The sequence below is a fragment of the Hymenobacter segetis genome, assembly GCF_038448715.1.
Taxonomy (GTDB): Bacteria; Bacteroidota; Bacteroidia; order Cytophagales; family Hymenobacteraceae; genus Hymenobacter; species Hymenobacter segetis.
In genome coordinates this window covers 1-53,314 of record NZ_JBCEVZ010000035.1, presented here as the reverse complement: position 1 = coordinate 53,314, position 53,314 = coordinate 1, and the positions used below count along the sequence as shown (strand labels likewise).

The 53,314-nt window shown below is 61.1% G+C and carries 48 protein-coding genes and 1 tRNA gene; 17 read left to right on the top strand and 32 right to left on the bottom strand.

Features of this window, described 5'->3' with window-relative positions:
• From ftsZ to mraZ, 13 genes are all read right to left on the bottom strand, one after another.
• Positions 1 to 1,227 (bottom strand): cell division protein FtsZ (gene ftsZ / locus AAFH49_RS14325; protein ID WP_342299180.1); only part of this gene is annotated, 1,227 nt, incomplete at its 3' end.
• 119 nt (positions 1,228 to 1,346) lie between these two features.
• Positions 1,347 to 2,762, bottom strand: coding sequence for a cell division protein FtsA (gene ftsA, locus AAFH49_RS14320; RefSeq protein WP_342299179.1), 1,416 nt, complete (start codon positions 2,760 to 2,762; stop codon positions 1,347 to 1,349).
• Positions 2,763 to 2,846: 84 nt separating this feature from the next.
• On the bottom strand, positions 2,847 to 3,605 hold the full coding sequence (locus tag AAFH49_RS14315) for a cell division protein FtsQ/DivIB (protein WP_342299177.1): 759 nt from the start codon (positions 3,603 to 3,605) through the stop codon (positions 2,847 to 2,849).
• Positions 3,606 to 3,680: 75 nt separating this feature from the next.
• Complete coding sequence (gene murC / locus AAFH49_RS14310; RefSeq protein ID WP_342299183.1) at positions 3,681 to 5,084, bottom strand: UDP-N-acetylmuramate--L-alanine ligase; 1,404 nt, start codon at positions 5,082 to 5,084, stop codon at positions 3,681 to 3,683.
• 35 nt (positions 5,085 to 5,119) lie between these two features.
• Entirely contained in the window at positions 5,120 to 6,238 is a 1,119-nt protein-coding gene (murG, locus tag AAFH49_RS14305) for an undecaprenyldiphospho-muramoylpentapeptide beta-N-acetylglucosaminyltransferase (RefSeq protein ID WP_342299176.1), read from the bottom strand.
• A gap of 189 nt (positions 6,239 to 6,427) precedes the next feature.
• Positions 6,428 to 7,597 carry an FtsW/RodA/SpoVE family cell cycle protein gene (locus AAFH49_RS14300; RefSeq protein ID WP_342299174.1) on the bottom strand — a complete coding sequence of 390 codons (1,170 nt, stop codon included), beginning with the start codon at positions 7,595 to 7,597 and terminating at the stop codon, positions 6,428 to 6,430.
• Positions 7,598 to 7,768: 171 nt separating this feature from the next.
• A complete protein-coding gene (gene murD, locus AAFH49_RS14295; protein WP_342299173.1) occupies positions 7,769 to 9,130 on the bottom strand; it encodes a UDP-N-acetylmuramoyl-L-alanine--D-glutamate ligase in 1,362 nt (453 codons plus the stop codon).
• Positions 9,131 to 9,132: 2 nt separating this feature from the next.
• Positions 9,133 to 10,353, bottom strand: a complete 1,221-nt coding sequence (gene mraY, locus AAFH49_RS14290) for a phospho-N-acetylmuramoyl-pentapeptide-transferase (protein ID WP_342299172.1) — start codon at positions 10,351 to 10,353, stop codon at positions 9,133 to 9,135.
• 24 nt (positions 10,354 to 10,377) lie between these two features.
• Positions 10,378 to 11,850, bottom strand: coding sequence for a UDP-N-acetylmuramoyl-L-alanyl-D-glutamate--2,6-diaminopimelate ligase (locus AAFH49_RS14285; protein ID WP_342299170.1), 1,473 nt, complete (start codon positions 11,848 to 11,850; stop codon positions 10,378 to 10,380).
• 142 nt (positions 11,851 to 11,992) lie between these two features.
• Complete coding sequence (locus AAFH49_RS14280; RefSeq protein WP_342299168.1) at positions 11,993 to 14,437, bottom strand: penicillin-binding protein; 2,445 nt, start codon at positions 14,435 to 14,437, stop codon at positions 11,993 to 11,995.
• Positions 14,434 to 15,330 (bottom strand): FtsL-like putative cell division protein, encoded by an 897-nt coding sequence (locus AAFH49_RS14275; RefSeq protein WP_342299166.1) that lies wholly within the window; start codon positions 15,328 to 15,330, stop codon positions 14,434 to 14,436. Before AAFH49_RS14275 ends, AAFH49_RS14280 begins: the two co-directional genes overlap by 4 nt.
• Before the next feature lie 9 nt (positions 15,331 to 15,339).
• A complete protein-coding gene (gene rsmH / locus AAFH49_RS14270) occupies positions 15,340 to 16,263 on the bottom strand; it encodes a 16S rRNA (cytosine(1402)-N(4))-methyltransferase RsmH (RefSeq protein WP_342299164.1) in 924 nt (307 codons plus the stop codon).
• Positions 16,260 to 16,739 carry a division/cell wall cluster transcriptional repressor MraZ gene (gene mraZ / locus AAFH49_RS14265; protein ID WP_342299161.1) on the bottom strand — a complete coding sequence of 160 codons (480 nt, stop codon included), beginning with the start codon at positions 16,737 to 16,739 and terminating at the stop codon, positions 16,260 to 16,262. Before mraZ ends, rsmH begins: the two co-directional genes overlap by 4 nt.
• 317 nt (positions 16,740 to 17,056) lie before the next feature.
• Here mraZ and AAFH49_RS14260 point away from each other — a divergent pair, with 317 nt between their 5' ends.
• From AAFH49_RS14260 to AAFH49_RS14250, 3 genes are all read left to right on the top strand, one after another.
• Positions 17,057 to 17,500, top strand: coding sequence for a hypothetical protein (locus AAFH49_RS14260; RefSeq protein ID WP_342299160.1), 444 nt, complete (start codon positions 17,057 to 17,059; stop codon positions 17,498 to 17,500).
• Positions 17,501 to 17,670: 170 nt separating this feature from the next.
• Positions 17,671 to 19,992, top strand: a complete 2,322-nt coding sequence (locus tag AAFH49_RS14255) for a TonB-dependent receptor (protein ID WP_342299159.1) — start codon at positions 17,671 to 17,673, stop codon at positions 19,990 to 19,992.
• An 87-nt stretch (positions 19,993 to 20,079) separates the two neighbouring features.
• Complete coding sequence (locus AAFH49_RS14250; protein ID WP_342299157.1) at positions 20,080 to 20,460, top strand: heavy-metal-associated domain-containing protein; 381 nt, start codon at positions 20,080 to 20,082, stop codon at positions 20,458 to 20,460.
• A 207-nt stretch (positions 20,461 to 20,667) separates the two neighbouring features.
• Here AAFH49_RS14250 and AAFH49_RS14245 read toward each other — a convergent pair whose 3' ends face one another.
• From AAFH49_RS14245 to AAFH49_RS14180, 14 genes are all read right to left on the bottom strand, one after another.
• Positions 20,668 to 21,249, bottom strand: a complete 582-nt coding sequence (locus AAFH49_RS14245; protein ID WP_342299154.1) for a TetR/AcrR family transcriptional regulator — start codon at positions 21,247 to 21,249, stop codon at positions 20,668 to 20,670.
• Positions 21,250 to 21,552: 303 nt separating this feature from the next.
• Complete coding sequence (locus tag AAFH49_RS14240; RefSeq protein WP_342299151.1) at positions 21,553 to 22,293, bottom strand: fatty acid desaturase; 741 nt, start codon at positions 22,291 to 22,293, stop codon at positions 21,553 to 21,555.
• On the bottom strand, positions 22,293 to 22,613 hold the full coding sequence (locus AAFH49_RS14235) for a DHCW motif cupin fold protein (RefSeq protein ID WP_342299182.1): 321 nt from the start codon (positions 22,611 to 22,613) through the stop codon (positions 22,293 to 22,295). The genes AAFH49_RS14240 and AAFH49_RS14235 overlap by 1 nt, the downstream gene beginning before the upstream one ends.
• Positions 22,614 to 22,640: 27 nt before the next feature.
• Positions 22,641 to 23,492 carry a 4-hydroxy-3-methylbut-2-enyl diphosphate reductase gene (locus AAFH49_RS14230; RefSeq protein ID WP_342299149.1) on the bottom strand — a complete coding sequence of 284 codons (852 nt, stop codon included), beginning with the start codon at positions 23,490 to 23,492 and terminating at the stop codon, positions 22,641 to 22,643.
• A 136-nt stretch (positions 23,493 to 23,628) separates the two neighbouring features.
• Positions 23,629 to 24,105, bottom strand: a complete 477-nt coding sequence (locus AAFH49_RS14225; protein WP_342299146.1) for a hypothetical protein — start codon at positions 24,103 to 24,105, stop codon at positions 23,629 to 23,631.
• Positions 24,106 to 24,350: 245 nt separating this feature from the next.
• A complete protein-coding gene (locus AAFH49_RS14220) occupies positions 24,351 to 25,193 on the bottom strand; it encodes a phytoene/squalene synthase family protein (RefSeq protein WP_342299145.1) in 843 nt (280 codons plus the stop codon).
• Between the two features lie 6 nt (positions 25,194 to 25,199).
• Positions 25,200 to 26,690, bottom strand: a complete 1,491-nt coding sequence (locus tag AAFH49_RS14215; RefSeq protein WP_342299143.1) for a phytoene desaturase family protein — start codon at positions 26,688 to 26,690, stop codon at positions 25,200 to 25,202.
• 119 nt (positions 26,691 to 26,809) lie between these two features.
• Positions 26,810 to 27,364 (bottom strand): RNA polymerase sigma factor, encoded by a 555-nt coding sequence (locus AAFH49_RS14210; protein WP_342299142.1) that lies wholly within the window; start codon positions 27,362 to 27,364, stop codon positions 26,810 to 26,812.
• Between the two features lie 228 nt (positions 27,365 to 27,592).
• Positions 27,593 to 28,492: a MerR family transcriptional regulator gene (locus AAFH49_RS14205; RefSeq protein ID WP_342299140.1), complete on the bottom strand. Its 900-nt coding sequence runs from the start codon at positions 28,490 to 28,492 to the stop codon at positions 27,593 to 27,595.
• Positions 28,493 to 28,549: 57 nt separating this feature from the next.
• A complete protein-coding gene (locus AAFH49_RS14200; RefSeq protein ID WP_342299138.1) occupies positions 28,550 to 29,059 on the bottom strand; it encodes a sterol desaturase family protein in 510 nt (169 codons plus the stop codon).
• A 135-nt stretch (positions 29,060 to 29,194) separates the two neighbouring features.
• Positions 29,195 to 30,001, bottom strand: coding sequence for an enoyl-CoA hydratase/isomerase family protein (locus tag AAFH49_RS14195; protein ID WP_342299136.1), 807 nt, complete (start codon positions 29,999 to 30,001; stop codon positions 29,195 to 29,197).
• A gap of 220 nt (positions 30,002 to 30,221) precedes the next feature.
• On the bottom strand, positions 30,222 to 32,501 hold the full coding sequence (locus tag AAFH49_RS14190; protein ID WP_342299134.1) for a ComEC/Rec2 family competence protein: 2,280 nt from the start codon (positions 32,499 to 32,501) through the stop codon (positions 30,222 to 30,224).
• A 94-nt stretch (positions 32,502 to 32,595) separates the two neighbouring features.
• Positions 32,596 to 33,030, bottom strand: coding sequence for a GNAT family N-acetyltransferase (locus AAFH49_RS14185; RefSeq protein WP_342299131.1), 435 nt, complete (start codon positions 33,028 to 33,030; stop codon positions 32,596 to 32,598).
• Between the two features lie 136 nt (positions 33,031 to 33,166).
• The gene (locus AAFH49_RS14180) at positions 33,167 to 34,264 is read right to left on the bottom strand and encodes a PhoH family protein (RefSeq protein ID WP_342299130.1); all 1,098 of its coding nucleotides are present in this window, start codon (positions 34,262 to 34,264) and stop codon (positions 33,167 to 33,169) included.
• 122 nt (positions 34,265 to 34,386) lie between these two features.
• On the opposite strand from AAFH49_RS14180, the gene AAFH49_RS14175 reads away from it, so the two are divergent.
• Positions 34,387 to 35,157 (top strand): SAM hydrolase/SAM-dependent halogenase family protein, encoded by a 771-nt coding sequence (locus tag AAFH49_RS14175; protein WP_342299129.1) that lies wholly within the window; start codon positions 34,387 to 34,389, stop codon positions 35,155 to 35,157.
• 260 nt (positions 35,158 to 35,417) lie between these two features.
• Here AAFH49_RS14175 and AAFH49_RS14170 read toward each other — a convergent pair whose 3' ends face one another.
• The gene (locus AAFH49_RS14170) at positions 35,418 to 36,593 is read right to left on the bottom strand and encodes an alpha/beta hydrolase (protein ID WP_342299127.1); all 1,176 of its coding nucleotides are present in this window, start codon (positions 36,591 to 36,593) and stop codon (positions 35,418 to 35,420) included.
• Positions 36,594 to 36,839: 246 nt separating this feature from the next.
• Between AAFH49_RS14170 and AAFH49_RS14165 the strand changes: the two genes are divergently transcribed.
• The 5 genes from AAFH49_RS14165 to AAFH49_RS14145 all read left to right on the top strand — a co-directional run bounded on the left by AAFH49_RS14165 (position 36,840) and on the right by AAFH49_RS14145 (position 43,908).
• Complete coding sequence (locus AAFH49_RS14165) at positions 36,840 to 40,517, top strand: alpha-amylase domain-containing protein (protein ID WP_342299125.1); 3,678 nt, start codon at positions 36,840 to 36,842, stop codon at positions 40,515 to 40,517.
• A gap of 195 nt (positions 40,518 to 40,712) precedes the next feature.
• Positions 40,713 to 41,000 carry a putative quinol monooxygenase gene (locus AAFH49_RS14160; RefSeq protein ID WP_342299123.1) on the top strand — a complete coding sequence of 96 codons (288 nt, stop codon included), beginning with the start codon at positions 40,713 to 40,715 and terminating at the stop codon, positions 40,998 to 41,000.
• Between the two features lie 32 nt (positions 41,001 to 41,032).
• On the top strand, positions 41,033 to 41,572 hold the full coding sequence (locus AAFH49_RS14155) for an iron-sulfur cluster co-chaperone HscB C-terminal domain-containing protein (protein WP_342299121.1): 540 nt from the start codon (positions 41,033 to 41,035) through the stop codon (positions 41,570 to 41,572).
• A gap of 37 nt (positions 41,573 to 41,609) precedes the next feature.
• Positions 41,610 to 41,691 (top strand) — tRNA-Leu (locus tag AAFH49_RS14150).
• Between the two features lie 168 nt (positions 41,692 to 41,859).
• On the top strand, positions 41,860 to 43,908 hold the full coding sequence (locus AAFH49_RS14145) for a HelD family protein (RefSeq protein ID WP_342299119.1): 2,049 nt from the start codon (positions 41,860 to 41,862) through the stop codon (positions 43,906 to 43,908).
• A gap of 1 nt (position 43,909) precedes the next feature.
• Here AAFH49_RS14145 and AAFH49_RS14140 read toward each other — a convergent pair whose 3' ends face one another.
• Complete coding sequence (locus tag AAFH49_RS14140; RefSeq protein ID WP_342299117.1) at positions 43,910 to 44,113, bottom strand: hypothetical protein; 204 nt, start codon at positions 44,111 to 44,113, stop codon at positions 43,910 to 43,912.
• A gap of 61 nt (positions 44,114 to 44,174) precedes the next feature.
• The gene (locus AAFH49_RS14135; protein WP_342299115.1) at positions 44,175 to 44,489 is read right to left on the bottom strand and encodes a hypothetical protein; all 315 of its coding nucleotides are present in this window, start codon (positions 44,487 to 44,489) and stop codon (positions 44,175 to 44,177) included.
• Between the two features lie 273 nt (positions 44,490 to 44,762).
• On the opposite strand from AAFH49_RS14135, the gene AAFH49_RS14130 reads away from it, so the two are divergent.
• Both AAFH49_RS14130 and AAFH49_RS14125 read left to right on the top strand, forming a co-directional pair.
• The gene (locus AAFH49_RS14130) at positions 44,763 to 45,959 is read left to right on the top strand and encodes a lactonase family protein (RefSeq protein ID WP_342299113.1); all 1,197 of its coding nucleotides are present in this window, start codon (positions 44,763 to 44,765) and stop codon (positions 45,957 to 45,959) included.
• Between the two features lie 125 nt (positions 45,960 to 46,084).
• On the top strand, positions 46,085 to 47,236 hold the full coding sequence (locus tag AAFH49_RS14125) for an AI-2E family transporter (RefSeq protein ID WP_342299111.1): 1,152 nt from the start codon (positions 46,085 to 46,087) through the stop codon (positions 47,234 to 47,236).
• A gap of 155 nt (positions 47,237 to 47,391) precedes the next feature.
• Here AAFH49_RS14125 and AAFH49_RS14120 read toward each other — a convergent pair whose 3' ends face one another.
• Positions 47,392 to 47,823 (bottom strand): hypothetical protein, encoded by a 432-nt coding sequence (locus tag AAFH49_RS14120; protein ID WP_342299110.1) that lies wholly within the window; start codon positions 47,821 to 47,823, stop codon positions 47,392 to 47,394.
• 231 nt (positions 47,824 to 48,054) lie between these two features.
• Here AAFH49_RS14120 and AAFH49_RS14115 point away from each other — a divergent pair, with 231 nt between their 5' ends.
• On the top strand, positions 48,055 to 48,435 hold the full coding sequence (locus AAFH49_RS14115; RefSeq protein WP_342299109.1) for a hypothetical protein: 381 nt from the start codon (positions 48,055 to 48,057) through the stop codon (positions 48,433 to 48,435).
• Here the strand turns inward: AAFH49_RS14115 and AAFH49_RS14110 are convergent.
• Complete coding sequence (locus AAFH49_RS14110; protein ID WP_342299107.1) at positions 48,432 to 49,331, bottom strand: DUF6929 family protein; 900 nt, start codon at positions 49,329 to 49,331, stop codon at positions 48,432 to 48,434. The genes AAFH49_RS14115 and AAFH49_RS14110 overlap by 4 nt on opposite strands.
• A 132-nt stretch (positions 49,332 to 49,463) precedes the next feature.
• Here AAFH49_RS14110 and AAFH49_RS14105 point away from each other — a divergent pair, with 132 nt between their 5' ends.
• Genes AAFH49_RS14105 through AAFH49_RS14085 form a run of 5 tightly spaced genes read left to right on the top strand, consistent with a single transcriptional unit; the run spans position 49,464 to position 53,148 of the window.
• Positions 49,464 to 49,832 carry an S-adenosylmethionine decarboxylase family protein gene (locus AAFH49_RS14105; RefSeq protein ID WP_342299106.1) on the top strand — a complete coding sequence of 123 codons (369 nt, stop codon included), beginning with the start codon at positions 49,464 to 49,466 and terminating at the stop codon, positions 49,830 to 49,832.
• Positions 49,829 to 51,124: a DUF4178 domain-containing protein gene (locus AAFH49_RS14100; protein WP_342299105.1), complete on the top strand. Its 1,296-nt coding sequence runs from the start codon at positions 49,829 to 49,831 to the stop codon at positions 51,122 to 51,124. Before AAFH49_RS14105 ends, AAFH49_RS14100 begins: the two co-directional genes overlap by 4 nt.
• Positions 51,125 to 51,134: 10 nt before the next feature.
• Entirely contained in the window at positions 51,135 to 51,338 is a 204-nt protein-coding gene (locus tag AAFH49_RS14095) for a hypothetical protein (protein ID WP_342299103.1), read from the top strand.
• Positions 51,339 to 51,362: 24 nt separating this feature from the next.
• A complete protein-coding gene (locus tag AAFH49_RS14090; RefSeq protein WP_342299101.1) occupies positions 51,363 to 51,578 on the top strand; it encodes a DUF350 domain-containing protein in 216 nt (71 codons plus the stop codon).
• Positions 51,571 to 53,148 carry a polyamine aminopropyltransferase gene (locus AAFH49_RS14085; protein ID WP_342299098.1) on the top strand — a complete coding sequence of 526 codons (1,578 nt, stop codon included), beginning with the start codon at positions 51,571 to 51,573 and terminating at the stop codon, positions 53,146 to 53,148. The genes AAFH49_RS14090 and AAFH49_RS14085 overlap by 8 nt, the downstream gene beginning before the upstream one ends.
• Positions 53,149 to 53,314 lie beyond the last annotated feature (166 nt).

Sequence of the window (53,314 nt, the reverse complement as noted above, 5' to 3'; positions counted from 1 at the left end):
CGCGCTCGACGTGAGCACGGGCTCAGTGGGCGCACTGGCCGGAATGCCGGCCAGCGGCGGCGCATTATGCGCCGACGGGCCGTTCAAATCGTGCATCACACGGGCCGGCTCAGGCGCGCCAAAGCTGGGCACGAATGGGGCCGAAGTGGCGGGCGCAACAGGAGCAGCTTCCGGACGGGGCGTTTCGGCCACCGGGGCCGGGGCCACAATCGGCTCGTGCGAGGCACTACCGCCCATCGCAGGCGTGGTGATGGAATGCGCATCGCGGGCAAAACCCGTGGCAATCACCGTCACGCGGATGCTCTGGCCCAGCGTGTCGTCGATGCCGTGGCCGAAAATCATCTCGGCGTCCTGCCCAGCTTTCTCCTGGATGTACTCCGTGATTTCCGTCAGCTCATCCATCTCCAGCTCGTGCTCGACGCCCGACATGATGGAGAGCAGAATGCGTTGCGCGCCGTGAATGTCGGTGTTGTTGAGTAGCGGCGAGTTTAGGGCTTCCTCGGCGGCGCGGCGGGCGCGGTTTTCGCCTTCGGTCACGCTGCTGCCCATTACGGCAGCCCCGCTGTCCTTCATCACCGTTTTCACGTCTTCAAAGTCGACGTTCACATCGGCCGTCACCGTGATGATTTCGGCGATGGACTTGGCGGCCGTGGTCAGCACGGTATCAGCTTTGGCAAAGGCAGCGCCCATCGTCAGGTTGCCGTAAATCTGCGGCAGCTTGTCGTTGAGAATCACCAGCACCGTGTCGCAGTGCTCGCTCAGTGCCTTGATGCCTTCTTCGGCCTGCTGACGCTTTTTCTTGCCCTCAAACATGAACGGGGCCGTCACGATACCTACCGTGAGGATGCCCAGCTCCTGCGCAACCTGCGCGATAACAGGAGCCGCGCCGGTACCGGTACCACCGCCCATGCCGGCCGTGATGAAGAGCATCTTAGTGCCCTGATTCAGCAGGTCACGGATTTGCTCCTTGCTCTCGATGGCGGCCTGGCGGCCTCGCTCGGGCTTGGCACCCGCACCGAGGCCTTCGGTGAGGTCGACGCCAATTTGCAGCTTATTGGGCACCGTGGAGCTTTGCAGCGCCTGGTGGTCGGTGTTGCAGATGATAAACTCCACGTCCTTGATGCCCTGCTTGTGCATGTGCTTCACGGCATTGGAGCCACCGCCGCCAACCCCAATCACCTTGATGATGGACTTGCTCTGGGCGGGAATATCGAATTTGTAATTCATAAGAAGTATGTCATGTTGAGCGAAGCGAAACAACTTATCGCGTCCGCGCCGCATTGGTTAGTAACTCTGACAAACGCAGCCGTGATAAGATGCTTCGTTCCTCAGCATGACAGGCATATTTAGTAAGATTTATCGTCGTAATCGTCAATCAGCAGCCCTTTGGTGCGGGTGATGATATCCTTGAAGAAGCGGCTGGCAGCACCGGGCTCTTTGGGCTTGGCGGGCTGCGGCGCGGGGGCCGGAACTGCAGGCGTAGCAGCAACACGGGTTTCCACGGGCGCGGGAGTGGCTTGAGCCACCGGCGCAGCGGCAGCTGGCGCGGAATAGTAAGATGGCGCGGCCACCTGCTCCTCTTCGTAGCTGGGACGCGAAATCTGACGCTCATCAAGCGAGTGGTAGCCCGACAGCACGAGGCCCACAGTGGTAGCGTACATCGGCGACTTTACAGCCTCAATGCGGCTCTTGCCGAGGTGCTGGTTAGGGTAGCCGATGCGGGTATCCAAGCCGGTGATGTACTCGGTGAGCTGCTCCAGGTTCTGGAGCTGCGAACCGCCGCCGGTGAGCACGATGCCAGCCGACAACTTGTCGTGCAGGCCCATGCGGTAGATTTCAGCATACACCAACTCCATAATTTCCGACATGCGGGCCTCAATGATATAGGCCAGGTTCTTCAGCGAAACCTCTTTCGGCGGACGGTTAGGCAGGCCGGGGATGCTCACGATTTCGTAGTCGCTGGCTTCCTGGGCAATGGCTTTGCCGAACTTCACCTTCAGCTGCTCGGCTTGGCCGGGAGCCACGTTGCAGCCGGTTTTGATGTCCTGCGTGATGATGTTGCCGCCGAAGGGCAATACCGCCGCGTGGCGAATGATGCCGTCTTTGAACACCGCCAAATCGGTGGTGCCGCCGCCAATGTCAATCAGGGCCACGCCGGCCTCCTTCTCCTCCTCCGAGAGGATGGACATGGAGCTGGCGAGGGGTTCGAGAATGAGGTCAGCGATTTCGAGGCCGGCCTTGGTCACGCACTTGTTGATGTTGTTGATGGCCGTGCTCTGGGCCGTGATGATGTGGAAGTTGCCTTCCAGGCGCACGCCTTCGTAGCCCACGGGGTCGGAAATGCCTTCCTCGTAGTCCACTTTGTAGTCCTGCGGCATCACGTGGATGATTTGCGAGCCGGGCTGGGTCACGAGGCGGTACATGTCCTGCGTGAGGCGCGCCACGTCTTCTGGCCCGATGGTATCATGCGAATTGCGCGTGATGCTGCCGTTGTGCTGGAGGCTCTTGATGTGCTGGCCGGCAATGCCGACGTTTACCACTCCAATGCTAATTCCAGACTGTTCTTCGGCCTGCCGAATGGCCCGTTTAATGGCATCTACGGTCTTGTCGATATTGAGCACGATGCCGCGCGAAACCCCTTCCGACACGGCTTTACCCATGCCCAGGATTTCGAGTTTACCGAACTCGTTTTTGCGGCCCACCAGGGCGCAGATTTTTGTGGTACCAATGTCGAGCCCGACGACGATTTTATCTTGTTGCATATGGAGCGGTGCTGGCGAGCAGTGAAGAAGCGGTGGGAATGGAATGAAAATCTAAGACCTAATGGTCTATTTTTCAGCAAATTGCTATTCGCAAATAATCTGATTTTGGTATTCGACGTTTACGCGGTGGTAGGTATCCCACCCCAAAACTGACGGAATTTGACGGTAAAATACCATAAGCTTTGCGAATTTTTCAGAAATATTTTCGGGGAGCCCGAATTCGATACGTTGGTCGCCCACTTGCTGCGTGAACGACAGCTTGCCGCCGGGCTCAATAAACACCTCCGAAACCTGCGCTTTCCAGAATTCATGCTCGTCTACGTAGCGCAAAAACTCCAGGTAATGCCGCCCGGTACTATCCTGGAAAAATCCAGTTGGCAGGCTGCCTCCGCCGGGCCGCGCCACGGTGGCTACGCGGGCCGTAAACAACGGTGAAAGCGGCAGGGCGTGCCCTTCGGCATCCACATAGGTATCGAGGCGGGTATCGGGGTGCGTGAGGCGGGCGATGGGGCGATTCTGGCGCACGTCGGCGTGCAGGTTGCCGGCAAGGTCGCGGTACACCTGGGCGTCGCGCACGAAGGCGTGGGCCTTCAGGCGAGCTTCGAGCACGCGTAGGCGTGGCCCCTCGGGTTGCGTGCCGATGACGGGTTCTTTGCCGCCCTTGGTGAGCAGGGCCGTTACGCCGCGCTCGGAGATGAAATAATTATCGAACTCGTTGACAATGTTCACCTTCACGGCATCGACCGAGCGGTTGGACTGGCGCACGGCGGCGAAAGCGCCCAGCGCGCCCAGCACCAGCAGGCAGGCAGCGGCAACGAGTAAGTTTCTAACGGTGCGTTCCAAAAGGGAGGGTATTGGGGAATGTGGGTTGGTGAGCTGATAGTTCTATCGGTCAGCCTTAACGGGTGTTTTACGGTTCTACTTCCACCGTTCCGTTAATACCATTTTGAGTTGGGGAACCAGCGTGTCAATGTCTCCGGCACCTACTGTGGCCAGCACGTCGAAGGACGTGTCGGTTTGGGCAGCGGCCAGGGCTTGTTCTTTTGTCACGAGGGCTTTTGTGGGAGCGGTAATTTCAGCCAAGAGCATTTCGGCAGTTACGCCGGGTAGCGGCTTCTCACGGGCGGGGTAAATATCCAACAAAAACACCTCATCTGCAATACTTAAGCTCTTGGAAAAGCCAGCGGCAAAGTCGCGGGTGCGGGTGAACAGGTGGGGTTGAAAAATGACGCGCAGGCGCTTGGTCGGGTAAAGCGCCCGCACGGAACGCAGGAAGGCTTCGATTTCGCGTGGATGGTGGGCGTAATCGTCTAAATAAACGTTTTCGGGTGCGGTCACGACGAATTCAAACCGACGCTTTACACCCCGGTAGGCAGCCACGGCGGCGCGCAACTTTTCTTCGCTCAGACCCTGTAGCTGGGCCACGGCAGCGGCGGCCAGCATGTTTTCGACGTTGTGGTAGCCGGGCACCGCCAGTTCCAGGCCAAGCACAGTGCCTTCGGGGCGGTGCAGGTCGAAGTGGAAGCGGTGGCCTTCGGCGGTGATGTTGGCGGCGTAAAGTTCGGGGCCCTGCTCTGGGGTGAGGCCGTAGCGGATAACGCGGGTGCCGGGCGGCACGGCGGCGGCCACGCTGGCATCGGCGGTGTGGTTGATGAGCAGCGTGCCGCCAGGCTTGATTTGAGCCACGAACTGGCGGAACGACTCAATCAGGGCCGACTGGTCGCCGTAGATGTCGAGGTGGTCGGCATCGGTGCTCGTGACGATGGCTACGTCCGGGAACAAGGTCAGGAAGCTGCGGTCGTATTCGTCGGCTTCGACCACGATGGGCGCTGCGGGCGTGGCGGGCAGCAACAGGTTGCTACCCAGGTTCACCGAAATGCCGCCGAGGAAGGCTCCGGCGTCGAGGCCGGCGTGATGCAGCAGGTGGGCCACCATGCTGCTGGTAGTGGTTTTGCCGTGGGTACCGGCCACCGCAATGGTGTAGCGGCCCTGGGTAAGCACGCCCAGCACCTGGCTGCGCTTGCGGATATCGTAGCCTTCGGCCCGCAGCCAGGCCCATTCCAGGCTGTCGGCCGGCATGGCGGGCGTGAGGACGACCAGCGTTTGGGCGCGGTTTTCGCGGACTTCGGCCGGGATGTTCTCCACGGCATCGGCATAGTGAATGGCGATGCCTTCGGCGGCGAGGGCGCGGGTGAGGGGCGTTTCGGTTTTGTCGTAGCCACTCACCTGATGGCCGTTGGCACGGAACCAGCGGGCCAAGGCCGACATGCCGATGCCGCCGATGCCGAGGAAGAAAACGTAGGGAAACTGGTTCAAATTCAGGGGGTATTTAGGCTCTTTCGAATGTCATGCCGAGCTTAATCAAGCTCGGTAATCCGCTCCTTCTTAATCAACTTCAATAGCTCGTCCACAATCGTCACGGTCGCATCGGGGCGGGCCAACTCGCGGACGCGGGTACTGAGCTGCTGCTGGCGCTCGGGGTCGCTCAGGAGGCGGAGGGCTTCGTCGTATAACCGCTCAGAAGCGTGCTCATCGGTAATAAGGACGGCGGCGCCTTTGCTAACCAGGGCCAGCGCGTTTTTGGTCTGGTGGTCTTCGGCCACGTTGGGCGAGGGTACTAGGATGCTGGCCTTGCCGGTGAGGCAGAGCTCGGACACTGACAGCGCCCCGGCGCGGCTGATGACGATGTCGGCGGCGGCGTAGGCCAGGTCCATGCGCTGGATGAATTCCAGCGCGTGGAGGCCGGCGGCCTGGTCGGCCTGCTGGCGGGCTTCGGGGAAGTAGAGCTTGCCGGTTTGCCAGAGGAGCTGGATACCGGCTTCGCGCAGGCGCAGCAGGGCAGCGGCCGTGGCCTGGTTGAGGGTGCGGGCACCGAGGCTGCCGCCGACAACCAGCAGGGTTTTCTTGTTGGGGTCGAGACCGAAGAATTTCAGGGCCTCATCGCGGTTGCCGAGGGCAATTTCGGTGCGCACGGGGTTGCCGGTGAGGACGAGCTTATCGGCGGGAAAGAATTTCTCCATGCCGTCGTAAGCCACGCAGATTTTATTCACCCGCTTGGCCAGCAGCTTATTCACGAGGCCGGCGTAGGAATTTTGCTCCTGAATGAGTGAGGGAATGGCGCGGGACGTGGCGGCCAGCAGCACCGGGGCTGAGGCATAGCCCCCTACTCCTACCACAGCATCGGGCCGGAATTCTTCAATCAGCTTGCCTGCCTTGCGCACCGAGCGGAACACGCGCACCGGAAACATCAGGTTCTGGGGCGTGAGGCGGCGCTGCAGGCCGGTGATGTCGAGGCCCACGATTTTATAGCCGGCATCGGGTACGCGGGTCATTTCCATGCGGCCGTTGGCCCCCACGAAGAGGATTTCGGCATCGGGCATCCGGCGGCGCAGCTCATTAGCAATGGCTACGGCCGGGAAAATATGCCCGCCCGTGCCGCCGCCGGAGATGATGAAACGAAGTGGGGAGTTGGTCATGGATAACGGAACGTCGGGAAGGCAGACGGGTAGGACAGGGTCAATGGCAAGCAGTCAGACCGTCATGCAGAGCGCCGCGAAGCATCTTTACCGCGCAATGCAATCCAATCAATGGGATTAGTAGCTGCGGTAAAGATGCTTCGCTGCGCTCTGTATGACGTTTTTTTTGTATTCATTGCCAAAGCTCCACTAGTAGCTGACCGATACTTTCGGAATGCGCGCCGTGTCCTCCGGCTCGCCGGTCATGGGGCGGATTTCGCGCTCCCCGCGGCTCACGGCCAGAATAATGCCGATGCTGATGCCGGTGAAGATAAGCGAGGTGCCGCCCATACTCAGTAGCGGTAGCGGCAGGCCGGTGATGGGGCCGAGGCCCACGGCTACGCCCATGTTCACCAGTGCCTGGAGCACAAGGCTGAAACTGAGGCCCGCCGAGAGCAGGCCGCCGAAGGCTCCGTAGCTGTTCATCACCGTTTTCAGCCCTCGATAGAGGAAGGCCAGGTAGAGGAACAAGATGACAAACCCGCCCAGCAGGCCGTATTCTTCGATGATGACGGCGTATATGAAGTCGGAATACGGGTGCGGCAGGATGTTGCGCTCGGTGCTTTTGCCGGGGCCCTTGCCCACAATGCCGCCTGTGGCAATGGCGATGTAGCTGTGTTCGAGCTGAAAAGGCGTTTTCTTGGTCTTGTCGGTGAAGTTGGTAACGCGCGACATCACCGTGCCCAAGCGCTGACCGGCGGCCAGGCCCGCCCCGCCCAACACCACGAAAATGCCCACCATCACGGCCATGTGCTTGAGCGGCACCCGGCCGATGAACATCAGCAGCATGCAGGTGGCAAACAGCAGCAGCGCCGTGGAGGCATTACTCAGGATGATGAGGCTGCAAATGGTGCCCACCCACAGCATCACCGGGAGCAGGGTCGATTTGAAGTCGTCGAGGTGCTGCTGGCGGCGGCTGAGCATGCTGGCTAGGTGCGAAATCAGGGCCAGCTTGGCCAGGTCGGAGGGCTGGAAGGTCTGGTTAATCACCGGAATGGTCATCCAGCGCGATGCGCCGTTGGTTTCGCCGCCCATGAAAAACGTGAACAGCAGCAGCGGCACGCTCACCAGCAGCGCGTAGAGCGAGAGGCGCGAGTAGTGCCGGTAGTCGATGCGGTGCGCCAGCCACATGCAGCCCAGCCCCACGAAAATCAGGCTGCTGTGCTTGAAAAGGAAGGCTTCGGTGTTGCCGTCCATCTTCTTGTAGGCCAGCGTGCCGGTGGCCGAATACACCACGGCAATGCTGATGAAGGAGAACAGCAGCACGATGGCCCACAGAATGGGGTCGCCTTTGAGGTTGCGTTGCAGCCAGTCTTTCATAGGTGAAATGGTGAAGATTAGGGAACGTGACTGTTTGTTTTTCTAGACCGTCATGCTGAGCGCAGTCGAAGCATCTCGCGTGGGTTGGCAACTTATATTGTGAGAACATCATTGATTAGTGGTGGCACGCGAGATGCTTCGACTCCGCTGCGCTCCGCTCGGCATGACGTTCTATTTTTTCAATTCACTGACCGCCGCTGCAAACTGTCGGCCACGGTCTTCGTAGTTTTTGAACAGGTCGAAGCTGGCGCAACAGGGCGAGAGCAGCACCACGTCGCCGGGGACGGCTAGGGCGGCGGCACGGGCCACGGCATCGGCCATGCTCTGGGTTTCTTCGATGTGCGAGACGATGGGGTCGAACGCGGTGCGGAGCTTGGCGTTGTCGACGCCGAGGCAGATGAGGGCCTTCACGCGGTGCTCGGCCAGGTTGAGCAGGCTGCTGTAGTCGTTGCCTTTGTCGGTGCCGCCGGCAATCCAGATGATGGGCTGGTGGATACCATCGAGGGCATACCAGGCGGCCTCCACATTGGTGGCCTTGCTATCGTTGATGAAGCGGACGCCCTTGATTTCGCCCACCAGTTGCAGGCGGTGGTCGGCGTTCTGGAAGGTGGACAGAGCGGCTTCAATCTGCGCGGGTTCGAGGCCGGCCACGCGGGCGGCGAGCACGGCGGCCAGCGTGTTCTGGCGGTTGTGCTGGCCGATGAGGGGCGAGTTGGCGGTGTTTATCTCTACCCCAGCCTCTTCGTCGATGCCCGGCGTGAGGTTGGTGCAGAGCACGTCTTCCGTCACGTAGTAGCCGGCGAGGTGGATGTCGTGGCGGTGGTGCAAGCTGAAGGGCAGTTGCCGCGTTTCGAGGAAAGCCGACTGGAAATATTTGCCCGTCACCTCATCATCGGCATTGTAGATGAAAGCGCCGCTGCCGTCCAGGTTGCGGGTGATGCGCAGCTTGGCTTGGGCGTATTGTTCGAGCGAGTAGCCGTAGCGGTCGAGGTGGTCGGGCGTGATATTAAGCAGGATGGCAATCCAGGGCTGAAAGTCGTGGGTGTCATCGAGCTGGAAGCTACTCAGTTCTACCACGTAATAGTCGAATTTGTCTTCGATTACCTGCTCGGCCAGCGAGAAGCCCACGTTGCCAGCTAAGCCCACGCTCAGGCCGGCGCTTTTCAGGAGGTGGTAAATGAGCAGCGTGGTGGTGGTTTTGCCGTTGGTACCCGTGATGCAGATGCACTTAGCGCGGGTGTAGCGGCCGGCAAATTCGATTTCGGAGATAATCGGAGTGCCTTTCTCGCGCAGGGCCTGGATAACCTGCGCTTTTTCGGGGATGCCGGGGCTTTTCACCACCTCATCGGCCGCCAGGATTTTATCCAGCGAGTGCTGGCTTTCCTCGAAGGCAATGCCAGCCGCGGTGAGCTGCTGCTTGTACTCGGGCTGAATGGGGCCGCGGTCGGACACGAAAACCGTGTAGCCTTTGGCCTGGGCCAGGAGGGCCGCGCCCACGCCGCTTTCGGCCGCTCCGAGGATTACAATGTTCATTCTTAGCGCAGTTTCAGGGTAACCAAGGTGATGACAGCCAGCATGATGCCGACAATCCAGAAGCGTGATACGATTTTAGATTCGTGGTAGCCCAGCTTCTGGTAGTGGTGGTGCAGCGGCGACATGCGCAGCAGGCGGCGGCCCTCGCCGTATTTCTTGCGAGTGTATTTGAAGTAGCTCACCTGCACGATAACCGACAGATTTTCAATCAAAAACACGCCGCACAGAATCGGAATCAGCAGCTCTTTGCGCACTATGAGGGCCAGCACGGCGATGATGCCGCCCAGCGCCAGCGAACCCGTGTCGCCCATGAAAACCTGCGCCGGGTAGCTGTTATACCACAGAAAGCCGATGCAGGCCCCCACGAAGGCGGTACAGAAAATAACCAGCTCGCCCGAATCGGGAATGAACATGACATCCAGATAATCAGCCAACAACGCATTGCCGCTCACGAAGGCGAAGATGGCCAGCGTGATGCCGATGATGGCCGAAGTGCCAGCCGCCAGTCCGTCGAGACCGTCGGTGATGTTGGCGCCGTTGCTCACGGCCGTAATCAGGAAGATGACGATGGGAATGTAGAGAAAGCCGTAGAGGCCGTTGAAAAACGTGCCGGCGGTGGCAAACAGGTCGCCGTAGTTCAGCTCGTTGTTCTTCATAAATGGCACAGTGGTAATCATCAAGTGCACGTCTTTGAACACTTTGCTGGCATCGACAGCCGAGAAGGTGCCGTTGGGCAGCAGGTACTCGCGCACGGTGATTTCGTTGCTGTAGAACAGCACCCAGCCCACCGTGATGCCCAGGCCCACCTGGCCCAGCACCTTGAAGCGGCCGCTCAGGCCCTCCTTGTTCTTGCGGAATACCTTGATATAGTCGTCCAGAAAGCCAATCAGGCCCAGCCACACCGTACTCAAAATCATGAGAATGATGTAAATATTGCGCAGACGGGCCAGCAGAATCACCGGTACCAGAATGGCCAGGATGATGATGAGGCCGCCCATGGTGGGCGTGCCTTTCTTCTCGTTCTGGCCCTGCAAGCCGAGGTCGCGGATGCTTTCGCCCACCTGCTTGCGTTGCAGCACGCGGATAAGGCGGTGCCCGAATAGCTGGGCGATGAGCAGGGAAATGACTACAGCCAGACCAGCGCGGAACGTGGTGTACTGAAACACGCCGGTGCCCGCCAGGTGGTAATGTTCGTGCAGGTAACGGAAGAGGTAATAAAGCATTCGGTAATCGGTTAGCGGTGGGGCTTATTTGCCCAGCGCGGCAAAAGTTTCGGCAAGCACCAGCTTGTCGTCGAAGGACGTTTTCACGCCGCGAATTTCCTGATAATTCTCGTGGCCCTTGCCGGCCACCAACACAATGTCGTGCGGGCCGGCCAGCCGCACGGCGGCTTCGATGGCGGCGCGGCGGTCGGGCACGGTCTGGACTTTGGCCGAATCGGGCGCGGTTACGCCTGCCTGCATCTGGGCTAGGATTTCGGCGGGGTCCTCGAACCGGGGATTGTCGGAAGTGAGGATGACCTTATTGGAAAGCCGGGCGGCCAGGTTGGCCATGATGGGGCGCTTGGCGGCGTCGCGGTTGCCGCCGCAGCCCACCACCGTGATGATGTGCTGGCTGGGCTGGCGGATTTCGTGCAGCGTTTGCAGCACGTTTTCCAGCGCATCGGGCGTGTGGGCATAGTCGATGATGCCGGTGATGCTTTGCGTACCCGATACCACGGGTTCGAAGCGGCCGGGCGCGGTGGTCAGGCCCGAGAGGATGGTCAGGACTTCGGTGGGGTCCTCCCCTAGCAGCACGGCCGCGCCGTACACAGCCATCAGGTTGTAAGCGTTGAACACGCCGATGAGGCGGAACAGGATTTCGCGGCCGTCGATTTCGAGGTGCAGGCCGTGGACCTCATTCGCCACCAGCTTGGCGCGGAAGTCGGCGGCCCCGCGCAGCGAGTAGGTGGCGCGGCGGGCGGCGGTGTTTTGCAGCATCACCGGGCCGCGCTTGTCGTCGGCGTTGGTGAGGGCGAAGGCAGTTTTGGGTAGCGCGTCGAAGAAGGCTTTTTTGGCCTTCAGGTAGTTGTCGAAGGTGCCGTGGTAGTCGAGGTGGTCGTGGGTGAGGTTGGTGAAGATGCCACCTGCGAAGCGCAGACCGGTGATGCGGTGCTGGGCCACGGCGTGGCTGCTCACTTCCATGCAGGCGTGCGTGCAGCCGGCGGCTACCATGCGGGCCAGCAGCGCATTCAGGCGGATGGCATCGGGCGTGGTGTGGGTGGCGGGGATTACTTCCTCGTCAATCTGGTTCTGTACGGTGCTCAGCAGGCCGGCGTGGTAGCCGAGCTCGCGCAGCAGCTTGTGCAGCAGCGTGGCGCAGGTGGTTTTGCCATTGGTGCCCGTCACGCCCACCAGCGTGAGCTGGCGCGAGGGGTGGCCGTGGAAGGCCGCTGCCATGTGGCCCAATGCCTCAGCCGAGTCGGCCACCAGCACGTAGGCCGTGGCAGGGTTCAGCACGGCCGGCAGTTCTTCGCAGATAACGGCGGCCAAGCCCTTTTCCACCGCGCCTTCGATAAACTTGTGGCCATCGGTAGCCGTGCCGCGCAGAGCGCAAAAAGCGACGCCCGGCCCGGCTTCGCGCGAGTCGAGGGTAAGGCCGGTGATGGGCACGTCGGTGGGGCCGTGCTGGGCGAGCACGTTCACGTCGGTAAGCAGGGAAAAGAGCGGCAGGGAAATCATGAGTAGTTGCGCGGACGTTCGGAACCTCACCCCCGGCCCCTCTCCCCAAGAGAGGGGAGCCTGACGACTTTGGGGATTAGATGGATTGTCAATGGTTTTGCCGGATGCTAAAGCGGCAGGTGTAACTAGCTTTCTTTGGAAATTAGGCGCGGCGCACGGCGGGCTTGACCGGCGCGGGCTTTTTGAGGTTCTTGCCCGCAGCGGGTTGGCGGGTGTCTTTGGATTTATCAGCAGCTTTTGCTCCGCTAGTTGCTGCTGCAGGCTTGGCCGTGGGCTTGCTGGCTTTGGCATTCGGCTTCACGCCGGCCGACCGCTCGGCTACGGCGGGCTGGACGTGGGCTTTCTCGCCATCGGCGAAAGACTTGCGGGCTTTGGCAGGCTCCATATCAACCGGCACCAGCAGCTTGTTTTCGGCTAGGTCGGTGTGCTCGGGCTCCGGCAGGGCCACGGGCGCGGCGATGCGGGGACCAGATTCTTCGAGGGTCAGCGTAATCAAGTCGCCGCGCTTGATGGGCGAGCCCGGGGCCAGCGACTGCTCGCGCACTCGGCCCGAACCCACGGCCCGCACGTACAGCCCCCGGTTTTCGAGCAGGAACAAGGCATCGCGCAGGCTTAGGCCTCGGGCCAATGGCACACGGTTGGGACGCACGGGGTTCACCACCAGCGCCACAGTACGGGCGTGGAAAGCGGTATCGGAAGCACCGCGTACCCACTCCTCGCCGCCGGTGGCCTGGGTGTTGCCCACCAAGCCTAGCTTCTGGCATACGAGGGCCAGTTCGTCGTTCATGCCAGCGCGTACCAGTGGCACGTGGCTCTTGTTCAGGCGGGCCTTGGCCAGCAGGGGGCGCTGGCTCAGCAAGTCGCGGGCCATGCACTTGTCGGCCACCTCGCGGAACACCGGCGCGGCCACGTCGGCTCCGTAGATGCGGCCGTTGCGAGGCGAGTCGACCACCACGATGCAGCTATACTTCGGTTTATCGGCCGGGAAATAGCCGCAGAAGCTGGTCGAATACGTCTTGGTGTACTGGCCATTTTTGAACTTCCAGGCCGTACCGGTTTTGCCGGCAATGCTGTAGTCCTTGGGCCGGATGCTGCGGGCCGTGCCGGCCGTCACCACCCCTTCCATCATCGACTTCAATTTAGCCAACGTGGCATCGGAGCAGATTTTGGGGTTCAGCACCTTGGTTTCGTTATGCTGCAGCACCTGGTCGGCCTGCTTGATTTCGCGCACAATCATAGGCTGCACCTTCACGCCACCATTGGCCACGGCATTGTAGAGGGACAGGGTTTGAAGCGGAGCCAACTTTAGCTCGTAGCCAATGCTCATGGTCGTGAGCGAAGTGCGGCTCCAGCTTTTGTCCTTAGTATCCTTCACGTAGGGTACCGCCTCGCCAGCCATCTGGAAGCCCAGCGGCTTGTTGAGCCCGAATTTCTTCAGGTAGTCAGTGTATTCGGTAGGATTACCCGAAAAATACTTGTCGACCAGCTTGGCCACGCCGATGTTGCTCGACTTCTCAAACACCTGCTGCACCGTGATGCGGCCGTAGCCGTGCGAATCCGATTTCACGGCCCCGCCCACGTACATCCGGCCATTGCCGGTGTCCACCACGTCGTCCAGCGTCAGCTCAGGGTGCGCCTCAAACAAGGCCATCATCGAGGCCAGCTTAAAGGTGGAGCCCGGCTCCGTCCGGCCCTGGTCGGCAAAGGCGTAGTTGTAGTCTTCCTTATAAGTATCGTCCGAAGCCTTGCCCAGGTTGGCCACGGCCTTGATTTCGCCGGTCGCCACTTCCATCAGAATCACGCAGCCATATTGGGCGTTGTTATCGACCAGCGACTTGTAGAGGGCATTCTCCGCCACGTCCTGCAGGTTGATGTCGAGCGTGGTTTTCACGTCGTAGCCCGGCAAGGGCTTGATTTCGGTACCGTCGTACACGGGCTTGATGCCACCCGGCACGCGCTCAAACAGCGCCTCACCCGATTTCCCGGCCAGGCTCTGCTCGAAGGTGTACTCCAGGCCCGCGCCGTGATGGTCCTCATTCACGAAACCGATGGTGCGCTGCGCCAGCCCGCCGAAGGGCCGGAAACGCTTGTCCACCTTCTCAAAAATGGCCCCGCCCCGGTTCCGCTTCTCGCGGAATACCGGCCAGGTCGCCATCAGCTTCTTCTCCTGAAAGTTGATTTGACGCGAGTTGAGGCGGATATAGCGCTGCTTGGCCGAGTGCGCGTTCACCAACCGGCGGCGGTACTCCTGCACACTACGGTCGCCGAAGAAATGCGACAGATGCCAGGCCAGCGAGTCAATTCCGGCCTTAAACACGCCGTCCTCCACCACGCCCGGGTCCCAGGCCACGCGGTAAAACGGCAGCGAAGTAGCCATAATACTCTCATTATCAGAGTAAATATTACCCCGCGTGGCGGGCACCGACTGGTAGCTGATGCGCCGCTCCTGCTCCAAAGCCCGCCACTTGGCCCCCTCCTGAAACTGAATCTTGGTTGCCTTCCAGAAAATGGCACCCGAAAACACGGCTACCCCCAGAAAGGCCAGCCGCACCCGCGTAACTATCGACTTTTTAACGCTGCCTTTCATCGGGAATGAGCTTTAACGGTCTGCTTATCTGCCGATTGTTTCTTATGCGAACTTGTGCCTTTTTGTGCCTTATTCTTATTGTCGGGCTTATTCGGCTTGCTGTTGCGCTTAGCAGTAGCTGCTTGAGCGGCCCGAGGCGAGGCAGTTTCCCGGCGCGGCGCGGGTGCTACCGGCATCGAATCGCCTTCCAGCGCTTGGGGCGGGGCGATGATTTCGGGGCCGCTGTCCACGTCGGAGCCGTCGGCGGGGCGCTTGCGGCCGGCCAGTTGGTCGGCACGCAGGGCGGCGGTGGAATCGCGGTCGGCGCGGGCGGCCAGGGTATCGGCCGTGAGCACGGGCATCAGCTCCAGTTCAGCCGCGTCGAGGTGACCGGCCGGCACGGTGATGCGGAAGGGCGGCGAGGAGCTTTCCACCAGGCCGATGGCGGCCACTTTGCGGGCCACCTCGCTTTGCTTGCTGGCCTCCATATAGTCCGATTTCAGGGTGGTGTAGTCAGCCCGCAAGTCTTCGGTTTCCTGCTTGAGGCGCTGAATATTGCGGTTCATGCGGTTGCCATAGTGCGTGTTGCCGATGTAGAGCAGCACCAGCAGCATCACAAAAAGCAGGTGCGGCAGGAAGCGTACCGGCAGGCCCTCGCGGAAAAGCCCGTCCACGCTCGTGGCGCGGTCAAGCAGCGAAAACAAGCTCCACGAGCTGCGCGGGGCCGTTTCGGGCGCGGGCTCACGGCGGCGCTTCTCGCGTTTGCGCGCGGGGGCCGGGGCGGGTTCGGGCTCGGGAGCCACGTACTCGGCCACGGGGGGCGCGGGCGCTACCTCCGGCTCGGGCGCAGCAACCGGACGCGGCACGTTGGCGCGGCGCGGGGCATCGACAGGACGAGGTGTATTAGCGGCCATCGGCAGGGTCTAGTTTCGGATTGCAACCCGCAATTTAGCACTTCGGGCGCGGCTGTTCAGCGCTACTTCGGCCGGGTCGGCTTCTTCGGGCTTGCGGTTCACGGCCTCAAAGGGCTTGCTTTCATTGCCGAAGAAGTCTTTTTCGACCGTGCCGAAAAATTTGCCCTTCGCTATGAAATTTTTCACCAGCCGGTCTTCCAGCGAATGGTAGCTCATCACCACCAGCCGGCCGCCGGGGCGTAGCACGTCGGCGGTTTGCAGTAGCATCTCCTGCAGGGCCTGCATTTCCTGGTTCACCTCGATGCGCAGGGCCTGAAAAACCTGGGCCAGGTACTTATTTTCCTTGCCGCGCGGCGTGCAGGGCTGAATGGCCTGCTTAAGCTCAGCAATGGTTTCGAGGCGACGGCCGCGCCGGGCCGCGCCCACTGTGGCCGCTAGGGTGCGGGCATTGGTCACTTCGCCGTACATCCCGAAAATGCGGTGTAGGTCGGCTTCCTTGTAATCGTTGAGAATGTCGGCGGCCGTCAGCGGGCCATCGGGGTCCATTCGCATATCCAATGGGCCGTCGAAACGGGTTGAGAAGCCGCGCTCAGGCGTATCGAATTGGTGCGAGCTCACGCCGAGGTCGGCCAGCAGGGCATCAACGGGCAACGCGCCAAGCTGCTGTAATTCAGCGAACAAATCCCGAAAATTGGCTTTTACAAATGTAAACTGCGGGCAGGCCAGCTTGATGGCTTCTACCTCTGCGTCAGCATCCTGGTCGAAGCTGTAGAGATGGCCGGTGGTCAGCTTTTCAAGGATGCGGGCCGAATGGCCGCCCCCGCCAAAGGTGACGTCGACGTAGCGGCCATTGGGCTGTAAGTCCATGGCAGCCAGGCACTGGGCTAGCATCACGGGGCGGTGGTAGGCCTGGTCGTTATCGTATTCGCTCATGCTTTGGCAGCCAGGCCGGCGAGCGGCGGGGTTTCAACGGATAAAAATTTCTGTGCCAACTTACTAAAGCTCTGCTGGTCTTTGATGAGGAACTCGTCGTAGCGGGCCGGGTCCCAGATTTCGCAGCGGTTGCCCAAGCCCACGATAATGGCTTCCTTTTCGATGCCGGCGTAGCGCAACATACTGCGTGGCAGCATGAAACGATTGATGCTATCGAGCTCCACCTCAGTCATGCCCCGAAAAAAATTGCGTTGAAACTGGCGATATTCTTCGTTGAATTCGTCCAGTGCCATCACCTTCTCGTGGATGACGCGCCAGGCGGCGCGTGGGTACAGCACCAGGCAGGGCTCGAAACCGCGCACCAGCACCAGCTGGTTGCCCGACTGCTCGGGCAGGTTGCCCTTCACTTTGGCCGGCAATACCAGCCGCCCCTTAGGGTCGAGCTTGCATTCGTATTCGCCGGAGAGCAGGTTCATGGGCACGGGAGGCCGGGTGGGAAAGCGGCGACATTAGCAAATGTACGGGAAGCCCTGCGAAAACCAACCACGATTTACCATTTCCTACCACAAATGCAAAAAGGCCTTTGGAGCGTTTAAAACCGGTTTTTTCTGCGTTTCTACTCCTCAGCAAATTCAACAAAGCGGGCCTTGCACCTGACTTTACCAAAGTGGCAGCCATTTTTGGTGGGCATCGCTCAAAATGGCTGCGGGCTGCCGGCCCCAGATGTTGTACCTGCCCCGGCCGGATTTCGCACGCCGGACAACCTGTATCGGGCCGTACCTTTGCAGGAGTCATGCGTCCTCATTCTCTGTCCCGTCGCCTCGTCAGTGTTCTGCTGGCCGTGCTGGTGCTCATCACCTCGGTGGGCCTCACGGTGCAGCGCCTGACCTGCCGCATGAGCGGGCAGAGCACCGTGGCCATTTCGGTAGCCGGCCGGGCCGAGCTGCGTGGCTGCATGGGCGAGTTGGCCCCGGCTACGCCCAAAGCTGCCGATGGCTGCTGCGATTTCAGCAAGCACGAGCACAAGTTGAGCAGCCCGGTGCACGAGCTGGCCGCCAAAATCCTGGTGCCGGTTCCGGCGATGTCGGTTATTGTGCCACCACTGAGCTGGCCAGTTTCAACTGCCGACACTTTTTCGTTGGCCGTTACTGGACCGCGTTGGTTTGCGGCCGATGCCTCACCCCCACCCCTCGGAGGCCGGGCGCTGCTGGCCTTTGTCTGCACCCTGGAAGTCTAAGATTTCTGATTTCCCCCTGCTGCATCGGCCGCAGCGGAAGCTGTCGCGGCTACTTGCAGCGGCAATTCATCAGAAAATCTTAACTTTCAGATATTATGCGACATATCAGCGGAATTTTTCCGCATATTTTAGTACCTGCGTTACTCACGGCTTGGCTATCCACCGGGCAAGTGGCCGCCCAATCGGCGGCCATTGCGCCGGTGCGCGGCGAGGTTACGGAGACCGGCAAGGGCACTCCCCTTCCCGGCGCGGTGCTGCGCTGGCTCTATGATGCGGCCGACGCAGGCGCGCCGGTTATCACGGCTACTTCGGATGCGGCCGGGCACTTTGTGCTGGTGCGGCCGGCGCGGGCGGCCTCGCGGCTGGTGGTGCAGGCCTTGGGCTACCGGCCCGATACGCTGGCAGTGCCGTCTACCGGCGCGCCCTATTTGCGGGTGGCCCTGCGCCCCGGAGCCGAGTTGGGCGAAGTAGTGGTGACAGACCGCGCCCCGGCCTACTCCTCCCTCACGCCGGCCAACGTGCAGATGATTTCGGGCCGCGACCTCACTAAATCGGCCTGTTGCAACTTGGCCGAGAGCTTCGAAACCAACGCCTCGGTGGAAGTCACGACTTCGGATGCGGTATCGGGCGCGAAGCAGATTCAACTACTCGGGCTCGATGGCAGCTATTCGCTGCTGACCGTGGACAACCAGCCGGCCCTGCGCGGGCTGGCCGCCCCCTACCGCCTGGGCTACCTGGCCGGGCCGTGGATTGAGAACATCGAAATCATTAAAGGGACGGGCTCGGTGGTGAATGGCTACGAGGCCATTTCAGGGCAGGTGAATGTGAAGCTGAAGGAGCCGGAGAAAACCGACCAGCTACTCTTCAATGCCTACGCTAACGACCTGGGTAAATTTGATGTCAACCTCAACGCCTCGGCCCGCATCAACCCGAAGTGGAGTACGCTGCTGCTGCTGCACACCGACCATCTGGGCAACCGCGTAGACCGCAACAAGGACGGCTTCCTGGATTTGCCACTGGCCACGCAGTTCAACGCCTTCAATAAGTGGAAGTACATCTCGGGCCACGGCATCGTGAGCGAGGTGGGACTGGGCGCGCTGCGCGAAACCCGCCAGGGCGGCCAGCTCGATTTCCGCGATACCGGCGAAGCCGCGTTCACCCAGAATTACGGCACCACGCAGGCCACCACCCGATACACCGGCTATGCCAAAACCTCCTACACCTGGCCCGCGCGGCCCTTCCAGAGCCTGGGCCTGCTACTGACCGGCACCGACCACGACTTTACTTCCCGGTATTCCTACGGCTACCAGACCCTGCACACCGACCACGACCCGAGCCTGCCGTTTTACTTTGTCGATAACCGCACCTCGCGTGCTTACGATGGTAGCCAGCGCACCGGCCAGGCCACGCTGCTGTTTCAGAGCGCGTTGGGTAACACGGCGCATGTGTACCGCACCGGCCTGAGCTTCCTGTATGACAACTACGACGAGCGCCTGACCGCCGGCCGCAGCTACCTCACCGACACGCCGGCCGCCGTGGAAGCCCGCGAGCACCGCACCCGCCGCGAGCTGGTGCCCGGTGCTTTCGCCGAGTACACCTACCAGAACAGCCGCAACCTGACCGTAGTAGCTGGCCTGCGCGCCGACCGTCACAACCTCTACGGCTGGCAGCTCACCCCGCGCCTCAACATGAAGTACGACGTGCTGAAAAACACGGTATTGCGTGCTGCCGCCGGCAGCGGCTTCCGCGTGGCCAACCCCATTGCCGACAATGCCGCCATGCTGGCCAGCGCCCGCGAGTTCGTCATCGGCTCCAACCTGCGGCCCGAAAAGGCCTGGAACCTGGGCGGCAGCGCCACCCAATATTTCACGGCGCTGGGCCACCCGGCCACCTTCATTCTCGACTACTACCACACTGAGTTTGTGAACCAGGTGGTGGCCGATATGTACACCGCGCCCGGTATTATTTCCATTGATAACCTGTCGCCGGGTGGTCGCTCCTTCGCTCGCAGTCTGCAAGCAGAGCTTCAGGTAGAGCCAGTGAAAGGGCTGCAAGTGAAAGGCGCATATAAATATCTGGATGTGCGTACCACTTACGAAAACAGCCTGTTACCTAAGCCCCTCACCCCTGCCCATCGCGCCTTCCTAAACCTGGGCTACGCCAGTGCCTTCGATAAATGGCGGGCCGATTTCACAGTGCAGTGGTTCGGGCAACGGGCGCTGGCACACGTCACGAGCGAGCACGCCCACGGCACGGGCCAAGTGTACGCTCCAGAAACAGCCCCGCGCTACGCCCTGCTGAACACTCAGCTCACACGGGCTTTCAAGCGTCTGGAAGTGTACGCAGGGGTTGAAAACCTTACCAACTACCGCCAGCCCAACCCCATCGAAGGCGCGGCCAACCCGTTTGGGCCGACGTTCGACGCCGCTATGGTGTGGGGGCCGGTCTACGGCCGCCTGACCTACGCCGGGCTGCGCTACCGCATTGAGTAGCTACACCAAAAGCTTAGGCTGGCAAAAATCAATTTTTCCGGCAGCAATTTTGTTAGAGCTGTCGTCACTCGCTTTTAATTTTCAACTATGAAATCCCTCCTCCCGCTTTCGCTTTCGTTGCTCACGCTGCTCAGCTTCTCCCCCAGCGCTCAAGCGCAGACTGCTCCTGCCGCCGCACAAGCCGCCACCAACGGCATAGCCACGGCCCAGTTCAAAACTTCGGCCGTTTGTGATATGTGCAAAGCCCGCATCGAAAAAAGCCTCGCCTATGAGAAAGGCGTGCAAAGCGCCGTGCTGGATGTGCCTACCAAAGTCCTCACCGTGACCTATAAGGCCGACAAAACTACTCCCGCCGCCCTCCGCACCGCCGTGCAAAAAACTGGCTACGACGCCGACGAGCTCACTGCCGACGCCCGCGCCTACAACCGCCTGCCCGACTGCTGCAAGAAGACCAACGCGGTTCACTAGACCACGGATTGGCTGCGCCGAACTTCGTTTCGCTCGGATTTTTCGGATTCCACAGATTTTGTGGACGCATCCTTACTAGAACAAAAAAGCCGCTTTGCTGAGCGGCTTTTTTATTGAGCAGAAATTTCTAAACCGCTTGCAAATCGTCCGCGAAATCCGAAAAATCCGAGCGAAACGAAGTTCGGCGCAGCCAATCCGTGGTTTGGTTTAATAAAAGGGTTCTGCTTCCTGCAACCGACGGGTCACGTAGGCCCCGGCGGGCGTTACGATTCCGGCCAGGAAATGCGCGACCAAGGTATGGTGCATCTGGGTGGGAGACAGAAACTCGGCATCGGCGGTGCGGAGGTTACGCATCTGCTGCTGCCAGAGGCGCGCCAAGAAATCCACGTCGAGGCCTTCCTGGTAAAGCTGCTGGGCAATGCCCTGGCATAAATTGGCCCGTACATAAGCGAACATGTGGGCGTTGCGCTGCGCCTGCCACTGTTGCCACACGGCGGGGTACAGTGCTTCGGCATCCCGAAAAAAGGCCGTGTTGCCTTGCGCCATTTTCTGGTTGACCAGCACCCGCACCGCCAGGAGTTCTTCGACAGCAGTAGAGCATTGCCGACGCAGTTGCTCCAGTTCGGCGCGCATCTGGCGGCCGTAGCCTTCCAGCACGGCCTGTACCAACGCGGCCTTGCCAGCCGGAAACTCGGCGAGGATGGCACTTTCGGGTTGGTCGAGGCGGGCGGCCACGTCGGCCATCGACACGGACGCGATGCCTGCCTGAAAGAATAGCGTCTGCGCCATTGCAACGGTGTGAGAACGGTCCAGCACAACAGGTGGCTCGGCTAAGGCAATGGATGGCATGAACATGGCTGACAATAGAGAAATGAGCAACCGCTGATGGTGCCCGCCTATAAGACGCTTCCAGAACGCGTTTGGTGGCATTCTGCGTATCCCGACAACGGTAAAAATCTACGGGTGGGCCACTTTTCAACCCCAACCGGCCCGGTACATCGTTCAACCGCCTTGCCGTGCCCGGTGCAAAACCGAACGCCTGCCAACTACGAAATCCGTAGAATCCGAAAAAACCGGGCCAATCTGTGGTCCTTATTTTGCCCGCCACAACCGCCACCAGGGCAAATACGGTTGGTCGTGGTGTTCGTAGTGATACCCAAAGAAATAGCAGCTCACAAACGCCCACAAGTGGTGCCGGAACTGGCTGCGCGACTTGTGCGGGTTGTCGGCCGCGTGTTCGCCTCGGTGCGGCAGGTAGGTGCCGAAAAAGAACAGCTGCAAGGTGGCCAGCACTGCCGGTATCATCCAGAAGGCGATGACGTTGGCCTGCGGGAAGAAGAGTTTGAGGACGTTGTAGGTTGCGGCCATCAACAGTATTTGCCACCAGGTCACGTAGTTCCAGGCAAAGCGCAGGAACCACGGCAGGAAGCCGGGGTGGCGGCCGTCGTGGAAATCGGGGTCCTCCTGGGTGCCCACGTGGCGGTGGTGAGCATAGTGCTTGGGCAGCTGCCCGGGAAACCAGTTGTAGGCAAACAGACCGGCGGCCAAGGTACCCAGTGCGTTGTTCAGGCGCTTGTTGGGGCTTACCACGCCGTGCATGGCATCGTGCGCAGTGATGAACAGGCCGGTGTAGAGGTGGGTTTGCAGCAACGCCAGCAGGTAGGGCGCGGGCGAATGCCAATCGGGCTGGTACCGCGCCAATAGAAAGCCCACCAGCGCCGCCCACAGCACCACAATCAGCCCGCCAATGGCCACGCCGGTAGTGCCGACGGGCGCAGGAGCAACGCGCCGGATGGCCGCCACAGAAGGAACCGATGTTGCCAGCGCTTCCATCAGTCAACGATGAAAAGAGTGGCTCCGATAACCGTACTACTGCGATGGGCTTCCGCCCCATCGGCCACCTGGTAGCTCATGCCCGGCGTGAGCGTGAAGACACGACCATCGGCCAGCTCCGTTACCAACTCACCAGCTGTCACCAGCAGAAAGTGTCCTTTCTGGCACCAGTGGTCGGCCAGGTAGTCGGGGCTGTATTCTACCATACGCACCCGCACCGGGCCAAACTGCCGGGTTCGCCATGTGGCCACGCCAGTCGTGCCCGAGTGCTTTTCCCCGGCAACCTCGGCCCAATTAGTAACCCCAAACGGCAAATCCATTATCTGCATGGCTTGGCAAAAAATTGACTACAGGCTCAGCAGTTGCTCGCGCACCTGCTCCATCAGCCACATCGGGGTGCTGGTGGCCCCGCAGATGCCCACCGACTGCCCCGGTTGGAACCAGGCCGCGTCGATTTCGGCCACGTTGGAGATGAAGTGCGTTTGCGGATTGGTTTCGAGGCAGACCTGATAGAGCACCTTGCCATTGGAGCTTTTGGTGCCTGACACGAACACAATCTGGTCGTACTGAGCGGCGAAGCGGCGCAGGTCCTTGTCGCGGTTGCTCACCTGCCGGCAGATGGTGTCATTGGCATTCACCTGGTAGCCCCGCGTTTCCAACTGATTTTTAATATTGTAGAAACTGTTGGTGCTTTTGGTGGTCTGGCTGTAGAGGGTAATATTTTCGGGCAGCTCGTGGCTCAATAGCTCATCAAGGCTTTCGAACACCACGGCGTTGCCGCTCGTCTGGCCCAATAGGCCCAGCACTTCGGCATGGCCGTGCTTGCCGTAGATGAAGATTTGCTCCTTTTTGTCGTAGCTGGTTTTGATGCGGTTTTGCAGCTTCAGCACCACCGGGCAACTGGCGTCAATCAGGGTCAGGTTGTTTTCCAGGGCCATCTGATAAGTGGCCGGGGGCTCGCCGTGGGCCCGAATGAGCACGGCCTCATCGCGCAGCTCGGCCAGCCGCTCGTGGCAGATGATGCGCAGGCCGCGCGCCTCCAGCCGTTGCACTTCCTCGTCGTTGTGCACGATATCGCCCAGGCAATAGAGATAGCCCTGCTCATCAAGCAGGTCTTCAGCCATTTGAATGGCGTATATCACGCCGAAGCAAAAGCCGGAGTTGGGGTCGATTCGAACGCTGAGGTGCAGGAAGGGCATACGCCAAAACAAACCACGAAGCCCCCCGCAAGGTTGCGGAGAACAGGCTGGTTATTACCGAAAATACGTCAGCCGGGCTTAATTCAGTTTGCACCATGCCGAAAGCACTGCATAAGCTTCAGCTTATGCGGCATTTCTACTCCTTCACTTTGCTCAGGCGCTGGGCCTCATCCTCGCTCACGTGCCCGCGGCCTACCAGAAAGCCGCGCACCGTGCGGAATGCTTCGGCGTCGAGCCCAGTGCCGGGATGGTTGAGCGCAGCGTTGAGCAGCATTTCCTTGTCTTCGTCGATGTGCTTGCTCAGGCCGAGGAAGGCAGGCAGGTTGCTTTCGACCGAAAAGCGGAGGAAGCGGATTTCGGGGTTTTGCGGGTCGAGGCTCACGGCTTGCTCGAAGGTTTTGGCCGCGTCCTGCACGTAGGTGAGCTTGTTAAACATCGACGCATCACGGGCGCGGATGGCTTCGGAAGCGGCTTTGTAGCCCAATACCAACGCGTCACGGTCCTGATAATCAGCCAGCAGCTTGTAGAATTTTTCACCGGCGGCTTTGTCGGCGGCGGCCTGCTCGTAGTGGCGGCGCAAAATGGCTGGATGGTAAGGGGAAGTCGAGGACACAGTATGGGAGGTGAGATTGGATGAGAAGGGACGTAATGCTTTAGCGGCCGGATGGGTATGTTTGAAAACCGGCGGCGCACCGCCGGCGCGCCGGGCACTACTACGCAAATCGGCCGCCGAGGACGACGAACCAACCCCTACAATAACCGCAAAAAACAGAACCTTGGGAATTCGCATATCAGCAAAAATACGGCGTAAGGCCGCAAACGACTGACTTTATACAAAAGCCGCGCCCAAAAACCGCCTCAGATGCGCGAGAGCCGGTAGCGGAAATACGAGCCCAGCAGCAGCAGCAGCTTGGTGTTATCGGGCACGCGCACCCGCTCGCCCAGGATGCGGGCGGCCGGTAGCTTCTTTATTTTATAGAAGAGCTTGAGGTAGTACACGTAAGCCAGGTACACGCCCAGCTTGGCCGAGCGCGGCAGCTGCTGAATGCCCGCGTAAGCCGCCTCAAAGTCGGCTTTGATGTCGGACTCAATCTCGGCTTTGGTCGCGTCATTAAAGCGCGAATAGACCACGCCGGGGAAGTACACGCGGCCCCGGTCCTCGTAGTCGGAGCGGATATCGCGCAGGAAATTCACCTTCTGAAACGCCGAGCCCAGCCGCCGGGCCGGCTCGCGCAGCCGCTCAAACATGGCATCGTCGCCGTCGCAGAAGATGCGCAGGCACATCAGCCCCACCACTTCGGCCGAGCCGTAGATATATTCCTGATACAGCCCCGGGTGGTAGTGCTGGTCCTCCAAATCGAGGGCCATGCTGTGCAGAAAGGCCTCAATAAACTCGCGGTCAATCCGATACCGATGCACGACGTGCTGAAAAGCGTGCAGCACCGGATTGAAGCTCAGCCTGGTATCCAGCGCCTCATAAGTCTGGCGGCGGAAATCGGCCAGCAGCGCGGCCTTGTCGTAGTCGTGGAAGGTGTCCACGATTTCATCGGCCCAGCGCACGAAGCCATATACGGCGTACACCGGCAGGTGCAGCCGTTCATCGAGCGTGCGGATGCCCAGCGTGAACGAGGTGCTGTAGCGCCCCGTGATGAGCTTGCTACAGGCCAGGCTGGTGTCGGTGAAGAGTTTAACGTGGTCCATGACGTTCTATTGGTTCTCTTTCAGCACTTCGCCCGCCACTACCTGCCCCGAAATGAGCGAAGGCGGCACGCCCGGCCCGGGCACGGTGAGCTGGCCCGTGAAATACAAATTTGCCACTTTTTTACTCTTGAGCGTAGGCTTCAGAATGGCCGTCTGCTTCAGCGTATTAGCCAAGCCGTAGGCGTTGCCTTTGAAGCTATGGTAGTCGGCGATGAAGTCGCGGTGGGCGTAGCTGCGCTTGAACACCACCGCGTCGCGGATGTTGTGGCCGCAGTGCTTTTCGAGACGGTCCATTAGCAGATTGTAGTAGCGCTCGCGGGTGGCTTCGTCGTCGGTGAGACCGGGGGCCACGGGGATGAGCAGAAACAGGTTTTCTTGGCCTTCGGGGGCCACGGTGGGGTCGGTTTTGCTGGGGACTGAGGCGTAGTAGAGCGGCTTGGTGGGCCACTGCGGCTGCTCATAAATCTCGCGGGCGTGCTGGGTCAGGTCCTCGTCGAAGAAGAGGTTGTGGTGGCGCAGCTTGTCGAGTTTTTTATTCACGCCGAGATAGAACAGCAGACTGGACGGGGCCATCACGCGGGATTCCCAGTATTTCTCGTCGTAGTGGCGAAACTCGGGTTTCAGCACCTGCTGCTCGATGTGGTGGTAGTCGGCTCCGGCAACCACGGCATCGGCCGAAAAAAAGCCGCTGGCGGTGCGCACGCCGGTGCTGCGGCCATTTTCGACCACGATTTCCGTCACTTCCTGATTGTATTCGATTTTTACGCCCAACTCTTCGGCCAGGCGCACCATGCCTTCCACAATCTTGTGCATCCCCCCTTTCGGGTACCAGGTGCCCAGCGCTAGGTCGGCGTAGTTCATCAGCGAGTAGAGGGCGGGCGTATTCTCGGAAGTAGCGCCGAGGAAGAGGATGGGAAACTCCACTAACTCCAGCAGGCGCGGGTCTTTGAAGAAGCGGCGGACGTGCTTGTGCATGCTTTGCAGCACATCCATGCGCACCATATCAACCAGCAGCTTTGGGTCGGCAAACTCGAAAATGGAGCGGCTGGGTGCGTACACCAAGCGGTTGATGCCGACTTCATACTTATACGCCGCCTGCTTCAGAAACTCATCGAGGCGGGCGGCGCTGCCGGGCTCGTAGCGCTCGAACAGCGCCCGCAACTCGCTCATTTTGGCCGGAATATCCACGGCTTCCGGCCCTTTAAAAATCACCTGATACGAGGGGTCAAGGCGAATTAATTCGTAATAATCAGCCACTTTCTTGCCGAAGCGGGCGAAGTATTTCTCGAATACATCAGGCATCCAGTACCAGCTCGGACCCATATCAAAAGTGAAGCCCTGGGCGTGAAATACCCGCGCCCGCCCGCCGGGGCCTTCATTTTTTTCGAGGATGGTGACGCGCCAGCCGGCCTGGGCCAGCGTGGTGGCGGCCGCCAGCCCGGCAAAGCCGGCCCCGATGACGACAGCGTGTTTTGTATTAGCGGTGTTGGAAGGCAAGAGCAAACAGGAACGAAATCAGTTAAACAGGCAGGCGAAGTACGCCCAAAAAGAAACCGCCGGCCCAGCGCCGCAAATGCAGCAGCAGGCCGGCGGCCACCGCGCGGGCGCGGCAAAGTTTAGTCTTCCATGGTTTCGGCGGCATCGGTAACGGCCGAGGCACCTACCGGGGCGTACACATGCAGGGCCGATTTCAGGTCCTTACGGGCGATGTGGATGCGGTTTTTGACGGTACCAATCGGTATTTGCAGCTTCTCGGCAATCTCCATGTACTTGTAGCCGATGTAGTACATCATGAACGGCGTGCGGTAGTCGGTGCCGAGGCTGGAAATGGCCTCGTTGATGTCGCGCACCACAAAATCGGACGTGGCGCCGTTGTGGGTGATGTAGTTCTGGTCGGTGTTGAAATACTGGAAATACTCCGTCGAATCAATGTTGGAGCTGCGCTTGGTTATCTTGTTGTAGTTGTTGATGAAGGTGTTGCGCATGATGGTATACAACCACGCCTTCAGGTTGGTACCGGCTTTAAACTTGTCCTTATTGAGCAGGGCTTTGAGGAGGGTTTCCTGCACTAAATCTTTGGCGTCGTCAGCGTCTCGCGTCAAATTCATGGCGGCGGGCCGGAGCGTCAGCGAAATTTTCTGCACTTGCGAGGTAAATTCGAGCGAATTCATGCTGTTTAGCTTTTCGTGACCATTTGTTAAACAAATATACGAGCCGGCTGCTAATCCGGCTAGTCCGGGCCTAAAGAATTTTGCTCGGCACGCCTACTTTTCGCCATAGGCGCGGCAAGGTACGGCCGACCTCGGTTTCAGCCCGACGAATTTCCCCGAAAGCCCGTGATGTTTTTGTGAAGTTTTCGGGCTCACCTACGGAGTGCGCCGCCAACCAGATTGCCCGCTTCAGGCCGCCACCGGCTCGGGCTCATGCTCACCCACCAGCGCCAGAAAATCAGTCATTAACTCCGGTGCAACGCAGTTTTTGGGTAGTTCCAGGCCTTCCTGCCGAGCCAGTGGCCCGTAGAGCACCACCAGCTTATCGGCGCACATTGCGGCCACTTCGCGGGCAAACTCCCCTACTTTGCCACGCTCGGGCTGCGAGGTTAGTACCGTGGCAACGGCATCGGGCTGGTAGGTTTCGCACACGGCGTGCAACTCGGCGGTGGGCAGGTTCTGGCCCAAATAGAGCGTGTGCTGGCCGCGCGCCCGCAGGGCGTAGTTCATAAATAGCAGCGCCAGCTCGTGCAGCTCATTGGCGGGCAGGAACAGCACCCAGCGGCGGGCCGAGGTGGGCACGCAGGGCAGGGCATCGGTGGCGGCTAGCAGTTTCTGGCGCAGCAAATGGGCCAGCAGGTGCTCCTGAGCGGGGTTTACCGTGCCGGCCAGCCACATCAGGCCAATGCGCTGCAGGAGTGGGTATGCCACAAAGAGCATCATCTTTTCGAAGCCCAACCAGGCGGTGGCTTCGTTGAGCAGGTGGTTGAGACGCTGCTCATCGAAGCTCAGCATGGCGGCCAGCAGGGCATTCACCTGCTGATGGTAGTCGTGGGAATCGTTGCAGCAGGCCAGCACGGCCGCCTGAATCTCGGCATCGCTGAGGCAAGCCACCTGCGAAATGCGCTTTCCCCGCCCGCACAACGTGCTCACATTCAGCAGGCGGCGCAAATCATCGTCGCAATACGTGCGGATGTTGGTAGCGGTGCGCACCGGGCGCAACAGGCCGTAGCGCTGCTCCCACATCCGAATGGTGTGCGCCTTGATGCCCGAAAGCTGCTCTAAGTCGCTGATGGAGAAGTGGCCCATTGGGGTAATTAAAAACTTATTGAGTTGAGAATTAAAAATCAGCACGCAGAATCCGGACTAGAATTCGGCGGCTCGGGGGTCATTTTTAATTTTCTCTTTCATTTTTAATTGGTGCTGCTTTCGGGCCAGCTCCAGGTATTTGGGCGAAACCCACAGCAGGCCGAACTCAGCTGAGCCGTCGCGGCCCGTGGTTTTGTGGTGGGTTTTGTGGGCCATGTTGAGGGCCCGCAGGTAGGTATTCTGCGACTTTTTCCAGAAGCGTAACCGGCCGTGAATCAATACATCGTGCACGAAAAAATACACCGTGCCGTAGCAGGCAATGCCCACGCCCACCCAAAACCACCAGCGCCCGCCATTGTCGCCGGTGATGAACAGGGCGGCCGAAATGCCCCCGTAAATCAGAAAAAACAGGTCGTTGCGCTCCACCGGGTGCGGGTGGCGCACGTGGTGCGAGCGGTGCAAAAACCACAGCGGCCCGTGCTGCACAAATTTGTGCATAAACCACGCCCAGAATTCCATGAATCCGAAGGTGCTAAGGGTGATGCCAATGGCGGCCAGGGCTGTCATGCGGAGGTAACCGTTGCGGAGAAAAAGTTGTTTGCCGGAAACGTAAAAACGCCGCTCTGGTCCATTTCGGGCCAAAGCGGCGTTCAAGATACTACTTTCCTGAGGGCCGTGGGAAGCGGCAAGGCCCGGAGCAGCCTACCAGCCAATCTTTTCTTTGCTGAGGAAGGCGGCAATGCCTTTGCGGCAATCCTCCGAGCCGCGGGCTTCGGCGTTGCGCTGGGCGGCGTAGCGCAGGCCTTCTTCGAGGTCGAGCTCGGGCAGGTGGGCCAGCATTTCCTTGGTTACTTCCATGCTCTGGGCCGAGTTTTCGCGGCACAGGCGCTGGGCGAAGGTGTGCACGTTTTCGGCCAACTCGGCCTTGGGGGCCAGGAAGGTGATGAGGCCCATGTCGAGGGCGGTTTGGGCCGAAACGGGGTCGCCGGTGAGCAGCAACTGCTTGGTGCGCGACTCGCCGATTTTGCGCAGCAGGAATACGCTCACGATGGCCGGCAGAAAGCCGATTTTTACTTCGGTGTAGCCAAACTTGGCCTCGGGCACAGCAAAAGTCAGGTCGCAGATGGCGGCCAGGCCGCAGCCACCGGCCAGCGCATGGCCCTGCACCTGGGCGATGACGACTTTTTTGAGGGTATAAATCTGGTGGAAGAGCTGCATGAGGTGCGTGCTGTCCTCCAAGTTGTCGGTGTAGCCGTAGCCCTGCAACTCCTGAATGTAGGCCAAATCGGCCCCGGCGCAGAACACCTCGCCGGCCGAGCGCAGCACGATAACCTTGGCGTCTTCGTCGTTTTCGGCGAACTCAAACGCCTGTTTCAGCTCGGTTACCACGTCGGCGTTCAGGGCGTTGCGCTTGTCGGGCCGGTTGAGGGTGATGTAGCCAATGCGGTCCTGGGCTTCGTACTGAATGTAGCGAAGGGCTTCGAGTTCGGGGGTGAGCAGGTTTTCCATAGGGGCGGTATTGGCGCGGACGGATGGTTACAGCTGGGATGCCGCCGGCGGGAGAAAGGTGGCATCTTCCAAGGCAATTAACGCAAAAAATGTACGGATGGACTGCCTTGCTCGACCAAGCACCCGGTAGAACCGTTGAAAGTCATTGACTACTGGTCCATTGACCATTCTAGCTCTAACTCGGAAGAGCTGGGGTCGGCGGTTGCCTACGGGCCCCACCCTACCGCCCGGCCAACGGCGGCGCGCACCGAAAAGCCCCCCGCGCCGTGACGTCCCAGGTGCGGAAGCCTTGGGCGCGCAACAGGGAATCCTGCCGGGCCACGTACCAGATTTTACAGCTCGAATCGAATACCACCTGCACCCGTGGGCCGAAGACGGCAGCCACGGTTTCGGGCTTGAGGCGGGCGTTGCGGCGCAGCACCAGCACATCGACGGGCGCGGGCTTGGTGGCGGTGGAAATGCGATTGGAGACGAAGGCTACCCGCAGGCCGCGCCAACGGGCTAACACCACCGGGCCGGGCTTGAAATACAGCTTCTCGTTCGTGCTATCAGGGTCGGCGAGGCGCTGCACGGGCACGGTGCAACCGCGCCAGCCCACGCGGTAGGCCGTGCGCCGCGCCGCCCGCCTGATGATGCCCGGCAGCAGGCGGTAGGTGCGCTCGGTTTCGGTGAGCGGCAACGAGTCGGGCGTGACGAACTCGGCCGCCGCGCCCTGCCAGAACCCCACCGCCGAGCGGCGCGGAATGCTGTACACGATAAATTCCTCGGTGGGCGCTACGGCTCGGGCCTCGGCCACGCGGCTGCCGCCGTAGCAGCATAACAGCAGCGCCATGCCGCGAAGCCAGCCCAGCCGGCGGGTATTCAGCCAGGCCAGGCCGGCCCCGATTATCCCGAAAAGCAACACCGTTTGCAGGGCCGAAACGTGGATATCGCGCACCACCCAGCCGGAGAACCAGCGGCTTATCAGGAAGATGTATTCGTTGAACGCCCAGACCATCCATTCAAATACCTGGGCCACGGCGCGGGGAAGCAAGTCGAGCCACCACGCCGCGCCGGCGGGCAGCAGCAGGCCAATTGTGGCCATAATTCCCTTCACCGCTAATAAAGCCAGCCCCACATAAACCGCTCCGCTGGAAATGGGCACAGCCACAAGGTTGGAAAATAGAAAGCTGAACGGGAACTGATGGAAGTAGTACAGCCCCAGCCCAAACGTGGCCACCTGCGCCGCTAAGGATAGCGCCACCGCCTGCCACACTTTGTCCAGAAACCAGCCGCTGCCGCGCCAAGCCCACTGCACGGCTTTGGGCTGCCAGGGCCGGCGGCGGGCGTAGAAATACGCTTCAACATCGAGCCAGCGGGCGATGCGGGGCTGCACGTACACGATGCTGAGCACCGCCAGAAACGAGAGTTGGAAGCCCACATCGGCCACCAGAAACGGGTTCCAAACCAGCAAGCCGAACGCGGCCACACCCAGCGTATTGAAGATGGAATCCTGCCGCCCCAGCGCCCGTCCGATGATGATGACCGTGAACATAACCGTGGCCCGCAGCACCGACGCCGACAGCCCGGTGAGAAAGGCGTAGCTCCAAATCACGGCCAGCCCCACCAGCGACGACCACAGCAAAAAGCCCTTCACGCGCCCAAACATCTTGCGCAGCACCCACGACATGGCCGCGAACAATAAACCCACCTGCAAGCCGCTCACCGCCATTATGTGTGTGGTGCCCGTGGCCGTGTAGGCCTGCTTGGTGGCCAAATCCACGTCGTCCTTGATGCCCAGCACCAGCGCCGAGGCAATGGCATACTCCCGCTTGGCATGGATATAATGCCGGAAAACGCCATCGAGTTGCGCAGCAGCTTTCATGCTGATGGCTACCAGCACATTAGGCGGAGCCAGCCGCAGAATCCGGTACTGGTCGGGGTGTATGTATTGCTGGTGATAGACTTGCCTATACTCCAGATAGCGGGCGTAGTCGAACTCTCCCGGGTTGAGCGGCGGCTTGCTGGGGTCGGGATGGCCGCGAATGAGCCAGACCTCGCCGTACTGCGGCTGCGCAATGCCCGCCACCCGGGGCAGCGACACCCGCACGCCGCCCGTGGCCCGGCGCCAGCGGCCGGCCACGCGCACGGCCTGCACTTTCAGAGTGGTGGCGTAGGTGGCGGCCCGTACCACGGTGGCTTCGTCCACCACGGCCTGGTAGCATTCTACATTATCGCCGAAACGGTAGAGGTGGTCGGCGCGGCGGCATTCGGTGGCGCGCTGGGTGAGCGTGGCCCCCAGCGCAATGATGGTGAGCAGCGACAACAGACCGGCAGCATCGGATGAGAACGGCGTGCGCTGTCGCACAGCCCAGAAAATCAACCCAATGCTTATTAATGACAGGGCTGCGGTAACGGGCCACAGTTCCGGCCAGTCAGCCCCGAGGTAGAGGTAGCCCACGATGCCGAGAATCAGTGCGGGGGTGTAGCGCACGAAGGGAAAGGTGGCCCAGGCAATCATTAGCGGGTAGAAAAGGGAAAGGGTATTGGGCTGGCAATGTAGCGGTTTGGGCCGAAACAGCCAGCTTCACCCCGGCCACGCCTGCCCCCTGGCCTTATCCCAGCACCATCTTGAAGTGCTGAATCCCCGCCTCCTCAAACATCTCCCCTTCCTTCCGAAACCCGTGCCGCTCGTAGAAGCGGACGGCATTAATCTGCGCGTTCAGATACACTTCAGCATCAGGTAGCTCGGCTTGCACATCGGCCAGCACGGCGTGGAGCAGCGCGGCCCCGATTTGCTGGTTGCGGAAGCCTTCGAGTACGGCGAAGCGTTCCAGTTTCACACCGTTATCGGTTTCGCGCCAGCGGGCGGCTCCGGCGGGCGTGCCGTCCTCGGTGCGGGCCAGGTAGTGGCGGGCATCGGTACGGTCGTGGAGGTCATTTTCGAGGGTGGCGGGCACGCCCTGGCCTTCCACGAATACTTTTTCGCGGATGGTGAAGGCGGCGTCGAGGTCGCGCAGGTCGGTGATGCGGTAGGCGGTGGCGGGCATGATATATGATTAAAAACTGTCATCCTGAGCAGAGCGAAGGACCTTATCACCGCTGAACAACGAGTTCAAACGTGGTAAGGTCCTTCGCTTTGCTCAGGATGACAGATGGTTATTAAAAAAAATCAGACAGCAAGAGCTACAGCGCCTGCTCGTGGTTCACGGGCAGCTCCGTTTCTTCGGACCCAAGCTGCTCGCCTTCTACCAAACCCTGCTCGCGTAGGCGGCGCTCGTGCCGCTCATCGCGGCGCGGAATGCCGTTGGCCTGCGCCTGGCGCACCGTTTCTTCGGTGTCGAACTTGTCGTAGGCTTCCACGATTTCCTTCACCAGGCGGTGGCGCACCACGTCTTCGGAAGTCATTTCGACGTAGCCGATGCCTTGCACGTTTTTCAGAATGTCCATGGCCTGCATCAGGCCCGATTTCTGGCGGGTGGGCAGGTCAATCTGACTGCGGTCGCCGTTCACCATCACCTTGGCCGTGGGGCCCATACGGGTCAGAAACATCTTAATCTGGCTCGGGGTGGTGTTCTGGGCCTCGTCGAGGAGCACGAAGGCGTTGTTCAGCGTCCGGCCGCGCATGTAGGCCAGCGGGGCGATTTCGATGATTTTATTTTCCTGGTAAAACTTCAGCTTTTCGGCCGGAATCATGTCTTCCAGGGCATCGTAAATCGGGCGCAGGTAGGGGTCGACTTTCTCCTTCATGTCGCCGGGCAGGAAACCCAGGCTTTCGCCGGCCTCCACTACAGGGCGCGATATGATGATTTTCTTCACCTCCTTGTTCTTGAGCGCCCGCACGGCCAGGGCCACCGAAATGTAGGTTTTGCCGGTACCGGCGGGCCCGAGGGTGAAGGTGAGGTCGTGGGCCATTACAGTATCCACGAGCTTCTGCTGGTTGGGCGTTTTGGCTTTGATAACGCCGCCTTTGGCCCCGAAGAGAATAACATCGGGCGAGGCGGCCAGCACCCTGCCTTCGGCCTCTTCAGAAGTGGCGGAGAGGTACTGATTTACCGTTTTCTCGGTAATCTGGCCGTATTGGTGGTAGTGCTCGATGAGCGAGGAAAGCAGGTCGTTGATGCGGGCAATGACTTCCGTCTGGCCCTGGATTTTGATTTCGTTGCCGCGGCTGATGATTTTGGAGCCCGGAAACGCGGCCGCCAGCTGGCGGATATTCTGATTGTCGGGGCCGAGGAAATCGACCAAAGACATGTTTTCGAGGGTGATGATTTTTTCGACCAAGTTGGAAGAGAGGGGGAAAGAGAAAGGGTGTGGGAAAAAGGGCCCGTTTTCGGCCCAAACCGGCTACTTTTGCCCCGGTTCGGGCGCTGGAACAATACTACGAAAAACTACGGAACACTGGCATGGGGTTGATTACGCTGCTCACCGATTTTGGCTACCGCGACCATTACGTGGCGGCCCTGAAGGCGCGGCTGCTGCACCTGGCCCCGGCGATTCCGGTGGTCGACATCAGCCACGGCGTCGAACCCTTTAACATCGCGCACGCCGTTCACGTTCTCCAAAGCGTGTTCCGGGATTTTCCTGTGGGCACGGTGCATGTCATCGGCGTGGCTGACCACGGCGCGGGGGCTGAGCCCGGCTGGCTGGCCGCTGAGCTTGAAGGCCACTATTTCGTGAGCGGCGACAACGGCATTCTGGCCCTGCTGGCCAACGGCACGCCCGAAAACCTGGTGGCCCTACCGGCCGCCATCACCGCCTCCCCCACCCGCGACGTGTTGCTGCCCGCCGCCGTAGCCCTGGCCCAAGGCACCTTGCTCAGCGACCTCGGCCCCGCCGTTACAACTCAGCACCAGCTCAATAACCGCCAACTGCGCCTCCAGGACCACCGCATCACCGGCCACGTGGCGCACGTGGACCACTACGGCAACCTCGTCACCAACATTTCGCGCACGGCAGTGGAGGCCGTGGGCCACGGCCGGCCGCTGGCCATCCACTTCGGGCGCGATGTGGTGCGCGACCTGCACCCGCACTTCTCGGCCGTGCCGCCCGGCGAGGCGGTGGTGGTGTTCAATAGCCAGAATTTTTTGTGCCTGGGCATTTGCCAGGGCAATGCGGCGGAGCTGCTGGGGCTGAATTTTGATTCGCAGGTAGACGTGCGGTTTCAGGCGGAGTAGTCAAGGGCCCCGTCTGTCATTGCGAGCGCAGCGCGGCAATCCGTCCTGTTCTCAGCGACTAACCCTGAGATGTGATGCAGCCCTAAATTGCGCGGCCGCCGGAACCTCACCCCCGGCCCCTCTCCAAAAGAGAGGGGAACCTAGTGTAATTTTTAAAGCAGGAAGCCCCGGCACCGCAATGGTGCCGGGGCTTTTCACATTATTAGGCTGGTCGCTGAGAACAGGATGGATTGCCGCGCTGCGCTCGCAATGACAAATGACTACTTCAGCGCGCCTTTCAAGTCGCTTACGGCTACGCCTTGGGCATCTTTCGCCTCGGGAACCACGGCGGCCATGCCGAAGAATTCGTGCGTAGTGCCGTCGTATTTTTTGTAGTTGACTTTCACACCAGCAGCGGAGAGCTTGTCCGACAACGTTTTGCCTTCGCTGGTGAGCGGGTCGTAGTCGGCGGCGATGATGGTGGTGGGCTCAAGACCTTTCAGGTTGGCGGCCACGAGGTTGATGCGCGGGTCTTTCAAATCAGCAGCGGTGCGCTGGTAGTTCTTGAAGAACCACTCCATGCCGCCCTTGTTGAGGGGAGCGGTCTGGGTGTTGGCCTGGTACGAAGGCGTATTGGTATCGGAGCCGGCGATGGGGTACACCAGCACCTGGTATTTGGGCAGAGCCACTTTTTTGTCGCGGGCCATGATGCTGACGTTGCAGGCCAGGTTGCCGCCGGCGCTTTCGCCCACTACGGCCACTTTGGCGGGGTCGCCTTTCATGCTGGCAGCGTTTTTCAGCACGTACTGGTAGGCGGCGAAGGCATCATCATGCGCGGTCGGAAACTTGTGCTCCGGACCTTTACGGTATTCCACCGACACCACCACGGCACCCACCTGCTCGCACAGGGCCTGGGCCGAGGCTGCGTAGGTATCATTCGTGGCAATCACCCAGCCGCCACCGTGGTAATACACGATGACCGGATACGAAGCCGCGCCGCCCTTGGGCGTGTAGATGCGGGCCTTCACACCGGGCATCAGAGCTTTAGTAACGGTGTCACAGTTCAGGGGCGGCACGGGAATATTGCTGGCCTTCATCTGCTTCATAGCCGCGTCGGCGGCGCTGGGCTGCTTGCGGGCCTCGGCTGCGGTGATTTCGGGGAAAGGCTTGTTTTTGAAGCTCATGAGCTGCTCGATAACGGCCTGCATCTCGGGCTTGAGATTGGGACCCCAGGCGGGTTTGGGGCCGGTGGGCTTCACGGCACCCGTGCCAGCAGCGGGAGCGGTTACGGCGGCACTATCAGAGGCAGCGTTGGTTTCGCCGGGAACCACGGTGGCGGTTTTATCGGCTTCGGTGGCGGTGGGCTGGCTGCTGCAGCTGCTGAGCAGCAGGCCGCCGGCCAGAGCGGGAGCAGCAAGCCACGCAAAGGCTGCCGAACGGGTGGTGGAGAGTTTCATGAAAAAGAACAGGTAAAATATGACAGTATGAAGAGAAGGTGTTTGCGGCAGGTTCTACGCCTAATGTTCGTCAGAGTTGACAGAAGCCCAAGATTTGTAGCTTATGGGAGCTTTTTGATGTTAAGACAAGCCAACTGTGCAAACCTTAGCACACTCATAAATAGGAGTTTACATTGTTTTGCATTTTAATAGCTGGTAGATTTGGGGTTCTGTTTCCCACCTAACTCTTTTTGCTTCTGCTTACTGATGAGAAAACGCTACGCCTTGCTGGCGCTGTGGCTGCTGGCCCAACTGGCCAGCTACCCGGCCCGCGCCCAAACCACCATCAAAAAGGTTGTGCTCCAAGCCTTTTGGTGGGATTATTACAACGATACCTACCGCTTTAAGTGGGCCGACTACCTGACCGAGCTGGCCCCGCGCCTCAAGGAGATGGGCATTGATGCCGTGTGGCTGCCGCCCACGCCCAAGAACAAGAACGCCACCAACGACGTGGGCTACTCGCCCTTCGACCCCTACGACCTCGGCGACAAGTACCAGAAAGGCGACGTACGCACCCGCTTCGGCTCGAAGGACGAGTTCCTGCGCCTGGTGGCCGTGCTGCACGCCAACGGCATCGAAGTCATTCAGGACGTGGTGCTGAACCACACCGACGGGGCGGGCACCACCACCGGCGATGCCGGCCAGGACCCCGAGCCCAACTTCTCAATGGCCAGCAACAGCGGCTACAAAACCTTCCGCTACAGCTCCTTTGCCACGCCCCTGCCCGAGGCCGGCGACAACGGCGCGGCCTACGCCGCCCGCCAGGGCCGCTGGCCGAAAAACTACGCCAACTTCCACCCGCAGCTGGGCCACAACACCACCAGCGGCGACCAGGCCGCCCCGTATTTCGGCCCCGATTTCTGCTACGGCAACGACGGCGGCAATGACGGCTACGGCCAGCTAAGCCCCAATTACTTAGCCCTGTACCCCGGCGCGTTCAACCCAGTTCAAAGCCAGGGCTACAGCCAGACCCAGGCCCGCAACTGGATAGTGTGGATGAAGAAGCAGACCGGCGTGGACGGCTTCCGCTGGGACGCGGTGAAGCACTTCAGCTACAACGCTCAGCAGGACCTGAGCTTCAACCTGAAGTACAACGCCGGCTGGGCCAACGGCGGCGAGGCCATGCTCAACGTGGGCGAATATGTGGGCGGCAAGACCGACCTGGACGGCTACGTGACCAGCGTGAAGGGCCAGAACAGCGGCAACGACTTCCTGATGGGCACCTTCGATTTCGGCTTGCGTGGCGCTATTTACGGCATGGTGAGCGGCGGCGGCAACTACGACCTCGGCCAGATTCCGAGCCAGCAGCAGGACCAGCGCGTGGCCTACTACGCCGCCTCGAATACCTACGTGCACCGCACCGCGCCCTTCGTGAATAACCACGATACCTTCCGGCCCCAGCTCAGCGCCACGGGCAACTACACCGGCTGGAACACTGGCGACGAGCTGGCCGCCCACATCGACCCGTTCGACCCGCGCCTCTCGGCTGCCTATGCCATCGCCTTCGCGGTGGATGGTAACCCGCACATCTTCATCGAAGACCTGTTCAACCTCGGCAGCACGGGCAAGCGCTACGCCCACGTGCCCACCTCCACCACCGACCTGCCCACCCGCTCCGACCTCGTGAACCTGCTCTGGTGCCACCAGCACCTTGGTTTTAAGGACGGCACGTACAAGGTGCGCTACCAGGCGCAGGACCACCTCATCATCGAGCGGAGCACCAAGGCCATTATTGGCATCAACGACAGCTATAATAACTGGCAGGAAAACTACGTGGATTCGGACTTCGCGCCCGGTACCGTGCTCAGGGATTATTCGGGGGCCAACGGCACGTACACCTACACCGTGCCGGCCGACCAGCGCGTGCGCATCAACACGCCGCCCTGCAACGGCAGCGCCCTGCTGGGCCGCCGGGGCTACTCGGTGTGGGCACCCGTGGGTCAGGACAACTCAACCTACACCCCGCCCCGCGCCACCCTCACCACCCAGGAATGGGAAATGGCCGACGACCTCGGCGACCTGAACTGCGGCGGCCTGGGCCAGGGCGGCGCGCTCCCCTCGAACTCGACCAACACCCGGCTGGTGGGCAAAATATATACCCAGGCCGGCCAGCCCGTGAGCTACACCCTCTCACCCGAAGCCGGCAGCAACACCCGCAGCCTCACCATCGGCGTGTACGACCTGCGCGGTCAGCTCCTGAGCAGCGCCAGCGGCACCACAGCCGCCACCGGCAGCTACTCGCCCAGCACCACCGGCTGGCTGTCCCTGAAAGCCCGCAACACCACCGCCACCGTGGCCGGCCAGCGCTGCTACGTGAAGGTGAGCTACACCGCGCCCGCCGCCGTGAACACCCTCACGTCCCCCGCCTCCACCAACCAGGTGGCCATCTGGACCAGCAACGACGCCTCGGCCGATGCCACTGACTGCCGCAACTGGGAAGCCGGCGTGACACCCACCGCCAGCACCGACGTGCTGATACCCGCCGGCACCAGCTTCGCCCCCACCCTCGCGGCCGGCACCCTGGCCGCCCACAACCTCACCGTTGAAAGCGGGGCCAGCCTGTCGCTGGCCGCTGGCACCACCCTGCGCGTGAGCGGTAACGTGTTGGCCGTCGGCTCAATAGCCAGCTCTGGCACTTTGGAGCTGAATGGCAGCGCCGAGCAAACCGTGAGCACCGGCAGCAGCACGGTTTTGGCGCTGAATAATCTAACCATCAATAACGCTGCGAATGCCCGCCTGCTCAGCCCCGTGAGCGTGAGCGGCGCGCTGGCTTTCACGGCCGGCCATTTGGCTATTGATAATCAGAACCTGACGTTGGGCAGCACGGCTACCGTGAGCGGGGCCGATGCCAGCCGCTACGTCATCACGCCCGATGTGGCCGCTACGGGCGGTTTCGTGGTGCGGCCCGTGCCGGGCGATGGCTCGGCCGTGGCCTTCCCGGTGGGCACGGCGGCATCGTTCACGCCCCTCACGCTGGCAAATAGCGGGGTCAGCACCACGTTCCAGGTTCGCACATTCAGCGGGTTGCTTACCAATGGCACCAGCGGCGCACCCTACGCCCGCACCGCCGAGTTCGTGAACCGCACCTGGGAGGTGACGCCCACACTGGCCACCGGCCCGGTCGTAGCTATGAGCCTCCAGTATAATGCCGCCGACCAGAATGCCAGCTTCGTGCCCGCCCAGGCCAGCATCTACCGCAACCACGGCGGCGCAGGCGAAACCTGGACCGAGCTGGGCCGCGCTACCATCACCGGCAGCGGGCCATTTGTGGCCACCTACGCAGGCATCAGCTCCTTCTCGAAATTCGCCCTCGGCAATGGCAGCCCAACGCTCCCGGTCACGCTCACCCGCTTCGAGGGCCGCCGCGCCAGCGCAAGCACCGTGCGCCTGGACTGGGCTACAGCTCTGGAGAAAAACAACGCCGGCTTCGACATCGAGAAATCGGCCGACGGCCAGCAGTTCCGCCGCCTGGCCACCGTGCCGGCCCGGGGCGGCAACCAGCCCACCACTTACACCTACGACGACCTCGACGCGCCCACTGCCGCCTACTACCGCCTCCGCCAGCGCGACCTCGACGGCAGTATTAATTACAGCCCCGTGGCCTACGTGTCCGCCACCGCCAGCCCCTACGTGGTACTGCCCAACCCCAGCCACGGCGATGCCGTGCAGCTCCTCGGCGGCCCTGCCCTGGCCGATGACGCACCCCTGCGCCTCACTCTAAGCTCGGTGCTGGGCCGCACGCTGCTGGCCCCCGCGCCGGCCCCACGCGCGGCGCTGGCCGAGCAGCTCGGCAGCTTCCTGCGCCAGGTCGCGCCGGGCGTGTACGTGGTGACGCTCACTGGTGCTGATGGCCTGCCCCAGCGCCTGCGCGTGGTGCGGGAATAGAACATTGGCGCGAAACCGAACGATGTAGGGGCGGGGCTTGCCCCCGCCCGTCGTTGAACGGAATCGTTAATTCGGTCCTAACGCCCGGGCGGGGGCAAGCCCCGCCCCTACGTTGTTAATCCCCCATAAAAAGCCCCAGCTCCCTTCGCGGAGCCGGGGCTTTTTACTTTTGCCCCTCCAACTCCCCCACCCCGAATGCTAATCCGCATTGTTCGCATGAGTTTTGAGCCGGCGCAGGTACCGGCCTTTCTCGCCCTTTTTCGCGCCACCGAGCAGCGCATCCGGCAGCAGCCCGGCTGCCGCTTTCTGGAGCTGTGGCAGGATGCCGACAACCCCGCCATCTACTGCACCCACAGCCATTGGGACGATGCGGCCGCCCTCAACGCCTACCGTAAGTCTGCGCTGTTTGGGGAGGTGTGGCCGGCCACGAAGCGGCTATTTGCCGCGCCGCCCGTGGCTTTTTCGGTGAATCCGGTGTTGTAGCCGTATGCGCTTCTGATAAACATCCATTTTCTATGTCCCCCGATTACTTCGCCTTCTACGGCCTGCCCCAGTCCTTCCGGCCCGATGAAGCCGCCCTCAAGCGCCTCTACTACGCCAAAAGCCGCGAAACCCACCCCGATTTCCACGCCACCACCTCGCCCGAAAACCAGGCCGAGATGCTGCGCCAGGCCACCCTCAACACCAACGCCTACCGCACCCTCGCCGACCCCGACCAGCGCATGGCCTACCTGCTGCGCCAAAACGGCCTGCTCGAAGAAGGCAAGCAGGAGCAGCTCCCGCCCGATTTCCTGATGGACATGATGGACCTCAACGAGGAATTGATGGAGCTGGAAATGGATGCCGACCCGGCCGGCATCGCCAAAGTGGCCGCCGAAGTCACTGCCCTGGCCGATACCCTCGACGCGGGCATCGAGCCCGTTCTCGCTGGCTATGAGCAGCTCCCCGCCGACCACCGCCCGGCCGCGCTCCAGCAAATCCGCACCTACTACCTAAAAAAGCGGTATCTGTTGCGCATCCAGCAGCAAGTTGCTACCTTTGCAGCCCGCTCCTGATACCGGCAAGAGCGGAATTGTTCTGAATAAGCATCCTGCCCGGATGGCGGAACCGGTAGACGCGTTGGTCTCAAACACCAATATCGCAAGATGTGCCGGTTCGACTCCGGCTCCGGGTACTTGATAATCGAAAGCCGGCTTCTCTCATGCGTGAGAGAGGCCGGCTTTTCGCATTTGTACCCGGAGTCAGAATAAAACCGGCGCACCTCAATGGTTGAGTTAATTTTTAGGCTCTAACTGACCGAAATTTGCGGTCACCTTTGAGCCCCATACCCCCAGAACTGCCAGTGATAAACGCAACGGAACGAGAAGAGAGAGAATACCTGGAAGAAATCAAGGAGAAGCTGACGCTGGCCATCCGGCGGGTCGATGGCTCCGTGAAGCAGTTTTCGGATGAGCTTCGGGAGAAAAAGCAGTACATCCACGAGCACCAGTCCGGCATGGACGATGCCGACATGGTGGCCGCCGGCCAGTCCATCAACCGCATGGCATTTACGGGTGACGCGGCCGTGGCTCGGAAACGCAAGCTCCTCAAGCTGGGGCAGTCGCCGTACTTCGGCCGCATCGATTTCGTGCCGCAGGGGAAGGCCAGCTTGCCGGTGTACATCGGCATTTATTCCTTCATCGACGAGCAACAGCGCCAAAGCCTGATTTACGATTGGCGGGCGCCCATCTCGTCCATGTTCTACGATTTTGAGCTGGGCGACGCCTCCTTCGCCACCCCGGGCGGCGTGGTGCAGGGCAATATTGAGCTGAAGCGGCAGTACAAAATCCGGGACGGCCGCCTGGAGTTCATGATTGAAAACGACGTCAACATTCACGACGACGTGTTGCAGCGCGAGCTGGCCAAGTCCTCCGACGACAAGCTGAAGAACATCGTCGCCACCATTCAGCGCGACCAGAACGCGGTGATTCGCAACGAAACGGCCCCGGTGATGGTCATTCAGGGAGTAGCCGGCTCGGGCAAAACCTCGATTGCCCTGCACCGGATTGCGTTCCTGCTCTACCGCTACCGCGAAACCATCGGGGCCAAAGACGTGCTCATTATCTCGCCCAATAAAGTCTTCGCCGACTACATCTCGAACGTGCTGCCCGAATTGGGCGAAGAGCACATTCCCGAGCTGGGCATGGAGGAGCTGGCGGCCGATTTGCTCGACCACCAGTACTCGTTCCAGACCTTTTTCGACCAGGTAGCCGCGCTGCTGGATACGCACGATGCCGCGTTTATTGAGCGCATCCGGTTCAAGTCGTCGTTCGAATTCCTGAACCAGCTCAACCAGTACCTGATTTACGTGGAGAACAACTACTTCACCGTGAAGGAGCTGCGCGTCGGTCAAACCATTGTGCCCCTGCCGTTTTTGCTGGCGAAGTTCAAGACCTTCCACCGGGTGCCGCTCCTGAAACGGTTTGCCCTGGTGGCCGAGGAAGTGCGGAACTACGTGCGCGATGCCACCAAGCGGAAGCTCACCAATCACGAGAAATCCACGATTGGGGAGGCCATTCCGCGCATGTTCCGCTTCCATCAGGTGCTGGACCTGTACCGGGATTTTTACCGCTGGCTGGGCAAGCCCGAACTCCTGAAATTCGACCACGGCCGGCCGTTGGAATACGCGGACGTATTCCCCCTGATTTACCTGCGCCTGCGCCTGGAAGGCATCAGCACCTACGACCACGTCAAGCACCTGCTGGTGGACGAGATGCAGGACTACACGCCCGTGCAATACGCCGTGCTGTCACGTATGTTCCTGTGTCGCAAGACCATCCTTGGTGATGTCAGCCAGACCGTTAACCCCTACAGCTCATCCTCAGCCGAAACCATCGAGCGCGTTTTCCCGCAGGCCGAGGTGGTAAAGCTCTACCGCAGCTACCGCTCCACGGTTGAAATTACGGCCTTCGCGCAGCGCATCACGCCGAACCCGAACATCATCCCCCTGGAGCGGCACGGGCCGGAGCCGGCGGTGGTACGTTTCGGCAGCCCGAATGAAGAGCTACAGGCTATCAAACAGCTGATTACGACCTTCCAGAACTCTGGCAATCATTCAATGGGCATCATCTGCAAAACCCTTCGGCAGGCCGAGCAGGCGTATACGGCGCTGGAAGCTCCCGGCGTTTATTTGCTCACCGATGAGTCCACGGCCTTTAAAGAAGGCATCATCATCACGACGGCCCATTTGGCGAAGGGACTGGAATTTGATGCGGTCATCGTGCCCTTTGCCTCTGCCCGCACTTACAAAACGGAAGTCGACAAAAGCATGCTCTACGTGGCGTGTACCCGGGCCATGCACCAGCTCACACTCACGTATTCGGGCGAGGTTGCCCCGTTTTTGTCAGCCTAAACTACCGCTTCTCCCACCGCAGGGCGAACTCCTGCTTGCTGCAATACATGTACTGGCGCGAAACCGGGTTGATGATGACGATTTCGGCCGGCCGCTCCTCGTCGGCGGGGCTCAGGGCCAACTCCAGCTCGTATTCCTGGCCGTTGCGGAAACCGGCGTAGCCATCCATGCCGCGAAACGCGTACTTCTTTTTCTGAAACTCCATGCGGCAAAGGTAGCGCCAGGAGGCACGGCCTGGCCAATGGCTGGTGGCCGTTTGGGCGCAGTTAGCCTTGTTCGTCGGGCGTGGTGACGGGCAGCGGGGCAAACTCGTTTTCGGCCGGCGTGTAGCTCATCTGGAACAGGCGGTCCTGGCAAATGTGCTGGTCGCCAGTGGGCTCCGTGATGACCCAGTCGCCCGCGAATACGGTGAGGCGGCCCTTGCGGCTCGTGAGGTAGGCGTGCGGCGGCACGGCTAGCAGGCTTTCATTGCCCGCGAAACCCACGGCCTCATCGGTCACGCCGGCCACCTGCTGGCCCGGAAACCACTGGTGGGCTTCAATCAGGTTGGTATCGGTAGGGAGGCGCGTGAAAAAAGGCATAACGGGGCAATGGGTAACGGACTGATAAGCAGCGGGCAAAAAAGCGGCGTTGAATATCGGCTCAGCGGTGCTTTTTCTACAAGATTAAGACGCATCATGTGAATGTTTTATGAGGTGCAACGGCCGAAGTGTTGGGCAGCGGGCCACTCCGTTGGGCTTTTTATTCCCGGTAATTCCCCGTTATTTTCTGTCGTCGGGCTCGGTTCTTTGCCGCTGAGCCATTGGACGCGACGGCTTTTGTGCATTTTTGCACCTTCTATTTTGACTTCTCTTATGATTGGTTTTCCTGTAAATCGCGGCCCGCTCCGCTTCCTGAGCGGGCTGGGGCTGCTTTCCATCACGCTGTTGGCGGGCTGCGCCCGGACAGCTGGCAGCAGCACCGCCGCCGCCAAAGACTACTGGCTGTACGTGGGCACCAACGTGGGCAACGAGCAGGATAACACCATTTTCCTGTACCGCGTGGACGGTGCTACCGGCGCTTTCACCCGCGTGAGCGCGCAGCACGGCGGGGCCAGTCCTACCTACCTAACGCTTTCGGCCAACCACCACTTCCTCTACGCCGTGAGCGAAACCCAGACGTTTCGGGGCGCGCCGGGCGGCGGCGTCAGCGCCTTTGCGGTGGCTCCGCGCACCGGCGATTTGAAACTGCTCGACCAGCAGCCTTCCAACGGGGCCTCGCCCTGCTACATCAGCCTCGACCGCACCGGAAAAACGGCCCTGGTGGCCAACTACGTGGGCGGCAATGTGAGCGCGCTGCCCATAGCGCCCGATGGCCAACTGGGCGCGCCCACCACGGACCAGCACACCGGCAGCGGCCCGCACAAGAACCAAACCACCTCGCACGCCCACTGCCTCCTGCCCGACCCCACCAATAAGTTTGCCTTCGCCGTGAACCTGGGCACCGACCGCGTGTACTCCTACCGCCTCGACCCCACCAAGGGCCAGCTCACCCGCGAGGCCGAGCCAGCTTTCGTGGCCAAGCCCGGCGCGGGGCCGCGCCACCTCGTTTTCCATCCCGATGGCAAGCACGCCTACCTCATCAACGAGCTGAACTCGACCGTGACGGTGCTGGCGTATGACGCGGCCGCCGGGCGCTTCCGCGAACTCCAGACGCTGTCGGCGCTACCGGCCGGCTACACGGGCGAAAATTCCTGCGCCGACATCCACGTTTCGCGCAACGGGCTGTTTCTCTACGCCTCCAACCGGGGCCACAACAGCATCGCCGTGTTTGCCATCGATACCGGCAACGGCACGCTGGTGCCCATTCAGGACGTGGACACGCAGGGCAAAACACCCCGCAATTTCACCCTCGACCCCAGTGGCCGCCTGCTGCTGGTGGCCAACCAGAACTCCAACAACGTGGTGAGCTACCGCGTCGACCCGCAATCGGGCCTGCTCACACCCACCGGCCAGAGCACGGAGGTGCCCTCGCCCATGTTTTTGCAGGTGACGGAGGATTTCGGGCGGTAGGCCGGGTACTTCGCTGACCGAGAATTCCCCGCCGCCCGCCGAAACCCGGCAACGTGGCGGGCAAGGGCACGTAAGGGGGCAAACCGGCCGGCATTTCGCCCGAACCGACCCTTTTTGCCTCTTCCATGCCCGCCCCTTACGACTCCGAACCCCGCGAGCTCCAGTTTCCGCTCTACGTGAAAGCCCCGCTGATACTGCTGGGCCTGGCGCTGCTGGTGTTCACGCTGCACATTGCCAGCGACATCATTTTCCCGCTGTTTTTCGCGGCCATTTTCGCCATCATGCTGCACCCGGTGGAGCAATGGCTCATCCGCAAGCGGGTGCCGCCGATACTGGCCATTCTGCTCACGGTGGTGCTGGGCGTGGCGGCGGTGTTGGGCATCGTGTACTTCATCAGCATGGAAGCAGCCCAGCTTTCGGACCAGATGCCGATGTTCAAAAAGAAATTTGCCGAAACCGCGGCCCAGGTGCACGGGTGGCTGCAGTCGCGCTTCGGCCTCAGCGACCAGAAGCTGCAAGGCTGGATGAGCGAGGCCGGCACCAAGGCCCAGGGCCTGGTGGGCGGTACGCTTTCAGCCGTATCGGGCCTGCTCGTATCGTTCACACTGATACCGGTTTACATCTTCCTGCTGTTCCTGTACCAGAAGCGGCTAGTCGATTTCCTGGTGCAGGCCTTTTCGGGCCACCGCCGCGATACCGGCGTGAGCGAGGTGCTACGCGAAAGCAAAACCGCCATCCAGAGCTACATGGTGGGCCTTCTGATTGAGGGCAGCATCGTGGCCGCGCTCAACGTCACGGCCCTGCTCATCATCGGGGTGCCTTACGCCCTGTTGCTGGGTGTGATGGGCGCATTGCTCAACTTCATTCCCTACATCGGCGGGCTCATCGCCATTGCTTTGCCCATGCTTATGGCCTTTGTGGCCAAGGACGGCTACGGCCACGCCCTGGCGGTACTGGGGGCCTACATGCTCATTCAGTTCATCGACAACCATTACCTGATTCCGCGCATCGTGGCTTCCAAAATTCAGGTGAATGCCCTGGTGGCCATCGTGGGCGTGCTGGTGGGCAATGCCATTGGCGGCGTGGCGGGCATGTTTCTGGCCCTGCCGGTTATTGCGATTTTGAAGATTGTGTTCGACCGCATCGAGTCGCTCAAGCCCTGGGGCATGGTGCTGGGCGACGAGGAAACCCCGCGCGGCCGCAAAATCAACCCGGCTAAAAAGAGCGTTGTGGCCGCCGAAAGGGGCCAGGTAGTACCCGAAGCCGACGCGGCTTAGCGGTTGGGTTCGCTTACATAAATGAACGGTCATGCTGAGCGGAGTCGAAGCATCTCTACCGCGCAAGTAATTCATTTACTATTGCACGCGAGATGCTTCGGCTCCGCTCAGCATGACCGTTTTTAATGGCTTATTGCTGCGGGGCAATTTTGTTTCTAACGGCTCAGCACAGCCCCATACAGCCATTTCTCAGCCTCATCCATCGTCGAGAAGCGCTGGAAAATCAGCCCCGCCGGGGCCGCGCTCACCACCGACTGCGTGGAGAGCCTGTGCATGGGGTCGGCCCCCTCTACGATGGCGCAGTACTGCGCCCGCGCCTGGTTGATGGCGCGCGGAATCCACTGCCCGGTGAGCCACTCCTGTGCCGCGCCGGAGAGGGGCGCGCGCTGGCCGTGGTCGGAGAGAATTTTACGGGTGGCCGTGCTCAGCATAAGGGTCAGCACCTGCTCGTAGAAAGCCTGAATGGCTTCCAGCGCCGCCCGCTCGGGGGCCCACACCAACCGCACAAAACCCGCCGGCTGGTAGAAAACCTTGCCAGCAGCATTTTGAAAGAACAGCGTTTCTTGAGCGCGTGACGGCAATAGCATAAAATGGAGGGGGTGCGAGACCTGCGGCGGTAGTGCGCGGTTTCGGAAGCAAACAAAATTACGCCCGGGCCGGCCTCCCCACGCCCTCCGGCCAACAAATTATACAGCGCATCGTAAGCAGGCCCGGCCATCCATTATTACAGGCTGAACATTTTATTCAATTTCTATCTGTATTCCATTAAGTTAGTTATTAATAACATGCGATTATATTTTGAGAATCCGGTTGGGCGCTTGCTTGAGCATCCCGACGGCTACGCGCTGGTGCAATACACCGACGCGCCTCGGGATTTTGCGGTTTTTCAGGCTTTCCTGACCCACACCCACCACCTGCTCCGCCGCCACGGCTGGCACAAAATGCTGGCCGACCAGCGCCACATGGCCCCCTTCACCGACGAGGAGCGGCAGTGGATTGGCCAGGACTGGCTGGCCCGGAGTGCCAGCGACGGCTACGCGCTGTTCGGGGCCATCATCATCCCCACCGACGTATACGCCCGCCTGGCCCTGGACCAGGTGATGAGCACTATACAACAGCAGTCGGCCCTCACCTACCGCCTTTTCGCCACCGAAGAGGAAGCTACCGCTTGGCTGCGCCAGCTGCCCGAGCCGAACTAATCCAGCCGCAGGTGGGCCGTGGCGGCGGTGCTGCCGCCCGCGTCGTCGTCGGTCACGAGCAGCAGCTCAAACTGGCCATCGGCCAGCTGCTGGCGCACGGCCAGCCCCTCCACTTTGCCGAAATACGGCCGCCCATCGGCCCAGACCAGTTGGGCAAACGTGGCCGTGTGGGCGGCCACATCCACCACGCCCACAAACGAGCCCAGCACCGCCCCGTCCAGCACGGCATCGGCAGTATTTTCCACCGAAGCTGACACGAACAGCTGGCCATCCACAAACGTGGCCCCGGAAAAGCCCGCCGGGCAGCCCTCGATTAGCGGCAGCTCAAACACCAGCTGATGCACGGCGGGCGGGTTTGCGCCCGTTGGGTTCGTCAGAAAAGCCAGCGTTTCGGCCAGCGGCAGCACGAAGAGCAAGGCCGCATCGGCCCGGCCCACGGTGCGCTGAAACAGCAGCAGCTCGGTATCGGTGGTGGCAGCGGCTTCGAGGTTGAGAACCACGCCGGTGGGCAGGTGAGCCGCGAGGATGGCGTAGAGGGTCGTCAGGTCCACGGCTGCAGGCAGTTGCTCCCCTGCGGCAGGCACAAACCAGCCGCGCACCCGGTTGGGTCGGCTGCCCGAGCCGAGTAGCAGCAGGCCGGCGCGGTCGTCGGGCCAGGTCAGGGCCACCATGCACTCCAGGTCGGGCTTTACCGGCTTGGGGATGCGGCCGGTGGCGAAATCGGCGGCGGCATCGAACAGGGTGATGCGGCCGGTGGGGGCCAGCGTGGCCGCGTCGAGCTGGTAGAGGTAGGGCGAGTCATCGCCAATGACGTAGGCCACGGGGCCGATGATTTCGACGCCGGAGGCCGAGGGCAGGCCGGGGATTTGGTTTTCGGAGATGATGGCGGCCGTCATGGCAAGGGGGAATAGCGGGTTGGTTTTGTAATGCGCCGGCCGGGCCGGGCGATACAGCGGGCAAGCTTCGGCCAAATATCAACCCGTTCTGCTCCCTATCTTGCCGGCGCGCTTGCCCCGCGCTCCTTTCTAATGCCTGACTACACTCCCGGCCTCCACATTCTGGCCACCTTCGCGGCTCCGGCCCCGGCCTTGCGCAATGCCGGGGCCTGCCGCGCTTTCTTCGATGCCCAGGTGCTGGCCTTCGGGCTGGAAAAAGTGGGCGAAGCCTACCACAGCTTCCCGGCCGATGCAACCGGCCCGGGCGGCTTCACCGCCGTGCTGGCCCTCACCGAGTCGCACCTGAGCATCCACACCTGGCCCGAGCACGGGCTGGCCACGTTCGACGTGTTTCTCTCAAATTTCCGGCGAGATAACGCGGCCACGGTGCGCGGCATTTACGAGGCCACGCTGGCATTTTTCGAGGGAGCTGAGCTCACCAAAACCGAAGTGCGCCGATGAGCGAAACCGCTACTCCCCGGCCCGAATCGGCCCAGCTGGACTGCCCCGAGTGCCACAACAGCATCACGTATTATGACGTGGAAGGCAGCGAATATTATGCCTGCCCGCACTGCCACGCCTATTTCAAGTACTCGGGCGAGGAAACGCCCACAGTATTTGGGGATTATCAGCAAGCCCCAAAAACGTCGCCCGTGCTGCCATTGGGCACCATGGGCATTTTGGGTGGCACGCTGTACCGCGTGGTAGGCGTGGTGAGTCGGCACGAAGCAGTGCATCCGCAATACAGCTGGCGCGAATACCAGCTGTTTCAGCCCGAAACCGGGCGCTACGTGCAACTGGCCGAATACAATGGTCACTGGACCTTGATTTGGGAAGCCAGCTACCTCGACCAAAACCGCGAAGAATTCCGGCTGGCCGATTTCAAGCTGTTCAATAAGTATCAGTCGCGCATCAACTGGGCCTTGGGCGAGTTTGATTGGGATATCGAGCGTGATAAAACCCTGGACGTAAGCGAATACATCCGGCCGCCGCTGCTGCTGGTGCAGGAGCAGCGCGGCCGCGAGCAGCAGTGGTACCGGGGCCGCCACGTAGCCCCCGAGGAGCTGGCTACGGCTTTCAGCATCAGCCGCAGTACGCTGCCGCCCCAGGAGGGCGTGGGGGCAGTGCAGCCGGCCCCCGGCAGCCGGGAACGCACGGCCCTGATGGCGCTTACGGGCATCGTGGTAGCGCTGCTGGTGCTGGTGCAGCTGGCCCTGTCGCTCCGCTCCACCGCGCCGGTGCTGAACCAGACCTTTCAGGTCACGGCCGATACCACGGCCACCGTTGCGCCCGGCACGGGCCGCGTACTGGTATCCAATTCATTTGTTCTCGACCACCAGTCGGCCCTGAACATTGACCTGACGGCCGGCACCCTGGCCAACCAGTGGCTGGAGCTCCCCGTGAGCCTGGTGAACGAGCAAACCGGGCGCGGTTTCGAGTTCACCAAAAACATTGAATTCTACAGCGGCGTGGAAAGCGGCGAAAGCTGGAGCGAAGGCAGCCGCAAAGCCGATGCCGTGCTCTCGCGGGTACCGGCCGGGCGCTATCATCTCAACTTTTATCCCATCACCGAGAAGGGCGTAGCGCCTGAAATTCAGGTGAGCGTTTGGCAGGATTCGGCGCTGTTTTCGAACTTCCTGCTGGTGCTGGCGCTGGTGCTTATCTATCCCTTGGTTCAGGTGTTCCGCTTGTCTTCTTTCGAGCGCAGCCGCTGGGAAAACAGCGACTATAATCCCTACGCCACCGACAACTAGCCCGCCCCACATGCTCGAACGCCTCCTCATTTTCCTGCGCCCGGTGCGCCTCTACGCGCTGCTGTTGCTGCTACCACTGGCCTGGTTTGCCTGGGGCACCGCCACCGGCACCCGCCTGCTCGGCGACGACAACGAGAGTACCGAAACCCTGAACGCGCCCGGCGCGCGCGGCAGCCACGGCCACGCCGGGCGGGGCCTGTATTTTCACAAGTAATCCATCACGCCCAGCCCCTTCCCCATGGAATACCTCAACGCCAAAGCCTTCGCGGCTTCCATCATCTACTCGCTGCTCGGCATCGTCATTCTGGTCATCAGCTTTTACCTGTTCAATAAGCTGACACCCGGCACCTTGCGCAAGGAAATCATGGAGGAGCACAACACGGCCCTGGCCATTCTGGGCGCGGCCTTTATGCTGGCCGTGGCCCTCATCATCAGCGCCGCCATTCATGGCTGAGCTGATGGAAGCGCCCGCCGCTGAAGCGCCAAATGCCGCGCCGGCCACGGCCGGCCCCGAGGCGCGGCTGCCGGGCCTGCTGCTGGCGGCGGTGGCCGTCATCGCCACCTGCGGGCTGATTTATGAGCTGATTGCCGGCACCCTGGCCTCCTACCTGCTGGGCGATTCGGTGACGCAATTTTCGACCATCATCGGGGCGTATTTGTTTGCCATGGGCATCGGCTCGTGGCTCTCCAAGTTTCTGGAGGGCTCGCTGTTGCGCTGGTTTATCCGGCTCGAAATATTGGTGGGCATCGTGGGCGGGTGCATGGCCCCGCTGCTGTTCGTGTCGTTTGAGTACGTGGCCTCGTTCCGGCTGCTGCTCTATACGCTGGTGGGCCTCACGGGCATTCTGGTGGGGCTGGAAATCCCGCTGCTGATGCGGATTCTGGAGCACCGCTACCCGTTCAAGGATTTGGTGGCGCGGGTGTTCACCTTCGACTACGTGGGCGCGCTGCTGGCTTCGCTGATATTCCCGCTGGTACTGGTGCCGCAGTTGGGGCTGATTCGTACCTCGCTGGTTTTCGGGGCCTTGAACCTGGCCGTGGCCGCCGTGGTGCTGGCCCGCTTCCCCGAAACGAGGCCCTACCGGCGGCGCTTCGGCGTGGGCATTGGGGCGGCGCTGCTGGGGCTGGGGGTGCTGTTCGGCTTCGCCAACAAGCTGCTGGCCTACACCGAAACCCTGGCTTTTCAGGACCAGGTTATCTACTCGAAATCCACTCCCTACCAGCGCATCGTCCTCACCCGCAACCCGCGCGAGCTGCGCCTGTTCCTCAACGGCAACCTCCAGTTCAGCTCGGCCGATGAGTACCGCTACCACGAAGCGCTGGTGCACCCGCTCATGCAGGCGCTGCCCCAAGCCCGCCGGGTACTGGTGATGGGCGGCGGCGACGGCTTGGCCGTGCGCGAGCTGCTGAAATACCCGCGCCTGACCAGCATCAAGCTGGTCGACCTCGACGCGGGCATGACCGAGCTTTTCAAGCACAACGAGCTGCTGTTATCCTTAAACAAAGGCTCCCTGAACAACCCCAAAGTCCAGGTCATCAACGCCGACGCTTACCAGTGGATTCGGCAGGACACCACGCGCTACGACGCCATAATCGTCGACTTTCCCGACCCCGGCAACTACTCCATCGGCAAGCTGTATTCGGCCGCGTTCTACACGGCGCTGGCGAAGCGGCTGGCCCCAAGCGGGCGGTTGGTGGTGCAAAGCACCTCGCCGTTTCTGGCCCGGCAGTCGTTCTGGTGCGTGGCGCACACGCTGGCGGCGGTGGGGCTGCACACCATTCCCTACCATCTCTACGTGCCATCCTTCGGCGAATGGGGCTACGTGCTGGCCGGCCCCGACACCCACTGGCGCGGCGATATGAGCCCGCTCCCAGCCGGCCTGCGCTACATCACGCCCGCTACCATTCACGACATGCTGCGCTTCCCGCCCGATATGAACGAGGTACCGACGGAGGTTAACCAACTCAATAACCAGGTGCTGGTGCGGTATTTCGAGGAGGACTGGGGGCCGTATGTGCATTGATTCCAGGATATCCCAATTCTTCGGAACGTCATGCTGAGCGCAGCCGAAGCATCTCTACTGCTCGAGTAATCCAATCGTTGCAACGAAGCGGTAGAGATGCTTCGGCTGCGCTCAGCATGACGGTCTTTTCTAATTTGCTTTCTCTTCCATTCTCTATCCATGCCCA

Excerpts from the sequence above, each read along its gene's own strand:
- AAFH49_RS14110 (WP_342299107.1), bottom strand. The coding sequence starts at position 49,331 with ATGACGGCCGCCATCATCTCCGAAAACCAAATCCCCGGCCTGCCCTCG.
- AAFH49_RS14200 (WP_342299138.1), bottom strand. The coding sequence starts at position 29,059 with ATGACAGCCCTGGCCGCCATTGGCATCACCCTTAGCACCTTCGGATTC.
- AAFH49_RS14095 (WP_342299103.1), top strand. The coding sequence starts at position 51,135 with ATGCTCGAACGCCTCCTCATTTTCCTGCGCCCGGTGCGCCTCTACGCG.
- AAFH49_RS14185 (WP_342299131.1), bottom strand. The coding sequence starts at position 33,030 with ATGCCCGCCACCGCCTACCGCATCACCGACCTGCGCGACCTCGACGCC.
- murG (WP_342299176.1), bottom strand. The coding sequence starts at position 6,238 with ATGACCAACTCCCCACTTCGTTTCATCATCTCCGGCGGCGGCACGGGC.
- mraZ (WP_342299161.1), bottom strand. The coding sequence starts at position 16,739 with ATGAACCTGCTCTCCGGCGAATACGAATGCAAGCTCGACCCTAAGGGG.
- AAFH49_RS14100 (WP_342299105.1), top strand. The coding sequence starts at position 49,829 with ATGAGCGAAACCGCTACTCCCCGGCCCGAATCGGCCCAGCTGGACTGC.
- AAFH49_RS14085 (WP_342299098.1), top strand. The coding sequence starts at position 51,571 with ATGGCTGAGCTGATGGAAGCGCCCGCCGCTGAAGCGCCAAATGCCGCG.
- AAFH49_RS14280 (WP_342299168.1), bottom strand. The coding sequence starts at position 14,437 with ATGAAAGGCAGCGTTAAAAAGTCGATAGTTACGCGGGTGCGGCTGGCC.
- AAFH49_RS14275 (WP_342299166.1), bottom strand. The coding sequence starts at position 15,330 with ATGGCCGCTAATACACCTCGTCCTGTCGATGCCCCGCGCCGCGCCAAC.
- AAFH49_RS14300 (WP_342299174.1), bottom strand. The coding sequence starts at position 7,597 with ATGAAAGACTGGCTGCAACGCAACCTCAAAGGCGACCCCATTCTGTGG.
- AAFH49_RS14220 (WP_342299145.1), bottom strand. The coding sequence starts at position 25,193 with ATGGACCACGTTAAACTCTTCACCGACACCAGCCTGGCCTGTAGCAAG.
- AAFH49_RS14090 (WP_342299101.1), top strand. The coding sequence starts at position 51,363 with ATGGAATACCTCAACGCCAAAGCCTTCGCGGCTTCCATCATCTACTCG.
- AAFH49_RS14240 (WP_342299151.1), bottom strand. The coding sequence starts at position 22,293 with ATGGAAGCGCTGGCAACATCGGTTCCTTCTGTGGCGGCCATCCGGCGC.
- AAFH49_RS14175 (WP_342299129.1), top strand. The coding sequence starts at position 34,387 with ATGGGGTTGATTACGCTGCTCACCGATTTTGGCTACCGCGACCATTAC.
- AAFH49_RS14165 (WP_342299125.1), top strand. The coding sequence starts at position 36,840 with ATGAGAAAACGCTACGCCTTGCTGGCGCTGTGGCTGCTGGCCCAACTG.
- murD (WP_342299173.1), bottom strand. The coding sequence starts at position 9,130 with ATGAACATTGTAATCCTCGGAGCGGCCGAAAGCGGCGTGGGCGCGGCC.
- AAFH49_RS14285 (WP_342299170.1), bottom strand. The coding sequence starts at position 11,850 with ATGATTTCCCTGCCGCTCTTTTCCCTGCTTACCGACGTGAACGTGCTC.
- AAFH49_RS14190 (WP_342299134.1), bottom strand. The coding sequence starts at position 32,501 with ATGATTGCCTGGGCCACCTTTCCCTTCGTGCGCTACACCCCCGCACTG.
- AAFH49_RS14120 (WP_342299110.1), bottom strand. The coding sequence starts at position 47,823 with ATGCTATTGCCGTCACGCGCTCAAGAAACGCTGTTCTTTCAAAATGCT.
- AAFH49_RS14140 (WP_342299117.1), bottom strand. The coding sequence starts at position 44,113 with ATGGAGTTTCAGAAAAAGAAGTACGCGTTTCGCGGCATGGATGGCTAC.
- mraY (WP_342299172.1), bottom strand. The coding sequence starts at position 10,353 with ATGCTTTATTACCTCTTCCGTTACCTGCACGAACATTACCACCTGGCG.
- AAFH49_RS14130 (WP_342299113.1), top strand. The coding sequence starts at position 44,763 with ATGATTGGTTTTCCTGTAAATCGCGGCCCGCTCCGCTTCCTGAGCGGG.
- AAFH49_RS14105 (WP_342299106.1), top strand. The coding sequence starts at position 49,464 with ATGCCTGACTACACTCCCGGCCTCCACATTCTGGCCACCTTCGCGGCT.
- AAFH49_RS14135 (WP_342299115.1), bottom strand. The coding sequence starts at position 44,489 with ATGCCTTTTTTCACGCGCCTCCCTACCGATACCAACCTGATTGAAGCC.
- AAFH49_RS14260 (WP_342299160.1), top strand. The coding sequence starts at position 17,057 with ATGCGTCCTCATTCTCTGTCCCGTCGCCTCGTCAGTGTTCTGCTGGCC.
- AAFH49_RS14245 (WP_342299154.1), bottom strand. The coding sequence starts at position 21,249 with ATGGCGCAGACGCTATTCTTTCAGGCAGGCATCGCGTCCGTGTCGATG.
- AAFH49_RS14125 (WP_342299111.1), top strand. The coding sequence starts at position 46,085 with ATGCCCGCCCCTTACGACTCCGAACCCCGCGAGCTCCAGTTTCCGCTC.
- AAFH49_RS14250 (WP_342299157.1), top strand. The coding sequence starts at position 20,080 with ATGAAATCCCTCCTCCCGCTTTCGCTTTCGTTGCTCACGCTGCTCAGC.
- AAFH49_RS14210 (WP_342299142.1), bottom strand. The coding sequence starts at position 27,364 with ATGAATTCGCTCGAATTTACCTCGCAAGTGCAGAAAATTTCGCTGACG.
- AAFH49_RS14205 (WP_342299140.1), bottom strand. The coding sequence starts at position 28,492 with ATGGGCCACTTCTCCATCAGCGACTTAGAGCAGCTTTCGGGCATCAAG.
- ftsA (WP_342299179.1), bottom strand. The coding sequence starts at position 2,762 with ATGCAACAAGATAAAATCGTCGTCGGGCTCGACATTGGTACCACAAAA.
- rsmH (WP_342299164.1), bottom strand. The coding sequence starts at position 16,263 with ATGAGCGAATACGATAACGACCAGGCCTACCACCGCCCCGTGATGCTA.
- AAFH49_RS14195 (WP_342299136.1), bottom strand. The coding sequence starts at position 30,001 with ATGGAAAACCTGCTCACCCCCGAACTCGAAGCCCTTCGCTACATTCAG.
- AAFH49_RS14160 (WP_342299123.1), top strand. The coding sequence starts at position 40,713 with ATGCTAATCCGCATTGTTCGCATGAGTTTTGAGCCGGCGCAGGTACCG.
- AAFH49_RS14170 (WP_342299127.1), bottom strand. The coding sequence starts at position 36,593 with ATGAAACTCTCCACCACCCGTTCGGCAGCCTTTGCGTGGCTTGCTGCT.
- AAFH49_RS14155 (WP_342299121.1), top strand. The coding sequence starts at position 41,033 with ATGTCCCCCGATTACTTCGCCTTCTACGGCCTGCCCCAGTCCTTCCGG.
- AAFH49_RS14230 (WP_342299149.1), bottom strand. The coding sequence starts at position 23,492 with ATGCCCTTCCTGCACCTCAGCGTTCGAATCGACCCCAACTCCGGCTTT.
- AAFH49_RS14235 (WP_342299182.1), bottom strand. The coding sequence starts at position 22,613 with ATGGATTTGCCGTTTGGGGTTACTAATTGGGCCGAGGTTGCCGGGGAA.